Here is a 57,671-nt window from a genome sequence, read left to right on the forward strand (position 1 = left end):
CAGGACGAACTCGAATTCCGCCGCGCCGCCGAGGGCGCACTCGACGACCTCAAGAAGCACCTCATTGCCCGTGAAGAAGAAGACGAAGGCGGCTTCGAAGTCGAAGAACAGGGCGGCGTCCTCAACGTGGTCTTCGAAGAACCGCCCTCCAAGTTCGTCGTCACGCCAAACACGCCCGTCCGCCAGATCTGGATCTCAGCCCTCGCCACCAGCTTCAAGCTCGACTGGGACGCAACCGCCGGCGCCTTCGTCCTTCCCCGCACCAGCGAGAAACTGATCCCTCTCCTCGATCGCCTCATCGAAGAAAACAAGCCCCGCTAAATCTGAATATCTGAGCTGTGCCGAGTGCCCCCGGCCCCTCGCACTTGGGGACCGGGGAACAACTGCTGTGCCCCATTCATCGCACAGTCTCATCGTGCGATGAGTGGGACGAGAGCATCGTCCCCAACCGACCCTACTCCGGCGCCTTCGCCGCATCCCGCAGCAGCCCGCTCTCCACCAGCACCGGCGGCCTCCGATGATGCGTCTTTAGCTCGTAGTCATACGCCCAGCTGATCAGATCGCCGTCGTGCCACTTGCGCGCACTCATCTCAATCCCGAACGGCAGCCCCGACTCATAAAACCCCGCGGGAATGCTGATCGCAGGCACACCCAGCATGTTCACCCATGCCGTCGCCGAGTGCGGCCCATCGCTCAAATGTCCATCCTGCGGCATTGTCTCGTCGGGAGGCGGCATCTGGATCGCCGGATACAAAAAACCATCAAGATGAAGCCGATCAAGTTGCTCGTCGTACATCTGCAGCACCCTGCGCCGTGGCCCCAGCAGCGTAGCTTCCGCATTGGGATCGCTCTCGAGATTCACCTGCTGCACATTCGGCACTCCCGACATCCCCGTCTCACCACCGCCGATGATGACGCTCGACAGCGCGTGCCCGACCGCCTTCTTATATTCCGCAGCCGAGTGATACTCCGCCGGCCCGAAGCTCGCCAGAAACTTCTCCGTGCCCTCGCGGATATACGGCAGCGTACAGATGTGCGCAGCCGCATCCACAAACGAGTCCGGCAGAATGTCCGGTTCCATCAGCACCGTCGCTCCCGCCGCGCGCATCTCCTCCACAGCCTTCATAAACATTGCGCGCGTCTCCGGCTTCAGCGGCAGGTGCGCCTCCCTTTTCGCCTGCGCCATCTGTTCCGCCGTCAACCCCGGGCACGCTCCCTGGAACGGCGTATTGTCCCCATCCAGAATGAATGCCGGAACCCCGAACCGTTTACCCTTGAGCAACCCGGCTTTCAGATACTGCGTGTAGGGTCCGCTCTGCGCCTTCGCCTGCGAACCGGCCGTAACCGCATCCAGCGGATCTTCACCCGCCATCACCGTCAGCGCCACAGCTGCATCAGCCACACTCCGCGCGATCGGCCCGGTATTGTCCAGCTGCCAGTCCAGCGGCGCGATTCCCGCAATGCTCACCAGCCCGCGCGTCGGAAAGATCCCGACCACATTGCTCGTCGCTACCGGCATACGGATCGAATTGCCCGTGTCCGTACCATTCCCCAGCACCGCAAAATTCGCCGTCACCGACGTCACCGTTCCGCCCGAGGAACCTCCCGGCGAGAAGCGCACATCGTACGCATTGCCCGTCCGTCCAAACGCGCTCGACCGATTCGTATCGCTCGCCGCAAAGTCCGGCATGTTCGTCACGCCGATGATGATCGCGCCCGCACCACGCAGCCTCGCAACAATCGTCGCATCACGCGGCGCGACAAGTTCGTGGCCCGGAACCATGTAGCCCCGCCACCCATCCGTCGTCACCAGCCCCTTGATGCTGGTGTTGGCCTTGGTCACAACTGGGACGCCCCACAGCAGTCCGGCCTTGAAGCCGGGCGCCTTTGCTTCCCTATCTTCCCGTGCAGCCTCGGCCAGCGCAGCTTTGTCGTTCACCGTCTGCACCGCTCGGTAAATCCCGTTATACCGCGCAATCCTTTCGAGATGCCACTGCACAACCTGTGTTACCGAATACCGATGCTCGCGATAGAGCTGATGCAGCCGATCGACAGTGATGTCGATCAGATCGTGGTCCATCCGTTCGCGATCGGGAAGAGAAGAATTGCCTTGCGCCAACGCCGGAACGGCAAGCAGAAGAAGAAGCAGGAGCCTTCGCATCTTCGCAAGATACCAGCCGGATGCTCGTATCTCGTCGCCAAAAGGAAAAAGCCGCGCGATCTCTCGCGCGGCCCTCTCTTCGACCAGTCCTGCCTATTGCAGCGAGTACACCGTCTTCAGTTCCTTCTCCACGAGCTCCTGCGGAAGCGGAGCATACGACAGGTTCGATGCTTCTCCCTGACCTGACTTGAGCATCCAGCTCAGCAGATCCTTCAGCACCTTGCGGTTTTCAGCCTTCGTGCCGTTCTTCGGAATCAGCAGATACGTAAAGCTCGAGATCGGATACGCATTCGCTCCTGGAGCGTTCGTGATCGATACGCGATAATCCGCTGGCATCGACTTCACGCTCGCCGCCGCGTCCGTCACGCCTTGGATCGACGCCGTGATCCAGTTCCCTGCCGAGTTCTTTACCGAGCCGAATGCAATCTTGTTCTGCAGCGCATAAATCAGCTCGACATAGCCGATCGCGCCTGGCATCTGCCGAACCAGTCCGGCAACACCCTCGTTGCCCTTGCCGCCTACGCCCGTCGGCCAGCTCAGCGCGGTTCCCTTTCCAGGTCCGCCTTGCCAGTCCTTGCTCACCTTGCTCAGATAGTCCGTCCAGATGAAGCTCGTTCCCGAACCATCAGAGCGGTGCACAACAATGATCTTCTGGTCAGGTAGCTTCGCGTCGGGATTTTCCTTCGCGATCTTCGCATCATTCCAGTTCTGGATCTTTCCCAGATAGATGTCTGCTAGAGTCTCTCCGCTGAAACGCAGATCCTTCGCGCCCGGCACGTTGTAGATCGGCACCACGGCACCCAGCACCGTCGGGATGTGGATCAGTTTCACCGGCGACGACGAAAGCATATCGTCAGTCATCGGCATGTCCGATGCGCCAAAGTCAACTAGGCCCTTCGTTACCTGAGCAATGCCGCCGCCTGAGCCGATCGAGGCATAGTTGATTTCGACACCCTGATGCGCACTGCTGTATTCGCTGAACCACTTCGAATAGATCGGGTACGGAAAAGTTGCGCCGGCTGCGGTCAGCTTCTGAGCTTGGGCTGAACCCATCGCCACAACCATCAAACCTACGGCAAGCAGAGTCTTGTTCTTCACTGATTTCTCACTCCCATTCGCAGTTTCACTGCCTGCATCAATTCTCGCCAGCCAATGTTAAGGGGATTTGAAAACCGCGCAGCTTTCGGAGTTTATTTAACTTAGCCCAACATGTTCATACGGCTTTAACGTTCCACCTGCGCGCTCACCGGCGCATCTGCCGCCTGGGCCTGCCGTTCCGCTATCGGCAATGTAAACAAGAACGTAGTCCCGGTGCCCAGTTCGCTCTCCGCCCTCACTCGTCCGCCATGGGCCATAACGATATGCTTCACGATCGCCAGCCCCAGCCCCGTGCCACCCGCCTCACGCGACCGCGCCTTGTCCACGCGATAGAAACGCTCAAAGATTCTCGTGATGTGCTCCGACGCGATACCCGGCCCGAAATCCTGAACGAAAAATTCGATCTCATTCTCCAGAGCCCGTGCACCGACGCGTATCCGCCTCCCCGATTTCCCGTACTTGACCGCATTCTCAATCAGGTTTCCAAACACTTGGTTCATCGCATCGGGATCCACCATCACCGTCGCATCCGGCGCGCCCGCATAGTGCAGGTCGATACCTGAATCAACCACCAGCCCGCCCAATGCATCAATCGCGTCCTGCACCATCGCGCTCGCTTTGGCCGGCTGCATCCCCAGCTTGTAATCAGGACTTTCGATGCTCGCCAGCGCCAGCAGATCCTCAGTCAGCCGATTCATCCGCGTCGCATTCTTCAGTATCACCTGCAGAAAGTCCTTCGTCATCACGGGGTCCGGATTCGGCGCGTCCACCAGTGTCTCCACATACCCCTGGATCGATGTCAGCGGCGTCCGCAGCTCGTGGCTTACATTTGCAATGAAGTCGCGCCGCGACTGCTCCGCTGCCTCTACCCGTGTCACGTCATGCAATACGGCAATCGCGCCGCCCGCCGGCAGAGGCGCAGCGCTGATCTCGAAGATGCGTCCCGGCGCCATCGAACTCGTCCGTCCGTAGCGCACCTCGCCACTTTCCTGCGCGCCTTTCACGCACGCCAGCAGTTCAGGATCGCGAACCGAATGCACCAGCGGCCTTCCCGCGCGTATCTCGCTGCCCATGATCTTTTTCATCACGGCATTCGACCAGCGCACCTGCCCGTCCGCGCTCACTGCAACCACCGCCTCCTGCATCGAGTCCAGCATAGTCGCCAGTTCACGCCGGCTGCTTTCGATCTCCGCAAAGCTCTGCCCCAGCCGCTCCGCAGTCTTATTCAGCGCGGTCTCCATGGCGGAAATCTCATCCCCCCCGCCGTACTCAAGCCGCGCCTTCAGATCGCCTTCTGCGATTCGGCCCGCAAACTCCATCACACCCTGAAGCCGCTTCGCGATTCTGCTCGCCACCCACGCGGCAATCGGCAGCGCGATCAACAGCGCAATCACACCCGACCAGATTGCGTTCCGCCCCACCTCATGCAGCGCCGTCTCTCCGCCGGAGCGCTCCATCATGCGGCGCAGAATCAGCTCCATGGCTGCCGTCTCAAACACCAGCAGCAGCACAAACAGAGCCATCAGTTTTGCAAAGACTTTGCGCGTCAATTCAGAACCCGCTCAGATGCCTGAAGAAAACCTGCTGTCATCCTGAACGGAGAGGTCTTCATCAGCGGAGTGAAGGATCCGCTTTTTGCCCGATTCTCGAATCATCAAATGAGGATCAGCCGACCAGACTCCGGTCCCTCCCGCCTTACTCGCCCCGCGGCATCTCAAACCGGTATCCCGCACCTCTCACCGTCTTCAGATAACGCGGGTTCTCCGGATCCACCTCGATCTTCTCACGGATCCGCCGCACATAAACATCCACCGACCTCGGCGTCACAAACCGCGCATCACCCCACACTGAATCCAGCAGATGATCGCGGCTGAACACCCGCCCCGGATGCCGTGCCAGGTAATCAAGCAGCCGAAATTCCGTCGCGGTCGTCGTCGTCAGTTCTCCGCGCACTTTCAGTTGCATGGCCCCCTGGTCGATCACGACCTCTTCGAAGCTGATCACCGATGGCGTCGTCGGCCGCTCAAACCTCCGCAGCACGGCCTTCACTCGCGCCACCAGTTCCCGCGTCGCAAACGGCTTGGTAATGTAATCGTCCGCGCCAAGCTCCAGCCCAAGCACGCGATCGTTCTCTCCCGCACGCGCGGTCAGAAAGATGATCGGGATCGTCGAGAGCCCTGTGTGCGCCCTCAATCTCCGGCACACATCCAGCCCATCGCCTCCCGGAACCATGATGTCCAGAAGAAACAGCGCCGGCGGATTCCGCTCAGCGTCAGAAATGATGTTCGTCGGGGTATGGTACATCCGGACTGTAAACCCAGCGGCTTCAAGGTGATGTTGCACAAGCCGCGCAATGTCCGTCTCGTCTTCCAGCAGAAATACGGTCTGGCTCAACCGAATAGCCTTTCTCCGGCGGCCGTTTTGATTTCCTCAGGTCTGAAGAGTGGCTTCGGGCCAGCCGGAATCGTTAACAGACTAAAACAGCGAGGCAAACAAATTGCAAACGTTTGATGAATTTGAAACCTCCCCGTAGCCTGCAATTCATCTCTTGACGCCGCTCCGCCCCCTCTGCCAAACTCGCTCCGCAACAATCACCGGCATCACCGGGCCCCTCAATCCTCCTCATCGCTGACGGTAATCATCCGTTTTCGCCGGAACTTGAAACTCGCAGCTACAGGCTACCGGCTACAAGCTAATAGCTCCTTGCTCTCGGAGGAATCCATGAAAAAGTACTTCGCTGAACTCGTCGGCACCTTCATCCTGGTGCTCTTCGGCTGTGGCACCGCCGTCGTCGCCGGAGACAAGGTTGGCATTCTCGGCATCTCCATCGCATTCGGATTCGCGCTCATCGGCGCCGCCTACGGCATCGGTCCTATCTCCGGCTGCCACATCAACCCTGCCGTCTCGCTTGGAGTCTGGGCCGCCGGCCGCATGAAGACTGCCGAAATGATCGGCTACTGGATCGCCCAGTGCCTCGGCTCCATCTTTGGCGCGGCCGTGCTCTTCGTCATCGCCCGTGAAGGCACCGGCTACGTCGCCGGACACCTCGGCCAGAACGGCTTTGGACCCGGCTACATGGGCGGCTACAGTCTCCCCGCCGCCATCGTCTTCGAGTTCGTCGCTACTCTCATCTTCGTCGTAGTCATCCTTGGCTCAACGCAAGCCGGCGCGCCCTCGCGTCTCGCAGGCCTCGCCATCGGCATCACTCTCGTCGCCATCCATCTGGTCGGCATCAACATCACCGGCACCAGCGTCAACCCCGCGCGCAGCCTCGGACCCGCGCTCTTTGCCGGCGGCCAGGCCATGTCGCAACTCTGGCTATTCCTCACCTTGCCCAGCCTCGGCGGACTCGTCGCGGGAATCCTCTTCCGCCTCAAAGCCCTCGAAGCAACACCCGCACCCGAACTCGAAGCGAAACGCGAAACCGTCGCCGCCTAACCGAAAACTCATATTCTGGACGACTGTACCCACTCATCGTGAGAGGGATGGGCTTGAACTGAAAGTCGGACCAGGCCCGGGTGCCCCATCCTAACCGCCCTCTTGCGGTTAGGGTGGGAACGAGAATCTCCATCTACCAACCATCAATCACCTTACAGCCGTATCCACTCTCTCCTCATCCAACCCCCAGCAACACATCACAAGGAGAAACCATGGCCGATCTCGATCAACTCAAATCCAAATATGCCGGAGTCATCTCAACCCTCCAGGAATTTTCCAATCTCGGCGCTACTGTCGATCAAGTCGACCTTGACGGAGAAAAACTCCACATCAAAGGCAAGGTCCCTTCGAAGGTCGTTCTCAATCGCGTTTGGGACGCCATCAAACAAGCCGACCCCACCTACTCCGATCTGCATCACGAAATCGTCAACACCGGCGGCGACGATCAACCCTACACAGTTCAATCCGGCGACAACCTCTCCAAAATCGCCAAGCACTTCTACGGCAACGCTAACAAGTACACCGAAATCGCCAAAACCAACAACATCGCTAACCCCGACCTCATCAAGGTGGGCCAGCAACTCAACCTGCCCGCCCTCTAACCCCTTAATCCTGAACTCCAAACAAGAAGGGGTGCCCTCGAGCCTGCCCTGAGCTTGTCGAAGGTTCCCTCGCACTTGGGGACCGGGGAGCGACGCAGTCTACAACACCGTCATTCCGAGCGACAAACGGGAGTCGAGGAACCTGCAGTCGCTCTTCGTTGGCATCCACAGGACCTCGGCTACCCCATCCATCGCGCAGGTTCACTTCGCGACGGATGGGGATAACAGCTAGGAGCTAGCAGCAGCCTCCAGCTCAGCGATGAACTCCACCACCGCCTCGCTCCACCCGTCCACGTGCATCCAGGCCCCGTAGCCTACACCGTTGCGGTTCGAAGCCACGTTGATCACGTAGCCGCGTCCGCGCGGTGCCGGAACCTGGTCGTGCGACTGCTCGTCGGTGATCACCACCAGGCGGTCGTAACCCTGCCGGCAATCCTTCTCGGCGCGCTCGATCGCCGCGCCTAGGTACGTTCCGCTGTGCGGCTGGCTCTGATCCATCGCATCGCGCAATGCCATGCCGCGACGCGAAGGCACCAGCGTCGCCTGATCCGAGAAGGTATAGATCGTCACCTTCTCCGCGATCTCGCGCAGCAGAATCGCCAGTCCGTATGCAGCATCCGTACGGCGCATCTCCGAACGCTGTGAGATGGGCGACTCCATCGAACCGGACACGTCTACCAACAGCACCGTGTGTCCGGGCAACAGACCCGCACGTCCCTCGAGCGCGCGGAACATCGCCGTCTCCAGCGCCTGCTCCCACTGAGGAACATTCCGAGCCGCAGCCAGGAACCGGAACGGCAGCACGCGATCCGTCTTCATCGCGTCCAGCGCCTTCTGCACCAGCTCTTCGCTTACGTCCGCCTCGCGCATATTGCGCAGGTTCCGCAGCAGTGCCAGTGCGCCCAGCTTCCGCTCCGCAAGCAGACGCTCCCAGACCTCGCGCTTGCTCGCTCCGTCACGTCCGGTCGCCGATAGCGCAACCTCCCACGTATCTGGAGTAGCCAGTTCGTTCTGGGCCAGCCGCTTCCACAGCGCAGCCTGCGCCGCATCCACCGGCTTCGCGTGGCACAGGAACAGCACGTCGCGCAGGCGAACCGCACCCGCACGGTCGTACTTGGCCAGTGCATACTCATCAAACTTCGAGAACGCAGCAGCCAGTCCCTTCTTCACCTGCGCAGACAGAGGCTGACGCCCCTGCGCCCAGTAGATCGCCACAAATTCCGCCAGCTCATCCGCACGCTGAATCACGCGCGTTAGCGTTTCCGCCACCAGCCCGCGGTGCGTCGCATAGCGCGCCATCTCGCGCACCAGCAGCAACGGAGCATGACGCAGCTTCATCCGCTCGCGCGCCTCTACGGCCAGCGCAGCCACCTTCTCCGAAGACACCTGGGGCACCAGCTCTCCGATGCGGCCGGCAATCTGCACGCCGTCCTCGTAGAACTCGCCCTCCCAAAGCATGCAGGAGAGAACCGAACGGCGCAGCGCCTGCTCCGGCGCAATCGCCACCGCCGGTGCTCCCTCGTGCGTGCGCAGATGCACACGCGGCTTCTTCGAATACTTCCTGAAATTCAAACGCATCCCGCACCTCCTTTCAAAGACCACATCAAGGCTCGCGATCACATCAACGGCCGCCATCACATCACCGAGTGTCATTCCGAGCGACCAACGGGAGTCGAGGAACCTGCAGTTGCTCCTCCTCCGCAGTCACCGTGAATTTCTGTACCCCATTCACCGCACACCTCATCGTGCGATGTCGGGCAGCAATGAAGCCACACATCAGGGACAGAGACTCGCCCCTGAAAAACTGCCGGGGAAAAGCGGCTATGGTCTTTCGCCGAACTCACGCTCGACGAGCAGGGTTCGAACCTGCTTGCCGGGAAGTCATTCTCCCTCGGCTCACCCGAAGTAACCGTACCCTGCGCCACCGGCAGATCAGCTCAGTGCTGGAAGCGACAAAGATTGGGTGCCCCAGGTCTCGACTCTGAGACCTGGGATCGAGCCGGGTGCCCCCGAGCCTGCCCTGAGCTTGCCGAAGGGTCCCTCGCACTTGGGGACCGGAAATTTACATCATCGGCAGCCCGAGCTCTCACCCAGCTCTCGCCGCCTCATCCTCATCTTCATCCACCCGCATCGGCTGGATCGTAGTCACCGCTGCGAATCCCCGCATCTTCGCAGATACGCGCACCGGATCCACATCGATAGCCAGCTTGCTCATCTGCTCCCACGTCGGCCTGTACCGGTCGCTGAACTCGCTGCACTCATACACCGTGAACGGCACGCGGAAGCTCGGATCAGGCCGCGTGCAGATCACCAGCAAATCCGACTCGCGGTATCCAGTCATAAACTGGCCCCAGCTGCAGCGCTTGCAGAGGTGCTGGCTTCCCACCGGGGTTCCGTTCTTCACTTTTACCTTCGCCATCGCAAACGCTCCTTTCTAGCCGGATATACCAAAATTCTTGAAGTCAGCCGGGGAACAATCGGTTGCAGAAACGGTGCCGCTCAGTCGCCTGAACAAACACCAGGTGCTCTATCCACTGAGCTACCGAGGATTACTCCTCAGGCGAGAATCGAACTCGCGACCACCTCATTGACAGTGAAGTAACTGCCACCTACACCACCGGCCAAACCCATACATCTGCTGCAAAAACTTCTCTCGGGGAACAACCGGCCACGGCATTCATTGAGCCGCAGCCATCACCACCGAAGATCAACAAATCACCGGGGAACACGCGGAAAGAGACGGACTCGGTGCCTCCTCCCTTACGGAACCTTGCGCTTCGGGACTACGCCCCCGCCCCGCAAAGTGAGCACATCCGGCAGGGCTCTCAACCCTGCGCGTCCTACTTGTGAGAGAAGTAACTCTTCCCTTTCACCACCGGCAATCACTTACAAACACACGTATCCCGCCGTCCACAGAGCACTAACTCAGCGGATACATTTTTCAAACCCACTTACCCGAGGGAACAAACAAACGCAGGTTTAGTTCGGTATCGACGAAGTACCTGTGTTCTTCGCCACTCGGGCAAACACACAAAACGGCCCCCGTTACAACGGCTCGCTTCTAGTTGTCCGACCAGGTGCGCAGGATAGGAGACGCCACAGTTGGCTTACTCGAGAACGACGAAGTGCGCCCGGCGGCCGGTCAGACTCTTATCGAGCCATTCCTGCCTAAGCATCGAATTGGGTATGATGCAATTCATCGGGCGTTTCTCCTACGCACTTAGTACTTTGCCATAAGTAGGAGTGAAATTCAACTTATTCATTTGACCTTTTTCAAAGATATATTTATTCAGCTATTTGTTCTTCCTGCTCAGAAAGCTGAACCTCGATTTCTTCTTCACCATTTCTCGCTCCGAATCAGTCCCGCTCTCGCCACTCTTCTCCGCACTTTGCTGCTGGTCGGGAACTGCCTTTTTAGCGACTGCTCTTGCCGTAGCCCCGTGTGACCTCATCCAATTTAGAAAATCCTGCGGGTGCAATGGCTTGGCGAAAACCTGAAACTCATATCCGCGTCGAAAATATTCCTCGATAAATGGAGCAGCCGAAGCGGTCCCTGAAAACAGGACGTTCCGGCATTGAGGCAGAAACGTCTCAAGCTCTGCGATGCTTTCGCATCCGTTCTTATCGCACGAATTACAGAATCCAGTCAGAAAGAAGTCGGGCTCAAACTCTCGCGCAATCGCCATCGCGGTGTCATGGTCATACGCTCCCCGGGCCTCGTATCCACACTCGTTCACAATCCTGCAGAGAATATCCACGAGCACCTTTTCGTCATCGAGAATCAGCAGTCGCGATACTTTCGCTTCGCTCATACCGGCCTCCTGATCAGAAGCTTTACACCCGATTCCTACGATCCTATTACTTTAGTCCCGCGGTACTTCGGAGTAACCTTACAACCCTTCCGCACTTCCGCGCCCCCCGCTCATCGGTCAAACTACAAACAATTCATTCGTCTACATCGCAAGAGGGCTGGAATGATCGGACGTGTAAGCTGGCTCGGCAAAGTGTTGAAGCCTGATTCCGAAACCCTCGCCGCATCCATCAACTGGCTCGAGAAATTCGTCACGCCAGAGGCGGATCGCGCCGAGCGCCGTCGCGTAGAACAATTCGCGGCTTATCGCTGGAACGGCACCTCCCTCACCTGCGACACCGTGCACGACATCAGCTCATCGGGCCTCTATCTCCTCACCGCAGAGCGCTGGCAGCCTGGCACCATCGTCGCCCTCACGCTGCAACGCGAAGGGCCCCTCGATCCTGATCCCGCACGCCGCATCACCACGCAGACACGCGTCATTCGCTGCGGTTCTGACGGAGTCGGCCTCTCCTTCCTCTGGGCCAAAGACGATCCCGAAGCGCGCCAGTGGGACGCTCTCATCGACTGCCTTATCCAGCAGACCCGGCCTGCTCACATGGAAAGCCTCGCTCGCCTCGTCGAAGCCTTCGCCTTCCTCGGCCAGATCTGCCCCGACGGCATCGAAGAGATCTCCGAGTGGGTTCGCACCCGCGCCAGCAGCCATAAAATCCTCACCGCCGTCGCCATCGCGCTCAAAGCGAAACTCCTGCTCGAGAACGATCCGTATTCAGAGCAGCTTCTTGTCGATCCGCAGGTCACCCTGCGCATCCTTGAGGTCGGATCCGAAACTCACGAGGAATGGCTGCAGAACTTCTGGGCCGGCCTTCTCATCACCGCCTCCGCAGCCAACGCACGACATGAAGGCCATCTCGAACTCGTCGAGACCTTCAGCCAGCTCACTTCCATTCCGATCCGCATCCTCACCGTCGTCTGCACCAAATCCACCAAGGTTCTGCTTCACAATGGTCAGGTTGCGGCCAAGCGGCTCACCTGCAACACCGAAGAACTCGCCTCGACCGTCGGTGCTCGCGGACCTCAGTTGCAGCGCGATCTCCAGTCCCTCGCCTCGCTCCAGCTGATTGAAAAAAGCGACCCCAGAGCTTCGGCGCTGGTCGCTGCCACAGAAACCCTGATCACCGCGACCCCGCTCGCACTCAAGCTTTTCGCCTTTTGCAACGGTCACCGCGGCTCAGTTCCTGATTTCTACTTCGCCGAAAATACCGCCGCCGCAGCCGCGCGCTAACAGCCCGATTCTGATGCGGTGAAGCGCGCCTCAGAACTTCCCCGCAACCTTCTGCGCCAGTTTCATCTCGACCGTCTTTCTCTGGTCAAGGTTCAGGCTCTTGCTGTAGACGCTTACCTTGAACGCGCCGGAACCCTTCTTCACCATCAGTCCTGTCGTCGGACCCACGCCGAGAAAGTAAGCCTCATCTCCAACTCCGCTTGCTGCTGATCGTTCCGCGCTCGCCATTGAACCCTTGCCCGCATTGAAGAAATCGAGGCTTTGCAGGTTCAGCGTCACCGATCCGCCCGTCTGAATATTCCAGGTGCACGTCTTCTTCAAGGACGGCATGATGTACGTGCCCTCCGCAACGCTCGCCCCTAGCGCCGAGCTCACATCTGCAGCCGTGAGCAAAGTACAGGCCTCCGTCGGCGGAGCAGCCGTCGCCACTTCGGGCGTCGCCAGGCTCAGCGCGCCAAGTGCCACCACGCAGATCATCACACGCATACTCAACCCCCTTTCAATACTGCCGGAGCAGAATCCGATCATAGCGCCGGTCCCGTCAACCGTCGCGCGAAAACTCCGCGTTCACGGCACTCGATCCTAAGCCTTTGACATTCCCGGCGCGCGGATATGGCATCATTTCTCCGGAGGTATTTGTGAAGAAGACGCTTTATCTCTGTACAGCCCTGCTCTCCGCTGCATCCGTGTGCCATGCGCAAACCGCAGCTTCCCCCGCCAACCCCATCACCCAGAGCGAAAAAGGGCTCTACAACTTCATCGCCGGCACCATCGTGGGCGCTGCGCAGAAAATGCCTGAAGAGAACTACTCCTTCAAGGCGACGCCCGATGTCCGCAGTTTCGGCCAGCTTGTCGGCCACGTCGCCGACGCCAACTACATGTTCTGCTCCATGGCCTCCGGCGAGACCAATCCGTCGAAGAACATCGAGAAGACGAAGACCTCCAAAGCTGATCTGGTCGCAGCCGTCAAAGACTCCATCGCCTACTGCAATCAGGTCTACGACAAAATGACGGACGCGAGCGGCAGCCAGATGACCAAGTTCCGCAGCTTCAATCTGTCCAGGCTCACGATCCTCTCACTCAACACCGCCCACACCGACGAGCACTACGGAAACATCGTCACCTACATGCGCCTCAAAGGCCTTGTTCCGCCCACCAGCGAAGGCCAGGCCGCACCGCCAAAGAAGTAGCAGCTTCACAAATTGTGCATTTCCGGGGAACCGGCGGGTCCCTCCGCGCGTACAATTTCGCGTGAGGATCCCTATGGCTCAGCGCATCACTCTGCGGCTGTTCTTCGCCTTCCTTCTCGTGTCGGCGCTCCTGCTCGGGGCCACTCCCGCGCGCGCCGACAAAGACATCGTGCAATTCGGCAGCAACATCAACGTCGCCGAAGGCCACACCATCCACGATGCCGTCTGCTTCTTCTGCAGCGTCAACGCCAAGGGCGACATCGATCACGACGTCGTCGTCTTCTTCGGCAACGTCCGCATCTCCCACCAGTCCAAGCACGATGTCGTCGTCTTCTTCGGCTCCATCCGCGCGGAAGACGACGCATCCATCGGCCATGACATGGTCAACTTCTTCGGCTCGACGCATCTCGGCGAAAACGTCTCCGTCGGCGGCGACGCCGTCGTCATGTTTGGCGGAATGCACGCAGCCGACACCGTCAACATCGCCGGAAGCCGCGTCTCACAGCCCATCTGGATCTTCTGGACTCCGCTCGTCGTTCTCGGTCTGATCGTCACCCTCATCGTCCACGAAGTCCGTTCCTATCGCCGGCGCCGCTACTACGCCGCATACGGCTACGCCACTGTGCCGCCCGGTGTACCACCGCCCGCTCCGCCGCAGCCCCAGGGTCCGGTTCAGCAGCCCTAGCTCGATGCAACGCTGAACTAAACTTGAGCAGGTGAACCTGGTCGAACGGCCATTGCGCATCGTCATCCCCGGGGGCAGCGGCCAGGTCGGACGCGTCCTCGCCCGCTACTTCTCCCAGCGCGGCCATCAGGTCATCGTTCTCACGCGCGGCCCGCACACCGCCGAGTGGCAAACCGTCCACTGGGACGCCGAAACTCCCGGCATCTGGACCCAGTACCTCGACGGCGCCGACGTCTGCATCAACCTCGCCGGCCGCAGCGTCAACTGCCGCTACACCCCCGACAACCGCATCGACATCTACAACTCCCGCATCGTCTCCACACGGCTCCTGGGCGAGGTCATCGGCTCTCTCGCGCACCCGCCCCGCCTCTGGCTTAACGCCTCCACCGCGACCATCTACCGCCACGCACTCGACCGCCCCATGGACGAGCACACCGGCGAACTCGGCGGCAACGAACCCCACGTCCCCGACACCTGGCGATTCTCCATCCGCGTCGCCAAAGACTGGGAGACAGCCTTCTTCAATGCGCCCACGCCCCTCACGCGCAAAGTCGCCATGCGCTCCGCCATCACCCTCAGCCCCGTCCCCGGCAATGCCTTCGCTGTCCTTTCAAATCTCGCTCGCCTCGGACTCGGCGGCACTCAGGGCAACGGCCGCCAGTGGGTCTCCTGGATTCACGAAGACGACTTCGCCCGCGCCGTCGAATTCCTTATCGCCCGCGACGATCTTCACGGCCCCATCAACATCGCTTCGCCTAACCCCGAGCGCAACCGCGACTTCATGGCCATTCTGCGCGAAGCCTGGGACATGCCCAACGGCATTCCTGCTCCGCGTCCCATCCTTGAACTCGCCGCGCTCCTCATGCGCACCGAGACCGAACTCGTCCTCAAAAGCCGCCGCGTCGTCCCCGCGCGCCTCCTCGAAGCCGGCTTTAGATTCGAGTTCCCCAACTGGCCCCACGCCGCCGAAGACCTCGTCCAAAAATGGCGCCTCCGCGACTAAACTTTCCACACTCGGGTGCCCCCGGTCCCTCGCACTTGGGGACCGGGGAATGAAGCATCCAATCCATCGGGCGGGTTCCCGATCCCCCGACCGGCATCCATATCGAAGAGGGACTGTAATGGCCAAGGCGGATGACGCAGAGTTGCTGGACGTAGGCGGGCGTACGGTGCGAATCAGTAGCCCGGGAAAGCCGTATTTCACGCGCGGCGTAAAGCTCACCAAGCTCGATATCGTGCGCTACTTTCTGTCGGTGGCTCCGGGAGCCCTGCGCGGCATCGTCGACCGGCCCGTCGTGTTGAAGCGCTTCGTCAATGGCGCCGAGGCCGAGCCCTTCTATCAGAAGCGCGCGCCCGGCGACTTGCCGGAATGGATGCGCACCGTCACGTTGTCGTTCCCCTCAGGACGGACCGCGGAGGAGGTGGTCGTCGATGACGCCGCCGGCCTGGCCTGGGTGGTCAACCTGGGCTGCATGGAACTTCATCCTCATCCGGTGCGCTCCGCCGACCTGGATCACCCCGATGAGTTGCGCGTCGACCTTGATCCCCAGCCGGGGATCGAGTGGAAAGACGTGCGTGCGGTAGCCATGGAAGTGAAGGCCCTGCTCGACGAGCTGGGGCTGAAAGGATGGCCGAAGACCAGCGGCTCCCGGGGTATCCACATCAACGTGCGCATCGAGCCGAGGTGGACCTTCACCGAGGTGCGCCGTGCGGCGCTGGCTCTGGCGCGAGCGGTAGAAAAGCGCTGTTCGCTGGCCAGCAGCAAGTGGTGGAAGGAAGAACGGCACGGGGTGTTTCTGGATTACAACCAGAACGCCAAGGACCGGACGACGTGTTCGGCCTACTCGGTGCGGCCGCTGCCCGATGCGCGCGTGAGCACGCCCCTGCACTGGGACGAGGTGATGACGTGCGACCCCGCCGACTTCACCGTGCTCACCGTGCCTGCCAGACTGGAGAAACTAGGCGATCCAAACGAGGAGATGGACAAACATGCAGGCACCCTGGATGCTCTTCTGGAGCTAGCCGCACGCGATGAGGCTGAGGGTCTGGGCGATGCGCCGTGGCCGCCGCACTTTGCCAAGCAAGAAGGCGAGGGTAAGCGAGTGGCGCCCTCAAAGGCAAAGCACTTCTCTGATCAACTGCAGGAGGGCTTCGGCGAACATCGCTTCCGGCGACAGTCGAAGAAAAAAGCAGCCGCTTCAGAAGGAGCCGCTCCCGCCGCTTCGGAAGCCACTGCAGATACTGCGCCAGCGAAGCCAAAGCGCGCTGCGCGCGTTTCCAAAATGCCGCTCATCACCGTTGCGCAGAGCCCCGACAAAGCTGCAGCTGAGGCGGGTTTGGAGCGCTGGAAGGCTGCGCATCCTCAAGCTGCTGCCGGTCTTCTGGCGGACGACATTCTGGTCGACCGCATGCGGGGCTCGTCCTATATCTGGTATCGGATCCGCGTGAACCTGCGGCATGTACCGGAAGACCAGCGCCCACCGCAGGAGGTCCCTGACCCCAACGACGATCCAACCCGCGATCAAAATAACTGACCACTGGCAACTGGCTACTGGCGACCGGCAACTGGTAACTGGTAACTGGTAACTGGCTACTGGCTACTGGCTTCTGGCAACTGCCTCTCACTTCGGCGTAATATTCGTGACCGGCAGATCCCAGTGCGACTGCAGAATCTCAAACCGCCGCTGCTCTTCTTTCTTGTACTTCTCCTGGTCCGGCCATAGCTGCTTGATCAGCGCCTCTTCATCCGGATTCGCCGTCGTCGCCAGCGTCGAATTCTTGAACGTGATCGTCACGCGGTAGTCCCACCGGCCGTCTTCCGTCGTGTGATACGCCGGCGTCTCAATCTTCACCGCGAGCATGCGCCCGGTCGATTGAATCTTCTTCAGCAGCGGATAGTGGTTCTTCAGGAACAGCTCCAGAAACTCCTGCTGATGCCCCCACTGCACCTTGTAGTAGTACTCCACCGTGTACGGCTGGTCGGCGCCACCCTGCGGCGGCGCGCCCTGTGCGATCAAATTTGCTGAAGGGAATATCGCGAATGCGACGAAGAGAAGTACCGCATAAACCCGGCGCATGGAAGCCTCCTTAGGAGTTGAATGCCAGATGGTTGACTGTCATTCTAGCGTGAGGCTTCCGTGCGCACCTGCTCGGGAATTCTATAAATGCTCGCCGCGAACCCGGGCCCGTACTACTTTCTCGCGGCCTATAAATTAATTCACTCTCTGCCGATCAGAGGCCTGCCACATTCTGCAGCGCCACCTTGCTCGGAATCTCAAGAATCGATCCGTGGAACGCCACAAGCCTGCGGCTCTTGAACGTCGACAAAGTCCGCGTCACCGTCTCGCGCGAAGCGCCGATGAACTCGCCGATCTCCTCATGCGTCAGCGAGAAGCGGAAACGCATCCCGCTCTCCGTCTTCTGGCCGTTCTCGCTCCACTCCAGCAGAAGCCGTGCCAGCTTCTCCGGCGCAGAACCCGCCAGTGCCACCGTACGAAGCTGCTCGCATGCCACCTTGTACTGCACGCTCAGCTCCTGAGTCACCACCTGGTAGACCTCAGGATGCCGCGCCATGAACCCTAGAAATTGATCGCGCTCGATAACCGCGATGCGCGCTGGATACAGAACTTCAGCAGTCATCTCGCTTGGCATTCCCGAGAGCACCGATGAGAGCCCCAGCACCTCTCCGGCCTTCGCGATCGAGAGAATCAGCCGCTTCCCGTCGCTCGAGTTGATCGACAGCTTCACTTCGCCCGACACCACGATGAAGATGCCCGACGGAACACCCTTCTCTGAGAAGAGCAACTGGCCCGGCTGATACATCGTCGGGAACTCCATCGACTCGAGATCCCGAAGCGCTGCTGGTGAGAGCTTCTTGAAGAACTCGCCCGCCCGTTTAACCTTGGAACTGCTGATTGTCTCGCGCATCGTAAGCATCGTTACTCCCCCTCTTCCACTATTGCTGCTTTATCGGCTGTCACTTCTTCGGCCAGAAATTGCGTCCACGGTGTCGTTGCCACCAGTTCCGCATGAGTCTGAGAGTAGATATCTCTCAGCACCTGCTTCCCGTTTGCGTCCGCATAGGTGACGTTGTGCAGGTCGATCACAAGCTTCTTCGACTGCAACCGCGGAGCGCTTTCCAGCCATACGCGATCAAGTTCGCTCGCCCATGGTCCCGCCACTCGCCCCTCTAGCGTCATCTCGAGTGCTTCTGCCTTTTCTTGTATCGTGATTCGCAACGTATTCTGGCCCCCTCATCAGCCTTGCCCTCTATAAGGCATGCAGCGAGCCAAACTCGAGTGACGAGGACACGACCAGTTGCTTCCATCTCATTCTGAAGGGCTTATCATCACAGTCGCGTGACGCGGATCATGAGTGACGAAGCCCCAAGTGACGAAGTGACGAAGACGAAATATCGTCACGGGACGAGATCTCGTCACAACAACCATCGTCACATCGTCATTTTTAAAGGGAGTCTTCAGGAAGGAACTTCAGGTGGGTCGTGGACTCAGCCGCCCATTCAACTACATATAGTCGCCGCGCTCGATGCCCAGCTTCTTCAGCTTCGAATTTAGCGTCGTGCGCTTCAGGCCCAACCGCGCCGCCGCACCATCGGCGCCGCCGATCTGGCCCTTTGTCTCCCGCAGCACGCGCAGAATGTGTTCCCGCTCGGCCGCCTGCAGCGTCGGGTTTGTGCGCTCCAGCTCTTCCTCTTCTTCCGCGACCTTGGTCTCCAGCTCCGCCAGAGGAACGTAAAGCTCAGACCCGCGCGTCAGAATCACCGAGCGCTCCAGAAAGTTCTCAAGCTCACGGATATTCCCTGGCCACGGCCACCGGCAAAGCGCCTGCATCGTCGGCGCGGGGATGCTCGTGATGTTCTTGCCCATGCGCCTGCTGTGGCTCGTCACAAAGTGCCGCACCAGCACTGGGATGTCTCCAGCTCGGTCGCGCAGCGGAGGAGAGAAGATCGGAAACACCTTCAGCCGGTAATAGAGATCGCTGCGAAACTGCTTTTCTGCTACCATCTGCCCCAGATCTCGATTCGTCGCCGCAATCAGCCGCACGTTCACCGGGATCGGCCGGTTGCTGCCCAGCCGCTCGATCTCCCTCTCTTGCAGCGCTCGCAACAGCTTCGGCTGCAGGTCCAGCGGCAGTTCGCCTACCTCGTCCAGAAACAGTGTTCCCTCATGCGCCAGTTCCACGCGTCCCATCTTGCGCGCAATGGCGCCGGTGAACGCGCCCTTCTCGTGCCCGAACAGCTCGCTCTCCAGCAACCCCGCCGGAATCGCAGCGCAGTTCACCTTCACAAAGGTTCTTTCGCTTCTGCCGCTCAGCCGGTGGATCGCGCGCGCCAGCAGCTCCTTGCCCGTCCCCGTTTCGCCCTGAATCAACACGGTCGCGTCGGTCGGCGCCACGGTCTCGATCTGCTTCAGAACCTGTCGCAGCCCTCCGCTCTCGCCAACGATGTCCTCGAATCGGTTCTCAAGATTGATCTCCTCTTCGAGATACTCTTTCTCCTGCCTCAGCCGATCCCGCAGTTCCGCAATCTGCCGGAACACCATCGCGTTGCTCACCGCCATGGCGACCTGATCCGCGACCTGATCCAGCATCTCCCGTTCCCGATCGCTGAAAGCCGCCTCTGACCGCCGCGCCACAGCGAGCACACCCACGACAACGTCACGATGAATCAACGGCACCCAGCAGCCCGACTTCATCCCAATGCCGGTCAAGTGCGCCGCGCCCCCCGCCAGTTCCGATTCCTCAATGCGATCCAGCACGACCGCCTGCCTCGTCATGAACGCCTGACCCGCGGGCGAGTCATCGATTGGCAACAGCACATCTGCTGTCTGTGGCGAGCCCTCGTTCACCTCAAGGAACTGAACCATCAGCTTTCCCGACTTCTCGTCGTAAAGCCCCAGCGTCGCCGCGTCCATTGCAATCACTTCCGCCAGACTCGCCGCGATCGCGCTCAACAATTTGCGCACATCCATGTTTGCCAGTAGTGCCTGGCTCAACTGCAGCATCACGGCTTCTTCGGCACGCTTCCGATCCGTAAAATCGCGCGTGACCTTCGCGTATCCCGTAACCTCGTGCGTCTCCGGATCGCGGATCGCCGTCAGAACCACGTTCGCCCAGAACACCGTCCCGTCTTTGCGGACGCGCCATCCCTCATCCTCGATCCGGCCCCGGTGCGCAGCCATCTTCATCAGTTCCGCCGGACGCTCCCGGTCGAGATCCTCCTGGGTAAAGAACCGCGAGAAGTGCTTCCCAATAATCTCGTCAGGACTGTATTGCTTGATCCGCTCCGCGCCCGGATTCCACGTCGTGATGTGCCCGTCTTTGTCGAGCAGGTAGATGGCGTAATCGCGCACTCCGTCCAGCAGCAAACGAAGCTGCAGGTCCTTGCGCCGCACCAGGTCCTGCGCCTCTCGCTGCTCCGTCACGTCGCGGATAATGCTCAGCACAGCCGTCCCGTTCGGACCCTTCAGCGGCTTCAGCATGATGTCGACGGGAAACTCCGAGCCGTCTTTGCGCAATCCATAAAGGTTCAGCGCAGCCCCCATCTGCCGGGCCCGTGGATGCGCATGATAGTTTTCGCGGTGAGACGGATGGTGCCGGCGAAATCGCTCCGGTACAAGATCGTCAATCGATCTGCCGATTAGTTCCCCCGGAGCGTATCCAAACAATTCACTGGAACGCGGATTTGCCGCACGGATTTTGCCGCTGGCATCCGTGACGACGATTGCGTCTGGAGAAATATCAAACAGGTTCTCCAGCGCAAATTGAGCGAACTCGGCCCGTTCAGTCCCGGCCGTAGCCGCTGCGTCCGATTCCGGGGAATCAGATGGGCGCATTCTGGCTCCAACCATTTCGTTGCAAAGATAACCGGGTTCGGTTTCGCCGTGCAAACGAGCAGGGGGTTTCTGTCATTATCCGGTATCCCCGCCATTCTGAGTAGTAAACCGCCGCCAGCGCCGTTCTCACGCCCGGTAAACGTCGCTCTGTTCAATACCAGCCGTACACCTCGCCCCGGGACGATACAATTTCACCAATCTCTTCAAGGACCGGCCGAATGGACAAAAGATGGCTCCTCGTCGGTGTACCGATCCTCATCTTCGTCGCAATCTTCCTTGGACTAATCGTAGTTCTGCCCTTCATCCTCAACGCCGACTCCTTCCGCCCAACCGTTGAAGCCCAGCTCTCCAGCCCCCTGGGACGCAGCGTGACCATGGGTAAGCTCTCCTTCTCTCTCCTTCAGAGAAGCCTCTCCGCTGAGGACGTCGCCATCTCCGACGACCCGGCCTTCAGCAGTGTCCCCTTCGTTCAAGCCAAAAAACTCGACGTCAGCGTTGAGACCCTCCCGTTCCTCTTCCACCGGCAGGTCCGCATCACTGGCGTCACCATCGAATCTCCGTCGATCCAGTTGATCCAGCACGCCAACGGTCGCTGGAACTACTCCACGCTCGGCGCCGCTTCATCCAATTCCGCGGCTACTCCCTCCGCCCCTCACATAAGTCAATTGAAGATTCTTCATGGCAGTGCCCTTGTCTCCTCCATTCCGCAAACTGCCAGGCCCTTCGAGTACAGCAGCCTCGACATAATCATCACCGAATTCTCGCTGCAGAAGTCCTTCCCGTTTCAGCTCACCGCTCAGCTTCCCGGCGGCGGCAACCTCACGCTCACCGGTGACGCCGGTCCCATCGCACCGCAGGACGCCTCGGCGACTCCCTTCCACGCCAAACTCCAGCTCCGGGAATTCGACCCTGTCGCCGCCGGCAAAATCGAAAGCAATCGCGGGATTTCCATCGTCGCTGATGCCGACGCCGATCTTGCCTCCAACGGATCTACCCTGACCATCACAGGCACCCTAAAAGCTTCACGGTTGCAGCTCGCACCAAAGGGCCAGCCCGCGCAGGATCCCGTGGACATGGAATACTCTGTGTCTCAGAATCTCGCCACGCACGAAGGCACGTTGTCCGATCTCCTCCTCCACACCAGCCCCGTCCCCGTTCATGTAAAAGGAACCTTCAAGCCATCTGCCGACGCATCGCTGCTCAATCTCCATCTCTCCGCTCCCGGCCTCCCTCTTCAACAGATCGAGCGCCTTCTCCCGGCCTTCGGCGTCAGTCTTCCAACCGGCTCATCCCTCCAGGGCGGCAAACTCACTGCCACCCTCAACATCACCGGTCCCGCAACCGCCGCTACCGTCGACGGCACCGTTGAGATCGACAACTCCACACTCGCCGGCTTCGATCTCGGTTCCCGCATCGAAGGCCTCAGCCCGCTAGCAGGCACTGCGGCCGGCACAGAAATCCGCGTCCTCAAAGCCACCGTCAGCTCATCGCCCCAGGGCACACGTCTCACGCAAATCTCGGCAGACTTGCCGCAGTTGGGCACCGCAACCGGCGATGGGACCGTGGCGCCCACAGGCGAGCTCGACTTCCACCTCACAGCAAAACTCAGCAACCCGAACACCGCCTCCTCCGCCAAGGCCGTGCCCGTTTCCACTCGTGTCGTTCCGCTGACAATCAGCGGCACCGCTGCCAGCCCATCGATCCAGACTCGTGTCGTAGCCCTATCCCGCTAGCAGCTCAACCGCTTCGCCTCGCTCGCCCCGTGCCTTCGGCGCGCACGCCCGTTTAAAATTGCCGTCGTACCGCTTCCCACATCCGCACTTCGCGCAGAACCCGACTTCAAACGGCTACGCGCGCCGAGGACCCCTTCAAGATGATTGCAACGCTCCGTTTACGAGTCGCCCTGACCGCGCTCGCTTTTCCCCCCATCTGCCTTCTCTCCCAGCAGCCCCGCCAGTACACCGACGCCGATTACGCCAATGCCGAAAAATTCATGGCATACAACCTCAATCCGCTCGCCTGGAAAGGCCAGGTAAGCGCGCAGTGGCTCGATGACGACCGCTTCTGGTATCGCGAGGTGGACTCGAACGGCACTACCTACATCGCCGTCGACCCCGCAAAGAGCACCCGTGCTCCGCTCTTCGATCACCAGAAGCTCGCCGCAGCCATCAGATCCGCCTCGAAGAGCACAGTCGACGCAAAGCACCTTCAGCTCTCCGACATCTCGCTCAGCAGCGACGATCGGATGCTCACCTTCAAATTTCACGGCGCCACGTTCCACTGCGCACTCGTGCCCTCCTACTCATGCAGGCTGCTCTCCGGCGGCGAAGAAAAAGATGCGGCCTCTCATCCGCCCCTCACCCTTTCTCCCGACCGCAAACTTGGCGCCTTCATCCGCGACTGGAACCTCTGGGTTCGCAACCTTGCCTCCGGCGCTGAAACCCAGCTCACCACCGACGGCATCGAGAACTTCGGCTACGCCACAGACAACGCCGGCTGGAAGCATTCCGACTCCGCGATCCTCCTCTGGTCTGCAGACTCGAAGAAGATCGCCACCTTCCAGCAGGACCAGCGCAAAACCGGTGAGATGTACCTTGTCCCCGTCACCAACACGCATCCCAAGCTCCAAGCCTGGAAGTACCCGCTCGTTGGCGATAAAGACGTAACCATGATCGAGCGCGTCATCATCGACGTGGACGCGCGCAAAGTCATCCGCCTCAAGATGCCGCCCGATCAACACCGCTCTACCCTCTGCGACGACATCGCCTGCGATGGCAACACGTTCGCCGATGTCGAGTGGAGCCCCGACGACAAGCACCTCGCCTTTGTCTCTACCTCACGCGACCACAAGCAGGAGTGGCTCCGCGTCGCCGACGCCGACACCGGCGCTGTTCGTGACGTCATGAGCGAGACCGCCCCCAAGTTCTACGAGAGCGGCAACGAGAAGATCAACTGGCACTATCTGCCCGGCTCGAACGAAATTCTCTGGTTCAGCGAGCGCGACAACTGGGGCAACCTCTATCTGTACGACCTCACGACCGGCAAACTGAAAAATCAGATCACCCGCGGCCCCGGCAACGTCACCCAGGTTCTCTATGTCGACGACAAGGCCCGCACCATCTACTTCGTGGGTGTCGGCCGCGAAAAAGATCGTGATCCCTACTTCGAGCATTTCTACAGCGTCAAGTTCGACGGCTCCGACCTCCAGCTCCTCACTCCTGAAAACGCCGATCATCACATCAAGGTTGCGCACGACGGCCGCTACTTCACTGACACGTATTCGACACCCACGCAGCCGCAGGTCACCATCCTTCGCGATCCTTCCGGCAAAATGCTGATGGAAGTCGCAAAGCAGGACATCTCACCACTGAAAGCTGCAGGCTGGCAGCCGCTCATCCCCATCAAGGTGAAAGGCCGCGACAACACGACAGACCTATACGGCTTCATGTTCAAGCCGACCCACTTCGACGATTCGAAGAAGTACCCCGTCATTAACTACGTCTATCCCGGCCCGCAGACCGGCTCCTGCGGCGGCCGCGACTTCCGCGCCGCTCACGGAGACATGCAGTCCCTCGCCGAGCTTGGTTTCATCGTTGTCTGCATCGACGGCATGGGAACTCCCTTCCGCTCCAAGTCCTTTCATGAGGCCTACTACGCGAACCTCGGCGACAACACCATTCCCGACCAAATCGCCGGCATGAAAGACCTCGCGCGTCAGTACCCGTTCATCGACCTCGATCGCGTCGGTATCTGGGGACACTCCGGCGGCGGCAACGCAACCGGAGCCGCTCTTCTCCACTATCCCGACTTCTTCAAGGTCGGCATCGCCGAGAGCGGCAACCACGATCAGCGCGACTACGAAGATGACTGGGCTGAAAAGTGGGCCGGCCTTGAAGTCACCAAATCCGATGAGACCAGCAACTACGATTCTCAGGCCAATCAGAACTTCGCGAAGAACCTCAAGGGACATCTCCTCCTGGCCCACGGCACCATGGACGACAACGTCCCCCCTAACAACACACTCCTTCTCGTCGACGCTCTCATCAAGGCCAACAAAGACTTCGACCTGCTCATGATTCCCAACGCAGCCCACGGCTATGCCGCTGCCTCGCAGTACATGATGCGTCGCCGCTGGGACTACTTCGTCCGCTACCTCGCCGGAGGCATCCCGCCCAACGAGTACCAGACGAAGCCCTGGCCAGAAACCATGAAAGTCATTCGCGGCGGCCCTGACGGAGACGAATAGGCTGGCGCAAGCCAGATGCGAGCAGTATCTTTTTGCTAATTCCGGAGGCGTTCGAAATGAGTAAGTCCACCATCGCCCTGCTTCTCGTATGCTCCAGCTTCGCAGCCGCCCAAAACGCTGCTCCGTCTCCGGCCGCAGCCAACGCGAAGTTTGCCCAGATGAGCGAGCAATTCATTCACGAGACGCTGGCGCAGTCACCCTCCAGCGCCTCTCAGGCCGGATACCATCACTACCGCGATCCGAAAACCGGCAAGGATTTCGCGCTCGATTCCCTTCTCGATGACGTCAGCGCCGCTGGAGTCGCCGCTCAGCGCAATCTCTATGCCCGCTGGCGCGATCGTTTTCATCGAGAAACTCCAGTCAGCTCTCTCACTCCTGAAGACGCAGCCGACTGGCATCTCATCGACGACCAGATTGCCCTCAACCTCCTCGAGTTCGATCGGATCCAGAACTACCGGCACAATCCGACCATGTACGTCGAGCTTCTCGGAGCGGCTCTCTTTCAGCCACTCACCGACGACTACGCCTCGGAGCAGACTCGCGTCTCCGATGTCCTCGCCCGCATCGCTGCTCTTCCGCACTTCCTCGATCAGGCCCGCAGCGTTCTCTCCGATGCCGATCCAATCTTCATCAAGGTTGCAGTCGAAGAGAACGAGGGCAACATCAATCTCATCCAGACCACCATCGCCTCCGCCGCTGCAAAAACCCCGGCCCTCAAGTCTCGCTTCGACTCAGTGGCCCCGCCCGCCATCGCTGCGCTCAAGTCATTCAACGAATGGCTGAGCTCCGATCTGGCAAAACGCAAAACCGACCGAACCTGGCGCCTCGGCAAGCAGTTCTACGACGCAAAGTTCCACCTCGTCATGGAAACCGACATCACCCCGGAGCAGTTGCTCTCCGAGGCTCAGTCAGAATTCAGCAAAACCCGCGCAGAAATGCTGCAGCTTGCGCTCCCGCTTCACAAGCAGTACTACCCCGATCACGACGACCACGCATCGCTCGCCCAACAAGACCGCGAAAACAAGATCATCAGTGAAGTGCTCCAGAAGATCGCTGACGACCATCCCAACCGTAACGCGCTCATCGAAACCGCTCGCGAAGACCTCGTTGGCATTCGCCAGTTCATCATCGACAAGAAGATCGTCACGCTCAAATCGCGCGACAATCTCAAGGTCATCCCCACTCCCGAATTCGAACGCGGCATCTACTCCGTCGGTGGGTTCCACTCCGCGCCTCCGCTCGACCCCAACGCCGAAGCGCAATACTGGGTTACGCCCATCAGCCCCAGCACTCCGGAGGCCAGCGCGGAGTCGCGCCTTCGCGAATACAACAACTGGGTGCTCAAGTGGCTCTGCATTCATGAAGCTCTTCCCGGCCACTACGTTCAGGCCGAGCACGCCAACGACGTACAGCCCCTGTCACGCCGCCTCGTTCGCGCCCTCTACGGCAACGGTGCCTACGTCGAGGGCTGGGCGGAATACGTTGCGCAGAACATGTTGCAGCAGGGCTTTGCCGATAACGATCCACGCTACCGCATCAGTTATCTCAAGGTCTGGCTCCGCGCCATCGGCAACAGCATTCTCGACATCCGCATGCAGACCATGAACATGACGGACGACCAGGCCATGCACTTCCTGATGGACGACGCCTTCCAGACTCGTGCTGAAGCCGAAGGCAAACTCCAGCGCGCCAAGCTCAGCTCCACCCAGCTGCCAACCTACTTCGTCGGCACTGAAGAGTGGTGGCGTCTACGTCGCGCCTACGAAGCCGTGACAGGCAAAAGCTTCACCCTCGCCGCCTTCCACGATCGAGCACTCGACGAAGGCGCTCTGCCGGTTCCCTGGCTCAAGGACCTGCTGCTGCCCAGGCAGTAACTCGCCTCTCCTCGCCATCTAGTTCGAGCAGGAGCTATTCATGAGCGAATCTGTTCCACCTCGTATCCTCGACCTTCCCATCGGAACAGGCACCACCGGCCTGCGTACCGAAACAGATTCGATGGGCCCCATCGAGGTTCCCGCTGACCGCTACTGGGGCGCCCAGACACAACGCTCGCTTATTCATTTCGCCATCGGTTCAGACCTCATGCCGATTGAGGTCTGCCATGCATACGCATTCGTCAAGAAGGCCGCCGCGCTCGTCAACAGCGAACTCGGCGTCTTCCCCGCGTGGAAAGCTCAACTCATCGCTCGCGTCTCCGATGAGATCATCGGGGGCGCGCTCGACAGCGAATTCCCTCTCAGCGTCTGGCAAACCGGTTCCGGCACCCAGACCAACATGAATGTCAACGAGGTCATCGCCAACCGCGCCATCCAACTCGTCGGCGGCAAGCTCGGCAGCAAAGACCCTATTCATCCAAACCAGGACGTGAACCAATCCCAATCGTCCAACGACACCTTTCCCACGGCAATGCACATCGCCGCCGTGCTTGCGTTTGAGGAGCAGCTCATCCCCGCAGTCGCCGGACTCATCGACGCGATCTGGGCCAAGGCTCGCGCATGGGTCGATGTCGTCAAGATCGGGCGGACCCACCTTCAGGACGCAACCCCGCTCACCGTCGGGCAGGAATGGTCCGGCTACGCAACGCAGCTTCAGGATGCGCTGCTCGTCGTTCGCCAATCGATGCAGGGTCTCTACCCGCTGGCCATCGGCGGCACAGCCGTCGGCACCGGGCTCAACGCTCCGGATGGCTTCGGCGAGCGCGTCGCCGCAAAGCTGGCCGAAATGTTGGGCCACCCCTTCATCTCCGCGCCAAACAAATTCGCAGCTCTCGCTTCCCTCGACGCCTCAGTAGCCGCGAGCGCTGCGCTCCGCGGCCTTGCAGTCGTGCTCATCAAAATCGCCAACGATCTCCGCTGGCTTGGCTCCGGACCCCGCACCGGCCTTCGCGAGCTTCACCTGCCCGAGAACGAACCCGGCAGCTCCATCATGCCGGGCAAGGTGAACCCCACGCAGCAGGAAGCCATGATCATGGTCTGCACCCAGGTTCTCGGCAACGACACTGCCATCGCCTTCGCAGGTGCGCAAGGCAACTTCGAGCTCAATGTCATGCGCCCGCTCGTGATCCGCAACCTGCTTCACAGCACGCGCATCCTCGCCGACGCCTGTCGTCAGTTCACCAAACACAGTATCGAAGGCATCACGCTCAACCGCGAGCAGCTCGACCGCAACGTCCAGGAGTGTCTGATGCTGGTCACCGCGCTCAGCCCCATCATCGGCTACGACAAAGCCGCAAAGATCGCGCACGATGCGCTCGCCCAGAACCTCACCCTCCGCGAAGCCGCCCTCGCCAGCGGACACATCACCGCGGAAGACTTCGACCGCGCAGCAGACCCCCGCCGCATGGTCGGCAATCCCCACCGCGACTTGGGGATCGCCTAAGCTCCCAGACGCCTCACTTCCCGACCTCGATCTTCTTCTTCCCCGCCGGCCTCGGCACAAAGATGTCCTGCCACTTGAGGCCGCACTCCTTCACCATCTGCAGCGGGTACTCCAGCCGCCCCAGCTTCGCATCCGCGTTATTCGTTCCAAACGAGAACTTCGCGCCCGCAGCCTTCGCCTCCTTGATGAACGAAGCGCTGGGAATCCTGTACCGGTCGTTGATCTCGATCGCCACCTCGTTCTCAATCGCCGCGGCAATCACCTTCTTCCGCCGTTCCGGATTCCACAAGCTCTCATAATCAACCGCGATCTGCCTCGGCAAAAACGTCGGGTTGGCATAGATATCGATCGGCTCCCTCATCACTCCCACGATGCGATCGACATACATATCCATAAACGCCTGCGCATCCGCAATCTTCCCCACCTCCTCGTCAATCCACAACCGCATCCGTTTTCCCTGATCATCCGTAAACGTCATCGCATCCGTAAACACATAATCGAACCGCGCAATCGACTCACGCGAAACCAGCGTCCTCCACTCGCGCCCCTCCGCCTGCAGCGCAATAAAGCACGGCTGGCCTTTCATGCTCTCCAGATACTGCTGCACGCTCTCATCGCTGTGCACCGGAAAACCCAGCCCGCAGTTGATCGCGATCCCGTAGTTGATCCCCAGCCGCCGCGAGTTCTCTAGCGCCTGCTCGATCGTCAAGCCGCCCTTGAGATGCACATGGTAGTCAACCACCGGATAGTTCTCCGTCGACAGCCGAATCACCGCGCGGTAAAGCTCATCGACTTCCGGACGCTCTGACACTCCCGCATCCGCAGCATCTGCCAGCGGCCTCACGCGCACATTCCGGAAATGCGTCGTGCTCCCTGGATCATGCCCCTGCAGCGCGAACGTCCCGTGATCGATCACCCGCCCAAACTTCGTATCCGCCCTGAACGGCGCCTCAGGCTCCACGTAATCGACAACCAGCATGTCATTCACGCGCGTCTGCACCCGCTTGCCGCGCACCGCAATCGACAGCCTGAACCACTCCCCGTTCTTCGCAAAAACCTTGTATACATTGCGCACGCCATACAGCGATCCCGTCTTCTTGCGTTCCTCGTAACCGGTCTTCTCGGCTCCCGGCTCCGGAGCGTTGTTCTCCACCTGCACCTCAAACCCCTTCGACGGAAACCCCGACTCCTGATACGCCGAATGAAAGTACACACCGGAGTTCGACCCCGGCAGCGTCTTGATCTCCGCCGAAAACTCAAAATTGCGGAAGTCCGCTCCATGCACCGGCCCCGTATAAAACAGGTGCGATCGCTCGCCGTGTACCACGATCTCCCCATCCACAACCTTGAACGTCCCCTCATGCTCGCTCGCCTTCCATCCATCGAGCGACCTTCCATCAAACAGCGGCACCCAGCCGCTATCCTCCCCGCTCCCCCCCGCCCAGCAGGACGCAACAGCCGGCGCAGCCAGCAACAAACCCAGCACTTCGCGTCGCGTAACTTCAGACATACGTCTCCCCCTCACATCAATGAACGGATCATTCTAGACGGTCGTTCGTCCACGCTCTCGCGCCTCCTGTCACAAACCCGCCCGCAATCAATGCACCAAGGTTTCCCTCGCTGCTCTTCCTCTGCCATCTACGGCCCGCCCCTGCGTTAATCTGAGTCCGACTCCCCACTCCGAGGCAGGCGCGCACGTGGACACAGCCGAGATCCAGACCCTTCTCAAACTAGAAATCCTGATCAAGATACTGGCTCAGGCCGTCGACGCCACCCAGCGCGGCCAGCTCGAGATGGCCGAGAAAGGCTTCGCTAGCCTCGACAGGGTCGCCGACTCCGAACCCACCACTCTCCTACGCCACGTCAAGCCCCTCGCCCTTCTCGGCCTCGCACTCGTTCGCACAAAGCAGCGCGATCCGGAGCAATCCCGCATCCTCCGCGAACAAGCCGTCGCCGCCCTCGATGACGATTGCAGGAACGTTCCCCTCGCCACCTTCCACTACTTCATGGCGCTCGAGTTCTTCCGTCTGCAGGACTACCGCAACGCCCTGCCCTTCTGGGAACTCGCGCTCCAGCACGCAAAGCCCGACATGGATCCCATGCTCGTCGCCGAAATGCTGCAGAAGCTCGGCGAATGCTACAGCCGCATGGGCCTCGGCGACCACGCCGCCATCCCGCTCCGCGCCGCACTCAAAATCCTCGCCAAATTCCCCGAGCACCCCTGGCGTCCGGCAACACTCATCACCCTCGGCAACGCCCTTCGCAAAACCGCCCCCGCCGAAGCAGAAGCCGCCTTCCGCGAGGCCGCAGAAATCCACGCCGCGAAACTGCAGTACCAGTCAGCCGCCCCCGCCTGGGTCAACCTCGGCATCCTCTGCGCGGAGCAGGGCCGCTTCGAAGAATCCCTCGCCTTCTACACCCGTGTCCTGCGCGTACGCGAAAACGACGCTTCCACCCCGCCCGAACGCATCGCCCTCCTCCACAACAACATCGCAGGCTGCTATCGCCGCTGGAAGAAGTCCGACGAAGCTCTCGCCTCAGTCGACCGCTCCATCAGCCTCTTCCCGCCGTCCGACCCGCAGCGTGCCTACGCCTACTCCACCAAAGCGATGACACTGCGCGACGCCGGCCGCGATCAGGAAGCCGTCACCTGGTTCCGCACCGCCATCGACGAACGCAAGAAGCAAGCCAGCCCCAGCTTCGAAGCCTACCTCGACGATCTTCAGGGACTCATCGACGCCCTCAAGCGCCTCCACCGCGACACCGAACTCCCTCCCGTCGAAGAAGAACTTGCGCAGGTTCTCCGCCAACGCGACTCCATCCAGTCCGCGCAGACCGGCGCCGACCGCCCCGAGTTCAGCGGAGGAAGCGTCCTCATCGAAATTCCCAACACCAACCAAGCAGATCTCCGCACCCGCGAAGAAGTTCGCGATCTCGTCTACACTCTCGCCGGAGCTCTCGCCGAAGGAGGGATAGGCCGCATCAGCGGCCACATTACATCCCCTGAAACCCGCACCCTCATCTTCACCGGCGACGACGCCGAGCGCCTCTTCGACTTCCTCAACCCGCGCCTCTCCTCCGACCCCTTCTTCAGCGGCGCCCGAATCGTCATCCGCCAAGCCGACCAGAGCCGCGAGCTTTTCCTGCCCACACGAACCACCGCCGTGAACTGAGCCCATTCAGACCAGAAGCTCCTCCGGCTCCTCTGATCTGCAGACATGAACGGTTTGCAAACAACCGTTGCGTCCCAACGCCCTTCTATCTTGACGGGTTGACGGAAGCCGGGACTATGATTGGCCCTGCATGTCCGCGCGTGACCTCCGGCCTTCGCACGCGCCTCGGCAGTGATCCCGCAGCTCGGCTACTCATGACTCATCTCGGCTTCTTTATCACCGAACAAGAAAGGTCCCCATCTCGATGAAGGTTCGCCTGGTCAATCCCAGTGACCACTCCTTTGGCACGGCTGTCATTACGCCGCGCTGGCTCTTTGTGCTGGCGGCAGCTACGCCATCGAGTGTCGGCGACCCCATCCTGACGGACGAATCTCTTGAGCCGATCGACCCAGCCATCATCCAGGCCGGAGACATCGTGGGCATCAGCGTCCACACCGGCAACGCACTCCGCGGCTACCAGGTGGGACGCATGGCTCGTGCCCGCGGCGCATGGGTCGTCTACGGAGGCATTCACGCTACGCTTTTCCCTGAAGAAGTTCTCGAGCGCGGCGAAGCCCACGCCGTGGTCAAAGGCGATGGCGACCTGGTCTGGGCGCACGTCGTAAAGGACTGCATCGCAGGACATCCCGAGAGGGTCTACGAAGGCGGCCGCATTGCCGGAACCGACTTCCTCCAGGCCCGCTGGGACCTCATGCAGCCCGACAAATACATGTGGGCCTCCGTGCAAACCATTCGCGGATGCCCCAAGCACTGCTCCTTCTGCAGCGTGTGGCGCACCGACGGACAGCAGCCTCGTCAGCGCCGTTATCAGAACGTGATCGACGAAATTGTGAACCTGCGCCGAATGGGTTTCCGCTTCATCGCGCTTGCCGACGACAACTTCTATCCCGTCACGCTCACCGATCTGCGCCAGGCCCGCGCGCAAAACAACCAGGCCAAGGTCGACGAACTCACCGCCATCCGCGCCGACCGCTTCCACCTCATGGAAGAGCTCGCCAAGCTCCCCAGAGACATGGTCTTCTTCACCCAGATCACCATGGAAGCGGGAGAAGATGGCGAGTACCTCGACGCCATGAAGCGCGCCAACATCAAAGGCGCCCTCGTCGGCGTTGAGGCCGTCACACCAGAAGGACTGAAGGCGGTCTACAAAGACTGGAACTACTCCGGCGAAGCCCTGGCGCGCCAGTTGCAGACCTTCCGCCAGCACGGCGTGCACGTGCTCGGCTCGTTTATCTTCGGCCTGCCTACTGACCGGCCATCAACCTTCGACGCCACCGTAGAGATGGCCATTAAGGCGGGCGTGACCTTTGCGCAATTCGTCATGATGACCCCGTTCCCCGGCACCGTCGACTTCGGCCGCTGGGAAAAACTGCAGGCCGAGAATCCCGCCATGGTCGGCGATATCCCCATCACCCGCTACTGGCTCATTCCCAGTGCGGTCCGCCCCAAGATGTTCACGCCGCACCCCACCATGAGCGCCGACGAAATCCGCGACCGCACCCAGCGCGTGTGGGACCGCTTTTATGGATGGAAAGTCATCTGGCAGCGATCGGCATGCACGCCCACCTTGCGCGCCCGCATCGCGTCTATCTTCCTTTCAAAGCTCTACCGCCAGATGTACGCCGGCACCGGCATCTCCACAGACAGCGCACGCCGCAAGAAATCGCAGAAGTGGGCGCGATGGACCGCCCGCCAGTGCAAGCGCCTCTTCAAAGCCACCCCCATGCCCGACCTCCCGCAACGCCAGTTGCACTTACCCGCAGCAGGAAGCAGTTTTTCCGGCGCCAGTACCGCAGTGGCGAACCCATTGCCGGTGTTGCCGGACAACTGAGCTGGTCTGGGATCTTGCAGAAATTGATTTTGGCTCAAGAGGTAGAAAGACGATCAAAGCTGTGAAATGGTCCTGCCGGAGCTCTCGCCATATGGGCGGGGGGACGCGGACTTGCTCCGTAGCCTAGTTATTGATGGCTCTCAACGCAGGAGGCAATTGAGCACTCTGCGCTTTCGAAATGATCGCCTTCCAGAGTAAATAGACGCGCGAAGTGTTAGCCGTTGGAATTCTACCCCCACCGGCAGCCTCGTCGAGCCGCTTCGACCTTTCGCATGCTAGGACTAACCCAGCAGCCTGAAAATGTTCTGCTTTAAGTCTGTTCTTGTTGTATCCACCCAATTTCTCCTTCAATGCTTCTAGGACTTGCGCAGCATTCCTCAAGTGCAAGACATCGACGTCTTCTGCATGATGCAGGAGCAACCAGAGTTCGAAGCACGGTCTGCTCAGTGCAACCTTTACGCCTTTTGCTCTGCGAGGGTTAATGCAGCGTTGAAGCTGGCGATGTGGGTACCTTTGATTGAGTGGTCAGTGTCAAGCACCATCCAGATTTCGTCGTCGCTCTCAAGGTTTGCCTCTTTCGCAGCGCGAAGAACCCTCTCTAAAACCGCCTGCGCGGTCGATGTCCCATTTGGGGTGGGAACCACATGAACGTGGACTCGAGTCAACTTGAAAAGCGCGAAATACTGATCCGGTGCGTACGTATCGTCACAGCCGACAATGAATAGTCGATCATCTCGAAAAGTCGGAGTGTCTCGCATTAGTGGCCTGGGTTTCCGGTTAACTCTGATCATTTTGAACACCGCTCTTCTTCGAGCAAGTGATTCAGATTCCCCAAAAAAGGAATAGCGCCGAAGCGGCCCTGCAAATAGTGTTTGCGAATTTCTAGGTCGTTCCGCACCTTGAAATCTGAAAGAGAATACAAGCGCGTAGCAGAAGAACTGTCCTTCTCGGCAAACCAAATCTCGTCTCTGCGCAGAAGTTCTTGATTAAGCAGATTCGACTCATGCGTTGTTACAATGATTTGCCTTGGCTTACCTTTGCACGATTCGAGAGAGAACTTTAAGAAATCGAAGACCATTATCGGGTGAAGACTACGGTCAATTTCGTCGATGACGTAAACCGCTCCTGAATCCCTCGGGTAATAGAGTGACGGAACGAGATTCAGAAGCCTCTGAGTGCCGTCGGACTCGTCAGAAAGCTTGAAGGCAACTTCCTTACCATCCCCATTGGCATGAACCGACTTGATTGAAATATGGAAGAACTGCGCGGTCTCACTCTGCTCGATGAGCAACTCCGCATCATCGCCATAACGAACGACTGCAATCCCGTCCTTATCTTCGGCGATGTCCTTCAACACTCTCTTGTAGAGAGACTCAGGAATGAAGCTTCGCAACTCCTCTTCCGTGAGTTTCCTTTTGATGACGCTCAAGCGATCTACACCCGTTGATGACGCTTTCAGAAACTCTTCAGCGAATCTTCTAAAGTCCTCGTCAGTGGCAAGCCTGTTGCCAAGAGCGGCATATGACGACTCAGGACTAATAAGATGAAGTCCACTTTCAAACCATTCCAAAACATTTCGCAAGTCATCAGGAAGATCAGGATCTTCGAGAGTTACGTGAACCGTTGCGAGAAAAGACTGATTCAAAGGACCACCGACGGTCGCTAGTGCCTTCAACTTCCCCCTAGGGTCGGTGATGGGAACGTTTACTTCGACGACACCCGAATCGTCTGTTACTCGCTCATAGAGCGTTAACTCCTTAGATCCTTCTATTCGAATGAGCCATTCTTCGCGTACAGAATTGTCGTCGACTTTAATGCCAAAGCGATAAAGCTTCGATTGCGCAATAAACTGCAGATCGAAGCTAGAGAGATCTTCTCCGGAAGTTCCGAGGCGAAAGGATTCGCGAGAGGTACCTCTCGTTTTCGGCCGAGCTTCGAGCGCGATCTCCTTCACATAACGAAGAGCCTTGAACAAATTTGATTTGCCGGAACCGTTTGCACCGTACAGAACAGCTGTTCGAAGCACCTTCTGCGTCGATCCAGGGATAGGTACCTCATGATCCGGGTGACTGGTCGCGAGTCGGCCGGATGAAATTAGGTTGAGACTTTCCTCATTGCAGAAGGATCTGAAATTCGATACAGAAAATGAGAGAATCATCGCGACGAGAGTATTTCACGATAAGTTGCCAAATTCAAGAGCCTGTCTAGCCAAACAAGGCCTTCCTGCGAGATTTTTCCGTATTTAGGCTTTCCTCCCGCTCCAAGCTCGATCCTCGAGTGTCTTCGCCTAATCTTCGCTCATCCTCTATAATCTACCCATGGATTTTCAGTTGGTCAGCACCTACAAGCCTCGCGGCGATCAGCCCAGGGCCATCGAGGAACTCGTCAGCGGCCTCTCCGCGGGCGAGAAGCATCAGGTGCTGCTCGGCGTCACCGGCTCCGGCAAAACCTTCACCATGGCCAAGATCATCGAGCAGTCCAACCGGCCCGCTCTGATCCTTGCCCACAACAAAACCCTCGCCGCCCAGCTCTACCACGAGTTCAAGCAGTTCTTCCCCTCCAACGCCGTCGAATACTTCGTCAGCTACTACGACTACTACCAGCCCGAGGCCTACATCCCCGCCGGCGACCTCTATATCGAAAAAGAAGCCACCATCAACGAGGAGCTCGACAAGCTCCGCCTCTCCGCCACGCGCTCCCTGTTCGAACGCCGCGATGCCATCATCGTCAGCTCCGTCAGCTGCATCTACGGCCTCGGCTCGCCCGAAGCCTACTACGGCATGTTGCTGCTGCTCGAAAAAGGCCAGCACATCAGCCGCAAAGACATCACCCGTCGCCTCGTCGAAATCCTCTACGAACGCAACGACGTCGACTTCCGCCGCGGCACCTTCCGCGTGCGCGGCGACATCATCGAAGTTTTCCCCACCTACGACGAGTCCGCCTATCGCATCGAGCTCTTCGGCGACGAGATCGAATCTCTCTCGCAGATCGATCCCCTCTTCGGCACCGTCAAGCAGAAGTACTCGCGCCTGCCCATCTACCCGAAGTCGCACTATGTCGTGCAGCCCGAGCGCAAGGCCCAGGCTATCGACTCAATCCTCGCCGAACTCAACGAGTGGGTCGCGCAGCTCGAAGCCGAAGGCCGCATGGTCGAGGCGCAACGCGTGCATCAGCGCACCCGCTTCGATCTCGAAATGATCAAGTCCATGGGCTACTGCCACGGCATCGAAAATTACTCGCGGCACTTCAGCCGCCGACTTCCCGGCGAGCCGCCGCCCACGCTTCTCGACTACTTCCCGCGCGATTTCATCCTCTTTGTCGACGAGAGCCACGCCACAATTCCGCAGGTGCACGGCATGTGGCACGGCGACCAGAGCCGCAAACAGAATCTTGTCGACTACGGCTTCCGCCTTCCCTCCGCACGCGACAACCGCCCGCTCAAATTCGACGAATTCGAGAACCGCATCAACCAGACCATCTATGTCTCCGCCACGCCCGGCCCCTACGAGCTCACGCGCTCTGCCGGAGTCGTCGTCGAGCAGGTCATCCGCCCCACCGGCCTCGTCGACCCCCAGGTCGAAATCCGCCCCGTCAAAGGCCAGATAGACGACCTCCTCGCCGAGATCCGCGATCGCGCTAAGCGCGGCGAGCGCGTCCTCGTCACTACCCTCACCAAGCGCATGGCTGAAGACCTCGCCGGCTACTACACCGAAGTCGGCGTGAAGTGCCGCTACATGCACTCTGAAATCGAAACGCTCGAGCGCGTCAAGCTCCTCGCCGGCCTGCGCAAGGGCGAGTTTGATGTTCTGATCGGCATCAACCTCCTCCGCGAAGGACTCGACCTCCCCGAAGTCTCGCTCGTCGCCATCCTCGATGCCGACAAGGAAGGGTTCCTGCGCTCGACCGGCTCGCTCATCCAGACCATCGGCCGCGCCGCCCGCCATGTCGAAGGCCGCGCCATCCTCTACGCCGACAACATGACCCAGTCGATGAAGGCCGCCATCAACGAGACCGACCGCCGCCGCACCGTTCAGACCGCCTACAACGAAGAGCACGGCATCACGCCGCAGTCCGTCATCAGCAAGATCGATATGGGTCTCGCGCAGATCCTCAAGAGCGAATACGGCGACATCGAAGTCGAAGAAGCAGCGGGCCTCCCCGAGTTCAACTCCCAGGCCGACGTCGACGCCTTCATCTCCAAGCTCGAAACCGAGATGCGCGACGCCGCCCGCAAATTCGAATTCGAAAAAGCCGCCAAACTTCGCGACAGCATCAAGGAACTTCGCGAAAAAGAATTCCTCTTCGGCTAAAGAAAGACAACAAGCTTCGGGTGCCCCATAGCCTGCCCTGAGCTTGTCGAAGGGTCTCCCGCCTTTGGAGACATGGGAACGAAGAAGATCACTGACCACTGATCACTGACCACTTGATCGCTCGTCTCCTGTATCCCCCATCACCATTTCCGTTGCAGTCTATTTCCACACAAAAGCGCATAATCGGATCAAAGCTCGCGATGCTCCATCCGCAAGCTCGAAATCCGAAGTAGAAAGGGATGTAATCCGGGAGCTGACAGGACCAAAAACCCCTGTATTCCCATTCCGAAGAGACACTTACAGCTAAACTCAATGGCTGGACACACTTGCAGCCACCCATCAGCCGCAAGGGCATTAATATCGATGACTAACCAATTATGGATTTGAACCGGGGTAATAATCTACTTGGCGGTGCGGTGATTTGCCTCATTTTCTGCACTTACACGCTCGTGTAAATGTGTGGCAACAGTCGCACAAATTACTGGTATTATTCCTGCAGGTTCGCTTTCTGCCCTTAGGTTAAAAAGCGAATATCAGGGCAAAGTAAAACCCGACCACAAGCGTTAACTTATGGTCGGGGCTGAGGTTAAACGGACTTCGCTTCTGCGCCCAAACTCCGAGGTCAGCTCACCGCAAATGGGCTGGCCTCTTCGTACAATTACCGCCGGATCACCGTTGTTGGGCTATCGTCGGGCCGACTACGCACTCTCCTCATGAGAGTATGCTCAAGATTGTAGCAACATCTAGGCAGAATATTCGGGTAGATAAGTGGATAATTCGTGCGCAAAGCGGAGCATACACCTGTGAAAAACGCCTCCGAGATTCGGATAAGTGATTCCAACGGCGCATTTCGTGCATTTGAGTCGGTTCTTTCGCGTGCAGTCCATACTTCCAAGGAGGAGATGGCTGAGCGGATCGCACGTGATAATGCCGCCCGTACCGCAGATAGGGTCCGAAAGGGATATAAGAAACGCGGACCAAAGCCGCGTTAATTTAGTGCATGATTTGGATCGAGCCAGACTATGTAAAACGTCTCTTCAGCAAGAAATCCATGAACTCTCCAGAGATCGTCTTGCCCGTCTGGAATTGGCAGTCCGAATTGCCAAGCTGAATCCGTCCAAAGTTCGACTTGTGTAGGGTCTACATTGAACCCTTCTGGTTCTTGTGTTTCTGGGAAATAGATCGGATGTCTGCGTATTCCGGCTCTTGGATCAGACTGTGTGAACTGGTCTACAGTGAAGGTCTGGTATTCAAGTATCTTGCGCAGCAGCGCATCGTGGAATTCTTTGCTGCACTGTTCAAGCGGGAATCGTGTGTGATTCAGATCGAGATATTCAAGAGAAAACCGAATGCGCCGTTCATCGACTGGGAGAACAGGGGGTTGAACTTCCCCTGTTCTCTTTTTGCGCTTAGCCATTCGCTCGCTTGCCAAAAAAGTACCGCTTCATAGACTCGTGCGTAATAACGGCATTTGATGGCACTTTAGGATCGAGTCCTTTGCGAGCATGGATCCAAGGATCTTCCTGATGCGAAAGTTTCTCTAATTGTGCTGCGTTCAGTTTTCCATACACTCCAATAACAGTGAGAGTATGGGTAACAAATGAATCGTCCAGTTTCACTGGCAATGGGTCTGCCGTGATTGGTGTCCACTTAAATTCCTTGTACATATGAAACACGGAAGGGACTACCGGACCATGCACCCATGCCTGAATCTGCTCGTGAAATACAGGCTTCCCATGCAGCCCAAGATGCCAGCCTTGGACGTAATACAGCAGCTTTTGCAGCTTAAGGTTTGAGATGGGCCCAGCTCGCTGTACGATGAATTTTGCGAGATTCCGCGCAGTTGTCGTCAATTTGGGTGCACCTCCTCCCGTTAAGAGATTAGACACCCAAAAGGGTCGCTTGGTCTCCCAAAATGTGGGACATTCTGTTACTTTTTAGGACCGCGCTTCTGTCGCTTGAAACGCTTGAACTTAGAGCTGTCTGTCGTCCTCCTTACCTGTCACTTGCGCATAGGTGAGGCGCTTGTCTGCGATCCGTGACAGCAAAAGTGCGAAGCGGTCCGCGTCCGTAAGCGGATTGTCTTTCGTTGCGCGGTTGTTGAAACGGAACACTTGCTCCGCAACATAGCGATCTAGGTGGAACGGCTCAACCGCAACATACGTGCCATTCAATCCGCGCTTCAGTAGACTCCAGAAATTCTCAATGCCTTGCGTATGTACGCGACCCCGAACGTACTCGGTGAGGTGATTGGTTGTGCGATGCGTGAAGTTCTTCACGTTCTTATCAAGGCCGTCATAGCCCACATGCTGATCGGTGTAGACGTGAGCGTTGAATCCCACGTTCTTCAGAATCTCAGCCTGTAGTGTCTCCCTCTTCACGTTCGGAATCACCTTAGCGCGGACTTGGCGAGTCTCCCGGTTAAGCATACCCATAACAACCGTTTTGTTTTTCAGGCTGGTTTCAAATCCGTTCATGCGGTCGATGGGAATCTGCGCCCGGATCGCGTTGGCGCGTGAGCGGTGCATGTTCTTGACCTTGCCGCCCACGAATGTCTCATCGACCTCAATAGGGTTTCCCCAGTGGCTCCCAAAGGTGCCTGCAGGCTCCTCGTGCATCACGAGGCGAATGCGCTGAAGGATGAACCACGCGGTCTTCTGAGTCACCTTGAGATCGCGTGCAAGCTCATGCGAAGAGATACCGTTTTTGCAGTTGGCAAGAAGCCACATCGCAGGGAGCCATTTTTTGAGGGAGATAGCGGAATCCTCAAAGATCGTGCCGACCTTAACCGAGAATTGCCGACCGCACTTCCCGAAACGGCACTTCCAACGCTTCTGGGTGGCGAGGTAATAGGGCTCCTTATTGCCGCAATCAGGGCAAGTAGGCTTGCCGTCGGGCCAACGCCAGTGCGCAACCGTGTCGATGCAACGCTGCTCGTCGCTAAAGTACTCAATTGCTTCGATTAACGACTTGGGAAGTTCCATGTACAAACAATAGCGCGATTGCTTTGGTTAGTCAAGTATATTTATGCCGCCGCAAGCCAAACAAAACAAAGAGCTTGCTTATGAGGTATATAGGGAGGGGGGCGGGGCCCCCGAACACTGATCTGTTCCCTAGTCCCTAGTCCCTCGCCCCTCGCTCTTTCCACATCGGATGTTCGAAGCTCAGATAGAAGAACGCTCCTCGATCTCCCGCACTGGGCCCCACGCCCGCAAGCCACGCGACCCCCGGCACAACCTGCAGCCCGCTCCTGAAGTTGAACGCGACGCGCGCCCCCGGTGCCAGCCACAGCGTGTTCTGCACATCGGTGCCATGCGGTCGGGTCACAAGATGCGCCGAACTCCACGACGTCTCGAACATCCCATTCACCTGCGAGTGCGCAAGCCAGATCACGCTGCCCGCGGCGTTGTATCCATACGAAGCCGCAACGTCGCCGGCCGCATCGCGCGCATGCGGAATCACCGTTCCGCCCAAATCGTAATGGCCCACGAACCGCCGATTGAAAACGTAGCTCGCCGGTGAGGCTACCTGCACGCCCGAGCCGCCATAGCCCGACCCGTTCTTCACCGATCCCGTGGGAACAATCAGGGTTGCGCGCGGCGAAACCGCGACTCTGGTTTCACCCGTGCCAAGGAGCTGATACCGATAATTCAGCAGCAAGTCTCCGAACGATCCGCCCAGCGTCTCATCCGGCTTCGCTCCCGCCACCGTATAGCTGAGCTGGTGCTTCCAGTGGTTCGGAACAGGCCACTCCTGCGTGAAGCTGTACGCCCACGTCTTTGAGTTCCACATATGCGTGAAGCTCTGGATGTGCTGCACCACCCCCGGCTCCTGGTTATAGGCCTCCTCCGCCAGAAAGCTGTTGTCCTGGATCGGATGTTCCGGCAAGTTCGAGGCCGCTGCATGCTGGCCGTTCACGCGAACGATAGAGGTGAGAAGAAGAAAGCAAAGAAGTACGTGTCTCATGGTCGTGCGGTCTTACCCGTTCATCGGAGATCTCTTCGTCCAACTTGAACCGCAGCGTTACCGGACAGCCCTTCGGTTCTAACCCGGATCAAAAGAGTCCGAATTCTAAGAAGCACCTTACCCGCAACACCGACCGTAAAAAGTGATCCGAATCACGTTCATCGCGCGCACATCATCTCCCCGAACAGGATTCGCTCCACACCCAACTCCCCGCCTCATCCGTCTCAATCCCATACCGGCACGCATCATGCCGTACCTTCGCGTCTTCCCATGTGATCGGCTCAACCTGTGGTGTGAGGCAAATCACATTGAACGCGCCTAAAATAACTGAGAATGAAGTCGTTGCAGCGGTGGTCATCGGGTGATAGCCGCTCCTGATTCCCCAACAGCGTACGTACTCAGTGCGAGAATCAGAGAGGTAAGTCCCCCACCTCAACGGCGAAGGCCTGTCGCAGTTCGCTGGCCTCAATCGCAACGTAAGTTCTGGCAGTAAGGAAAGTTGGAGAAAAACACCTCCATGGCAACTTTCGGAAGTCTTGCACTCCTCATCGGTCTGGCGCTGGCCGCCTACAACCTCTTCGCAGGTGGAGTAGCGCTGCGGCTGATCGCAACCGGACAGCCCGCGCCCATCTCCCCCGAGCGGCTCGCCGACACAGCCCGCCGCGCCGGAATCGCCGTCTTCATCGCTGTCACCGCCGCGGCTTTCGCCCTCGTCTACTCGGCGCTCACCAACGACTTCTCCATCACCTACATCATGGAGCACTCCAACCGCGCGCTCGACGTGAAATACAAATTTGCCGCGCTCTGGAGCGGTCAGGAAGGCTCACTCCTTCTCTGGTGCTGGCTGCTGGCCACCTACGGCTTCGTCCTCCGCCTTCGCCACAAAACCGACGTCAAGCTCTACGCCTACGCCGGCACAATCATGGCCGCCATCCAGGTATTCTTCCTGGCCGTCATCAACTTTGCCGCCCCGCCGTTCTCGCTCATCCGCGGCGACATCCCGGCAGACGGCAACGGCCTCAATCCCCTCCTCCAATATCCCGAGATGGTCATCCATCCCCCGATGCTCTACCTCGGCTACGTCGGTTTCTCCGTTCCCTTCGCCTTCGGCCTCGGCGCCCTCATGATGCGCTACCCGGGCGAAAAATGGATCAAGATCACGCGCGTGTGGACCCTGGTCACCTGGCTCTTCCTCACCTTCGGTATCTTCCTCGGCATGCACTGGGCCTACGCCGTCCTCGGCTGGGGTGGCTATTGGGGATGGGACCCTGTCGAAAACGCCAGCTTCATGCCCTGGCTCACCGGAACCGCCTTCATGCACTCCGTCATGATGCAGGAGAAGCGCGGCATGATGAAGAGCTGGAACGTCTGGCTCATCTTCTCCACCTTCCTGCTCACGCTGCTCGGCACCACGCTGACGCGCGGTGGACTCGTTAGCTCCGTCCACGCCTTCGCTCAATCTTCCATCGCAACCTGGTTCTACGTTGCCATGGGCGTCACGCTCGCGGTCTGCATCTTCACCTACATCCTCCAGCGCGACCATCTCAAGTCTGACCATCACCTCGAGTCGCTGGTCAGCCGCGAATCAAGCTTCCTGTTCAACAATCTCGTGCTGCTCACGGCCTGCTTCGTTATCCTCTGGGGCACCCTCTTCCCCATCCTCAGTGAATACGTACAGGGCAGCAAAGTCACCGTTGGCGCTCCGTTCTATAACCGCGTCGCGGTGCCCATCGGCATCTTCCTGCTCTTCCTCACCGGCGTTGGCCCGTTGCTCCCGTGGCGCGCCACATCGCTCAAAGCGGTCAAGCGCAACTTCATCGTCCCCTCTATCGCACTCTGGGTCACGGTTGTCGTCTGCTTCATCTTCGGACCGCGGCCTCTCAGCACCTGGTTCAGCGAAGCCGGTTACTTCTACGCGCTCGTCGCCTTTGCAATGTCAGCCAGCGTCTTCACCGCAATCGCCTCTGAGTTCCTCCGTGGCGCCGGCGTCATCGCCAAACAAACCGGCAAGAACCTCGCCGCTGCCATGTACCTGCTCACACGCCGCAACACCCGCCGTTATGGCGGATATCTCATCCACATCGGCGTTGTAATCATCGTCGTCGGACTCGCCGGCGCGGCGTTCAACAAGAACACCGAAAAGGAACTCGCTCTGCACGACACCATGAGCGTCGGACCCTACACGCTCGAGTGCGTCGGATTCACGCAGGACTCGAACGCCAATTTCAACTCCGATTACGCTCTGCTCGATGTCTACCAGAACGGCAAAAAGCAGTTCCAGATGGCCCCCGAGAAGCGCGTCTATCTCGCCAGCCAGCAGCCGCAGACTATGGTCGCTGTTCACTCGGTCCTCAGTTGGGACCTCTACGTGGTCTTCGAAGGCACAAACCCTGACACAGGCCAGCCCATCATCAAGGCATTCCTCAACCCGCTCGTCAGCTGGATCTGGGCCGGCGTAGTCCTCATCGTGGCTGGCACCTTCATCGCGTTAGTTCCAAGCCTCACTCCGGCAACCGCTGCGTTGAGGGTTTCCGTACCGCAAACAGTTCACGCCGAGCCCGTACTCAAAGGCGGCGACTGAGATGAAAGCCATGTTTCGAAATCGCAAGTTGTTCAGGGGCCTGCAGGCCGCATTCCTCGCGGTCGCAGTCTGCTTCTCTATCGGCGCGACCGACGCCACAGCGCGCTACGACAAGCTCAGCCACCAGTTCATGTGCAGCTGCGGCTGCGGGCAGGTGCTGGGCGAGTGCAATCACGTCGGCTGTCCCGCCTCCCCCGTGCAACTCGCCGAACTGAAGGTCGATATGACCAACGGCATGGGAGACAAGGAAATCATGGACAGTTTCGCCGCCAAATACGGCGCTACCGTTCTCGCAGCGCCCACAACAACCGGCTTCAACCTCGTCGCATGGATCGCGCCATTCGCCGTCTTCCTCGCTGCGCTTCTCGGCACCATCCTCCTCGTCCGGCACTGGTCTCTCGGCAAAAAGCAGGTAGCAGAGCCCGCCAGCACGCCTGAGATGAACGCGATCCGCGACCGCATTCGCCGCGAAACCGGCAGCGAAGGGAGCTTCTGATGTCTGACACACTCGGCCTTGCACTCGGCTGCCTCATGGCCATCAGCCTCTTCCTCTACACCTTCTGGCCGGAGAACGCCTTCGCTAGCCAGCGCCAGAAAACGCGCCTCGATTACCTCCTCGAGCGCAAGGAACAGCTCTACGAAAATCTGCGCGATCTCAACTTCGAGTACCGCGCCGGCAAATATCCTGAAGAGGACTTCATCGCTCAGCGCACCCAGCTCGAAAACGAAACCGCCCAGTTGCTGGCCGAGATCGACGTCCTGCAACAGCACGCATAAGTATCGAGAGTCGCTTGGGATTGGGTTGTACAACTAAGTTTTGAAAGGGCACGACTTCAGTCGTGCCGAGTCAGCCGAGTTTTGAAAGGGCACGACTTTAGTCGTGCCGAGAAGCACCGACCAGAACACGGGCTTTAGCCCCTGAGGGATGTTCTTGAACGAAAGTCAGGTTCGAATACAAAAATGAAATCGACGCGATTTTTTGCAATTCTTTTCTCCATCATTCTCGCCGGCTCCCTTGCCCAGGCCGCGCAGCTTTCCGGCACCGTGACAAACAAGACCACAGGCAAGCCCGCCAGCGGCGATGTGGTCGTTCTCGTCGAGCCGATGACCGGCATGACCGAAGTCGCACGCACCACCGTCGACTCCAGCGGACACTACAGCATCAACCGCCCCAGCAACGCCCCGGCTCTCATCAAAGTTACACACCAGGGCGCCGAATATTTCGCCGACGCTCCTCAAACCGGGACCGTCCCCGAAGTCTCCGTCTACGACGTCGCAGCCAAAGTAGACGGCGTCTTCATTGAAGCCGACGTCATGGAACTCGAAGCCGTCAACGGCCAACTCCACATCCTCGAGCGCTACTTCGTTCACAACACCAGCAACCCTCCGCGCACGCAGTGGAGCGCGAAAAGCTTCGAAGTCGTCCTGCCCGAAGAAGCAGTCATCGAGCTCGCCCAGGGCCAGCGCCCCAAAGCCGGAGCTCTGCCCACAACGCTCAAGCTCGAGCCCAACGGAGCGAAGGGCCACTACGCATTCAACTTCCCCATCCAGCCCGACGAAGGCGAAAAGGACACGCAGTTCAACATCAGCTACACGCTCCCCTACAGCAGCGGAAGCTTCACCTTCCACCCGCAGGAGTCACTCAGCGCGCAAAACGTCGGCGTCCTGCTGCCGAAGAGCATGAGCTTCTCCGCGGGCTCCGGGTCCACGTTCACTCCCCTCAATCAGGATCCAAACATCCAGACCTTCGTCGCCAAAAATGCGGTGCCCGGAAAGGCGCTTGAATTTACCGTATCTGGCAGCGGCTCCATGCCCCGCGAAGATCAGGGCGCCGGAGCTGGCGGCCCCCAGGCCGGCGCGCAACCCGGCGGTCAGCCTGGTGGCGGCATCGGCGAACCCATCAACACGCCCGATCCACTCAGCAAATACAAATGGTGGATCCTCGGCGGACTCGCTCTCGTCTTCGTCGCCGCCGCAGCATTCCTCCTCCGCAAGCCCGCGGGAGCCGCAGGCGTTCCCGTCGCAACCACGCCCGGCACAGGCCCAATCGCTTCCTCATCTACCGCCGCCTATTCCCCGTCTTCGCATCATGCAACTCCGGCGGGCAAGAACGGTTCTCTTCTTGCCGCACTCAAAGAAGAACTCTTCGCCCTCGAAAGCGACAAGCTCACCGGCGCCGTCACTCCCGCTGAATACGCTGAAACCAAAGCCGCCCTCGAAGTCGTCCTTCGTCGCGCATTGAAGAAAGGCTGAAAGCAGTTTGTAGTGCTCAGTGACCAACTGACCACTACAAACTGTGAACTAAGAACTGATAACTGAAGACGGATAACTGAGAACTGCCTCTCCATGAAGACCCTGCTCCGCACCCTGCTCTATCTCGCGCTGATCGTCTGGCTCGGCGCCGAGATCTTCTTTCCCGTCGTCGCCGCCATCACCTTCGGCACATTGCAGGGAGCCACGCACACTGCCGGCACCATTGTGGGTGAACTGCTCCGCATTCTCCACGGCATGGGCATTGTCAGCGGGCTCGTGCTGCTCGCACTCCTCGCACTTGCCCCTGCATGGCACATCTACAAGCCGAAGACCGTCCTCGCTCCCATGGTGCTCGTCGTCCTCATGCTCGCCCTCACCGCCTACTCGCAGTATGGGATCATTCCCTCCATGGAGCGCGACCGCATCGCGGCAGGCGGAGAGATCGACACCACTGACTCGTCCAATCCCAACACCGTCCACTTCAACAAGCTCCACAACCGCAGCGAGCACGTTGAAGAAGCTATCCTCCTCTTCGGCATCACCACCGTTGTCCTCGTCGCCTGGGCAGAGTCCGCCCGCGAAAAAGCATGATCTGACCTCCTGGCCGCGCACAAACCCGTTGCATGCGGTATGCCCGCCGACTCACAATTGCTTCTATTGCTCAGAGGGTTCACATGGGACGCGAAGCCACCTGCACCTGCGCCTGGAACGGGAAAAAGAGCACCGTCAAAGCTCTGATCGAGCCGCCTGAGCTCATCCTTCGTGGCGAACTCCGCCGCCGCGTTCCCATCGGCCAAATGCAGTTCATAAAAGCCGAGCGCGGCCAACTGCACTTCACCTTCAGCGGCGAATCCGTCACCCTCTTTCTCGGCGAGGAGCACGCAGCCAAATGGGCAGACGCTCTGCTCAGACCACCGCCAACGCTCGCCAAAAAACTGGGCATCACCGCCGAAACAATCATCTGGATGATCGGTTCCATCGATGACGAGTCACTCAAGTCCGCACTCGCCCAGGCGAAAGCCGTGTCGAAGAGCGAGGGAGACCTCATTCTCGCACCCGTCGACACTCCCGCCGAACTGCACTCTGCCCTGATGCGCGCCGCAAATCAGTTGATCACGGGCACGCCCATCTGGTTTATCTACCCCAAAGGCCCAGGCCACCCGCTCAACGAGAACCTCGTCCGCTCCACCGCTCTAGCCGCCGGCATCGTCGATACTAAAGTCGCCTCCGTCTCACCAACGCTCACCGCCTTGCGCTTCAACAAACGCCGAACGTAGACTTTCGGCATCCATCGAAGATCCCTCTCCTACCCATTCCCTAGTCCCTGATCCCTGACCAGTGACCACTGCCTTGCTATCATCGAAGAGGCCCTTCAGCGCGCAAGTATCGTGCAGGGGCATACTTGGAACTCAATGAAAACTGGCATCATCGGTCTGCCCCAGGTCGGCAAGACGTCGCTCTTCAAGATCCTCACCAAAGCAAAGCTCGAGGACAAAGGCTACTCCAATCCCCGCGAAGCCCACATCGGCGTCGCCAAGGTTCCGGACGAACGACTCGACAAGCTTTCCGCTCTCTATAGCCCCAAGAAAACGACCCACGCCACCGTCGAATACGTCGACGTTGCCGCCATCGGCCAGGAAGCTCTCAAGGAGACCGCCTTTCTCACCAGCCTCCGCAACGTCGATGCGCTCATCCACGTACTTCGCGCCTTCGAGGACGACTCAATCCCCCACGTGGGCGAAATAGACCCTCTGCGCGACGTCAAGAACGTCGAATTCGACCTGATGATTAGCGACCTCACTCAGGTTGAAAAGCGACTCGAACGCGTCGAAAAAGATCTGAAGAAGATGCGCTCCGCCGACCTCGAGCGCGAACACGCGCTCCTCCTTCGCTCGAAAGATGCTCTCGAGAAGGAACAGCCCCTCCGCGAACTCGAGATGACTCCAGAGGAAAAGAAACTCATCAAGGGCTTCATGTTCCTCTCCCAAAAGCCGGTTTTGTACGTGGTTAACATCGGCGAGAGTGCCACGCTCGGCGACGACCTCGCCTCTGCTGTCGACAAATACAAGCTCACCGAGATCGCCCAGCGTCCCAACGCAGGGGCCACCGCCATTTGCGGCAAGGTCGAAGCCGAGCTCGCCGAAATGGACGAAGCCGAAGCCGCCGACTTCCTCTCCAGCTACGGCCTCCACGAGAGCGGCCTCGTCCGCCTCATCCGCAAAAGCTACGAGCTCCTGGGCCTCATCAGCTTCTTCACCGCCGGCGAAGATGAGTGCCGTGCCTGGACTGTCCCAGCCGGCTCCAAAGCACCTCAGGCCGCCGGCGCCATCCACTCCGATCTCGAACATCACTTCATCCGCGCCGAAACCATCCGCTGGGATAATTTGCTCTCCGCCGGAAGCGAAGCTGCGGCCCGCGCCCAAGGCACTCTTCGTCTCGAAGGCAAGGAGTACATCGTGCAGGACGGCGACGTAGTGCACATCCGTCACAGCGGCTGATGCGCGGCGGTGTAAGGTAAGCAAGAATGCTCAAGCTCTCCGTGGCGCTCGGCGTGCTCGCCGCTCTGGCAGAAGTTGCAGGTGGTTTCGTACTGGTCCGCGCGCGCGGCATCGAGCGATACCTGCGTTACTTCGTTGCGCTGGGCGCAGGCTTCCTCATGGCTGTTGCGCTGCTCGAAATGACTCCCGAGAGCTTGAAGCTGAATCCAGCGCTTGGCCCCGTGCTCATCATGGTGGGCTACTGTGTTGTGCACTTGCTCGAGCACACCATCATCTCCCACTTCCACTACGGAGAAGAGACGCATCACAACGAGTTCGTTTCCGCGCGTACAAGTTACTCCGTGCTCGGCGGCCTCAGTGTGCACGCGCTCTTCGACGGAGTCGCCATCGGCTCAGGCTTCGTCGTCAACAACGCACTCGGCTGGCTGATCTTCATCGCGATCTTTTTGCACAAGGCGCCGGAAGGATTCACCATGGCTTCCGTCATGCTCGCCAGCGGACGCAGCCGCAGAGCCGCCTTCTCTGCCGCGGTGGCGCTTGCAGTTGCCACCATTGCCGGTGTCCTCGTCATCGAACTCGCTCCCAAATGGATGCCCTACGGTTTGCCTGTCTCCGCGGGAGTCGCGCTCTACGTCGGCGCAAGCGACCTCGTCCCCGAGGTCAATCGCGAACCCGGAATCCGCATGGCGCTGGTCTTCTTTCTCGGAGTTGCCGCGTTTCTCGCGCTCCGGCTCGCTCTGCCGGCTCTCTGAACTGCTGCAAGACCTATTCCAGCGAACTCGCCGGTCTCGGCTGCTCCGCACTTGCCCTTCTCCAGCCAAAACGCCAGCCATAGAGCCGCGCCAGCAGTTTCACGTAGTCCACCGCCACCTTCAGATTTGCCTTGCTCGCGCCGCTGTAGCGCCGCCCAAATTCGAAGGGAACTTCGCAAACCGAACCGACCCGCGCCCGCACCAAGATCTCGAGCAGCAGCTTGAATCCATCTTCCTGAAATTCGACGCCGTCGAGGCAGTCACGACGCACAAAGAAGAACCCCGACATCGGATCTTTCGCCCTGAACCCGCTCCGCTGGATTGGCCAGGTTGCCCAGACCGCGGCAGTCGAAACCAGCTTACGAATCGGGTTCCACGAACCCACTCCGCCGCCCTCTGCATAACGGCTGCCGATCGCCAGATCGTATCCACTCAACGTCCGCGCGATCAGTTCCGGCACGAGCTCCGGCGGATGCTGCAGATCAGCATCCATCACTCCCACGATCGGCGCATCCGTACGCATCCAGCCATGCAGCACCGCGCCTGAAAGCCCGCGTTTCCCTCTCCTCGCGAACAGCCTAATCCTCGGATCACTCTTGCTAACCGCCGCAACCGCCTCTTCGACGCCATCACGACTATCGTCATCGACAATCAGAATTTCGTACTCGACTCCCGTTGGATCCAAAGCCTTCCGAACCCGCTCCAGCAGGACCACGACATTTCCCGCCTCACGCAGCGTGGGTACAACAATCGCTACTCTCTGCGCTCCCGGCAAATGGCACGAACCTACGACCGCACGCGCGCGCTCGGCAGTATCCAATTCCTGCGGGTTGACTGCGGCAGTAACCAATGAGTACGACATCCGCTCACCTTCGGTTATACCGTCCCACCCGCACTTTTCGCTCGAATCAAAACAGCGCCTCTCTCGATCTCACCCCGTGACAACAAAATGACAATTGCGTCACATAAAAACTTCAACTCACAGTCATCCAAACACTTACACTACCGTCTAATCAGGTAAAACTAGAATCAGCCGGAGCCACCCCCAACGGCTCCCGCAACTTCCCGGAACGGCTCGGGTCCTGATCTCTGACCATTCCGGACCTTGCACCACTTGTCTTGCCTCTGTTGAACTTTTGCCATCTTTGGAGCGAATTGTCCTGAAGAAGCCGTTCGGAATTTCAAGAACTCTCAACACAATTCTGCTGTTGATCTTTTCGCTTCTGGCTTTCATGGTCATGGGCTATCACCCCGGCATGGAAGACGACGCGGTCTACCTCTCCGCGGTCAAAAGCATTCTGAACCCCGCGCTTTACCCCCACGACGCTGACTTCTTCCGCCTCCAGTTGCAGGCCACTCTCTTCCATCATTGGATCGCATCCTTCGTTCGCTTCACGCACCTTCCGCTCCCGGCTACCGAGCTTCTCTTCCAATTTCTCTCCATCGCTCTGATCCTCGCAGCATGCAGAAGCATCGTCCAGGTTCTATTCAACGACGAGCGCGTGCAGTGGGCCGGAGTAGCGCTCGTCGCTGCGATGCTCACACTCCCGGTCTCCGGAGCTGCCATCTACATCGCCGATCAGCACCTGCACCCACGCAATATCGCCACCGCCCTTGTGCTCCTTTCGGTCTCTAGAATTCTTCGCAATAGGCCTTGGCACGCTGTTCCTCTCCTGCTCCTCGCCTTCGTCCTCCATCCCATCATGGCCTTGTTCGGAATTTCCTTCTGCTTTTTCCTGACATTGGCACAGCTCGACCCCGTGCACGCGTGGCTGCGGTCCTTCAGCACCGCATTCGCATCCGCAGTCCCTCTGGGATGGGTCCTCGAGTCTCCCAACGCGGCCTGGCATCGAGCGCTCGAGACGCGCTCCTACATGTTCCTCTACCGCTGGACCTGGTACGAGTGGCTCGGCACTGTCGCACCTTTGATCCTCTTTGGACTTCTCTGGTGGCTCGCAATCAGGCACGGAGATTCAAAGCTCGCCCGCTTCGCTATCGCGGTCTTTGCATACGGCATCGTCCATCAGGCGGCATCGATGATCGTGCTCGCATCGCCCTCGCTCATCCGTATCACCCCCATGCAGCCCATGCGCTATCTCCAACTCGTCTACATCTTCATGGTGCTCATCGCCGGATGCCTCATCGGGAAATTCTTCATCAAAGGCAACCCGTTTCGCTGGGCAGCGTTTCTCGCCCTGCCCTGTTTTGGAATGTTCGCCGCGCAGCGCGCCCTCTTAGTGGCAAGTCCACACCTGGAGCTACCCGGCATGTCCCCAACCAATCCGTGGCTTGAAGCTTTCGCCTGGATCCGCGGCAACACTCCCACAAATGCCTACTTCGCCATGGATCCGAACTACCTCGCAGCTCCCGGAGAGGACTATCACAGCTTCCGCGCTCTCGCTGAACGCAGCCAGCTCGCCGATCTCATCAAAGACTCGTCCGTTGTAACCCAGGTCCCCGAACTCGCGCCCCGCTGGGAACAGCAGACAATCGCCACCGCCGGTTGGTCCCAGTTCAAACTTGCCGACTTTGAACGCATCAAATCGCGGTTCGGTGTTGACTGGGCTCTCGTCTCCAATTCCGCGCCGACCGGCCTCGATTGCAAATGGCACAACGGTGAACTCGCCGTGTGCAAGATCCCCTGATCCCCTGCAAAGTCATTTGAATGTCACGGATGAACGTCAAGCGCACTGCAAACATCTGAATACTGTAAGGAGATATTTTTTTGCGGTCAGATAGAACGATCGAAGCTCGCGAGCGATTTCCCTTCCTGCCGATCCTAGCCCTCACTTTTGCGGCCCTTCTGATTGGCGGCTACCACCTCGGTGTTGAAGACGCAGAGATCTACCTTCCAGCCGCCACCAAACTCCTTCATCCAAACCTTTACCCCTATGCCGGCGAGTTCTTCCTCTCGCATGGACATCTCTCCCTTTTCGGAGCCGTCCTCGCGGCCACCGCAAAGCTTGCGCACATCTCCATCGACTGGTCCGTCTTTGCCTGGTTTTTCGCAACTCTCTTTGGAACGCTCACCGCTTGTTGGCTCTTCGTCACGGCCTGCTTCACCTCGCCGCACGCGCGCTGGACCGCCATGCTTGTTGCAACCGCTGTCCTGACCATGCCGGCTGCCAACACTGGCCTTCTCCTCGTCGACCCCTACCTGACAGCCCGGTCCTTCTCGACGCCGCTCGCGATGCTTTCACTCACAGCCTTTCTCGAACGAAGGTATGCCTACGCAGCCGTCGCTGTGCTCCTGACAAGCCTCTTTCATCCGCAGATGGTTCTCTACGTCATCTTTCTCTGGGCCGTGATCTGGGCGAGCGAGCGCGTCAGAACGCGGGTCGGCGAACCGCTCCCCATACCCGTCTCCGGATTTGCACTGATACCCGGCGGATTCCACCTATCGCCGGCGCGGGGAAACTATCGAGAAGCCCTCTTCTCGCGCGACTACTTCTTCCTCTACAACTGGACCTGGTATCACTGGCTCGGTCTGCTCGCGCCCCTCGGAATACTCGCGTGGCTCTGGCGTTCAGACATCCGTGGAACTCGCCCCGCCTTCCGGCTTGTATGCCTCGCGCTCATTCCCTTCGGACTCATCTCCATCGCTTCAGCCGCATTCATTTGCTCATCCCCTGAGTTCGAGATGTTCGTCCGCGTTCAACCTCTGCGCTCGTTCCACCTCATCACGTTGCTCTTCATCCTGCTCCTCGCCGGAGTTGCCGGAGAGTACCTCGCCAAAGACCGCAAGTGGCTGCCCTTCCTCCTCTTTCTCCCGCTCGCCATCGGCATGTTCATCGCCGCACGAAATACCTATCCCCACAGTGCTCATATCGAAGTGCCTTCGAATACGAGCCGCAATCCATGGGTCAACGCTCTGCTGTGGATTCGCGGAAACACGCCAGGCGATGCGGTCTTCGCAGTCGACTCGCGCTACTTCAAAGACGCACCGGTCGACGTCCACGGTTTCCGCTCAATCTCCCAGCGCTCAGCTCTGGCCGACTACTACAAAGACGGTGGAGTTGTCTCGCTCTTCCCTGATCTGGCCGACGAGTGGAAACACATGAGCGACGCCACCTACGGTCTCAATCACTTCTCCCGCGCTCAATTCCAATCGTTGCGCGAACAGTACCCCGAAGTGAGTTGGACCGTAATCCATGGCTCCGCGCCGGCTGGGATGGACTGCCCCTATCGACAGGACTCGTTTCAGGTCTGCCGTATGCCGGCTCTCAACCGGAACTGACCCTGCTCCCGTTCACTTGCTGCGCACCCATCGTCGTTCGTCACGTGGGGCGCAGAGACCATCCAGGTCCGGACTTTCGCGCCGCCAACATCCGTTTTGCGCCTTGAGGGTCGATACCTGAGAATGACAGTGTGGCTCCCCCTCATCTTGGAGCCGGACTGATGCTGAACCTTACGCAGCGACTGATTCTCGGATGCGCTCTCGTTGCCGCCCTCGGCATCGGCATAGTCGTCGCGGCTCATCGTGCTCTTGCTGCCGGCGGCGACTTGAATCTGGCCATCGCCTTTCTCATCTCCATGGTGCTCGTTGAGATCGCAATGGTGATGCTGGTCTTGCGTCCCATCCGGACACTCGCCAACGACTTCAAGAAAATCGCAGGCGGCAACCTCGAACACCGAGTCGAGTGGGGCAGCCGCGACAGCTTCGGCGTCATCGCCGCCGAGTTGAACCGCATCGCCGTCCGCCTTCGCGACCTCCGCGACACCGAGGCCGGACGCCGCCAAATGGAGTACCAGCTCTCCGACGCTGTGCTCCAGTCCATCTTCGAGCCCATCATCGTCACCGACGCCAAGGGCCACATCCTCAAGCTCAATCAGGCCGCGTCAGAAATCCTCGGCGAAGCTGCCAAGGACCGCATGGGCCTGAACAACACGCCCGGCGGCGACAAAATTCTCGGCGCTATTCGCGATGCCATCGCCATGCAGAAACCCATCGCTGCCGAAGGAGACGCCGCCATGCTGCCCATGCGCATCGGCAGCCAGTCTCGCAGCTATCGGCTTCGCACCACTCCCATGCGCGACTCCGAAGGCAGACTCCTTGGCGCCGTCACAACCCTCGAAGACGTAACGTCGCTCCAGGACACCGACCGATTCAAATCACAGTTCATCTCCGTTGCCAGCAAAAAGCTGCGCGATCCGCTGCTGCAGCTGCGCCGCGGCCTCTACGCCCTTCAGAACGGATTCGCCGGAGAATTGCTGCCCCTGCAGAGTGAGCTGGTTGTAGAGGCCAGCAGCGAATCGGAAAAACTCGAAGATCTGATGTCCGATCTGATCGAGGTCGCCGAACTCGATAGCGGCAAGCGCGAACTCAAGCTCGAGCGGCTCCGCCCGCGCATCCTGCTCGACGAGGCGCGCAACCGCCATATCGACGAAGCCGGAAGCAAAGGCGTCCGCATCGAGGTCAATGCCTTCGCCGACCTCTCGTTTGTGCTTGCCGACCGCCGCGCCGCGCGCACCATCTTCGACAATCTAATCGCCAATGCACTGCGCTACACACCGCAGGATGGTGAGATCCTGCTTGCTGCCGAGGAGATGAAGGAGTACGTGCAGTTCACCATCCGCGACAGCGGACGCGGCATCGAGGCCGAACGCCTCACCAACATCTTCGATCGCTTCAACCCATTCTCCGAGCGCGGCACCGGCATGGGGCTCGCGCTGGTCCGCCGTCTCGTCGAAACCCTAGGCGGCCAGATCGCCGTCGAAAGTCGTCTTGGCCAGGGCACTACATTTCGCTTCACTCTCCCGGTCGCGGTAGCAGCCGCCACGCCGCATCCCGTCGAGGTGGGCTAGACCATGGCAGAACTTCAGCTCGAGCGTCAGCAGGAACCAGCCCGTCTGCGCATCTATCTCGGCGCTGCTCCCGGCGTGGGCAAAACGTACCACATGCTCAACGACGCCCACCTCAAGCGCAAGCAGGGCATCGACATCGTCATAGGTCTCGTCGAACCTCACCGCCGCCAGGACACCATCGACCAGGTCCGCGACCTCGAACAGGTTCCGCTGCGCACAATCCCATACCGCGGGGTCGAACTCAAAGAGATGGACGTCGACGCGGTCCTCGCGCGCCATCCCCAGATCGCCATCGTCGACGAACTTGCGCACACCAACGTCCCCGGCAGCAAGAACCGCAAGCGCTACGAAGATGTCCTCGAACTTCTCGACGCCGGCATTGATGTCTGGACCGCTGTCAACATCCAGCATCTTGAGACGCTCAACGACGCCGTCAACCGCTCGGCCAACACGCTTATCCGCGAAACAGTTCCCGACAGCTTCTTCAAGCGCGCCGACGAAGTCATCAACGTTGACCTCACCGTCGAAGAGCTCCGCAACCGCCTCCGCGAAGGCAAAATCTACGCGCCCGAGAAGGTCGAGCAGTCACTCGCCAACTTCTTCCGCAAAGGCAATCTGAATCTGCTGCGCGAGCTAGCCCTGCGCGCCACAGCCGAGCAGGTCAGTCATCGCGCGGCCGACTACCGCCGCACCCAGGGCCTCGAACAAGCCCCCATTCCCGATAAAGTCATGGTCTGCCTCAGCACCCGCCCCGGAACCGAACGCCTCATTCGCGTCGGCGCCCGTGTCGCCGGCCGCCTTGCAACCAACTGGTATGCCGTCTACGTGAATCGCCCCGATGAAGACAAGGGTCATGGCGACCCCGAAGCATTTCAAAGAATCGAAGAGTACCGCCGAATGGCCAAAGATCTCGGAGCGCAGGTCATCACCCTGAATGACAAGAATGTCGCCGATGCCCTCATCCGCTTTGCCCAGCAGGAGACTATCTCCCACGTCATCTTCGGCCAGCCTGTCCGCTCCCGCCTCGACATCCTCCTCCGCGGCTCCGTGCTCAACCGCTTCCTCGCCGAAGTCCGCGACGTCACGGTCCAGGTCGTCCCCATGCAAAAACCCCTCCGCAAAGGCTGATAGGCTCGACGTTTTTCTCCCGCCTTCGTCCCTCTGTCCATGACCACTGATCACTGATCACTGTTTCACTCACAGAACACGCGCACCTTCGTCTGATTCCCTTCCTTGCCATCGACATCCACGGTCAGGTCTTCAAGGTGGTCGATCAGCTCTTCAAGGTTCTCCGGCTTGATCTGCGAAACCGTCAGCGGAACGCCGTGGCTCGACAGCGCCTGGTCCAGCTGGTTATGAGCCTGCTGAGGAATCAGCGCCGCCAGCCGCACACCCGCGCGTAGCAGTTGCATCGGCACGCGCACATTGACCGTGGTCAGCCCCTTGTTTCCGGTCATCGACTCATCGGCTTCCACCAGCACGCGCAGGTACTTCGGAATTGCCTTCGTCCCCGTACCTCTCCCGCCTCCGGTGCCCGCACTTGACGCGCCCACCGACACCGGTTCAGGGTCGAGCGCTGCCAAAAGCCGCTCCGCCTCATCCGCAGTGATCTTCCCCGCCGCCAGCATCTCCAGAATCTGTCTTCTGTTCTCGTTCATCGCAGTCCTCCCATGATTGTTCCAAGCAGGTGCGCGATCTCCGCAATCTGCAAGTGGATCCAGTGATTGAGCGACGGCACAAGCTCGTGCACGTGC

48 protein-coding genes and 1 pseudogene (2 of these 49 only partly in view) are annotated in these 57,671 nt (G+C 59.4%); 27 read left to right on the forward strand and 22 right to left on the reverse strand.

Annotated elements, in window-relative coordinates; translation table 11 throughout:
* Positions 1-321, forward strand: the 3' portion of a protein-coding gene (cyaY, locus tag DHV10_RS04085; RefSeq protein WP_109485007.1) for an iron donor protein CyaY. It extends 3 nt beyond the left edge of the window; the window shows 321 of its 324 coding nt (coding positions 4-324); its start codon lies off the left edge, out of view; it ends in the stop codon at positions 319-321.
* 133 nt (positions 322-454) lie between these two features.
* Here the strand turns inward: cyaY and DHV10_RS04090 are convergent, their stop codons facing one another.
* The 4 genes from DHV10_RS04090 to DHV10_RS04105 form a co-directional block, all read right to left on the reverse strand.
* The gene (locus DHV10_RS04090; protein ID WP_239461276.1) at positions 455-2,161 is read right to left on the reverse strand and encodes an amidase; all 1,707 of its coding nucleotides are present in this window, start codon (positions 2,159-2,161) and stop codon (positions 455-457) included.
* Between the two features lie 93 nt (positions 2,162-2,254).
* Complete coding sequence (gene pstS / locus DHV10_RS04095; RefSeq protein ID WP_239461277.1) at positions 2,255-3,259, reverse strand: phosphate ABC transporter substrate-binding protein PstS; 1,005 nt, start codon at positions 3,257-3,259, stop codon at positions 2,255-2,257.
* Between the two features lie 125 nt (positions 3,260-3,384).
* The gene (locus DHV10_RS04100; RefSeq protein WP_109485008.1) at positions 3,385-4,809 is read right to left on the reverse strand and encodes a sensor histidine kinase; all 1,425 of its coding nucleotides are present in this window, start codon (positions 4,807-4,809) and stop codon (positions 3,385-3,387) included.
* 145 nt (positions 4,810-4,954) lie between these two features.
* Entirely contained in the window at positions 4,955-5,653 is a 699-nt protein-coding gene (locus DHV10_RS04105; protein WP_109485009.1) for a winged helix-turn-helix domain-containing protein, read from the reverse strand.
* A 327-nt stretch (positions 5,654-5,980) separates the two neighbouring features.
* On the opposite strand from DHV10_RS04105, the gene DHV10_RS04110 reads away from it, so the two are divergent.
* Both DHV10_RS04110 and DHV10_RS04115 read left to right on the forward strand, forming a co-directional pair.
* The gene (locus DHV10_RS04110; protein WP_109485010.1) at positions 5,981-6,697 is read left to right on the forward strand and encodes an aquaporin; all 717 of its coding nucleotides are present in this window, start codon (positions 5,981-5,983) and stop codon (positions 6,695-6,697) included.
* A 212-nt stretch (positions 6,698-6,909) separates the two neighbouring features.
* A complete protein-coding gene (locus DHV10_RS04115; protein WP_109485011.1) occupies positions 6,910-7,299 on the forward strand; it encodes a LysM peptidoglycan-binding domain-containing protein in 390 nt (129 codons plus the stop codon).
* 228 nt (positions 7,300-7,527) lie between these two features.
* Here DHV10_RS04115 and DHV10_RS04120 read toward each other — a convergent pair whose 3' ends face one another.
* From DHV10_RS04120 to DHV10_RS04135, 3 genes are all read right to left on the reverse strand, one after another.
* The gene (locus DHV10_RS04120) at positions 7,528-8,877 is read right to left on the reverse strand and encodes a TROVE domain-containing protein (protein WP_109485699.1); all 1,350 of its coding nucleotides are present in this window, start codon (positions 8,875-8,877) and stop codon (positions 7,528-7,530) included.
* Between the two features lie 508 nt (positions 8,878-9,385).
* A complete protein-coding gene (locus tag DHV10_RS04125) occupies positions 9,386-9,718 on the reverse strand; it encodes a hypothetical protein (protein WP_109485012.1) in 333 nt (110 codons plus the stop codon).
* 874 nt (positions 9,719-10,592) lie between these two features.
* The gene (locus tag DHV10_RS04135) at positions 10,593-11,111 is read right to left on the reverse strand and encodes a response regulator (protein WP_109485700.1); all 519 of its coding nucleotides are present in this window, start codon (positions 11,109-11,111) and stop codon (positions 10,593-10,595) included.
* A gap of 162 nt (positions 11,112-11,273) precedes the next feature.
* On the opposite strand from DHV10_RS04135, the gene DHV10_RS04140 reads away from it, so the two are divergent.
* A complete protein-coding gene (locus DHV10_RS04140) occupies positions 11,274-12,395 on the forward strand; it encodes a PilZ domain-containing protein (protein WP_162601173.1) in 1,122 nt (373 codons plus the stop codon).
* Positions 12,396-12,425: 30 nt separating this feature from the next.
* Here DHV10_RS04140 and DHV10_RS04145 read toward each other — a convergent pair whose 3' ends face one another.
* Positions 12,426-12,881, reverse strand: a complete 456-nt coding sequence (locus DHV10_RS04145; protein WP_109485014.1) for a hypothetical protein — start codon at positions 12,879-12,881, stop codon at positions 12,426-12,428.
* Positions 12,882-13,033: 152 nt separating this feature from the next.
* On the opposite strand from DHV10_RS04145, the gene DHV10_RS04150 reads away from it, so the two are divergent.
* From DHV10_RS04150 to DHV10_RS04165, 4 genes are all read left to right on the forward strand, one after another.
* Positions 13,034-13,585, forward strand: a complete 552-nt coding sequence (locus DHV10_RS04150; RefSeq protein WP_162601174.1) for a DinB family protein — start codon at positions 13,034-13,036, stop codon at positions 13,583-13,585.
* Between the two features lie 73 nt (positions 13,586-13,658).
* A complete protein-coding gene (locus tag DHV10_RS04155; protein ID WP_109485016.1) occupies positions 13,659-14,270 on the forward strand; it encodes a hypothetical protein in 612 nt (203 codons plus the stop codon).
* 31 nt (positions 14,271-14,301) lie between these two features.
* Complete coding sequence (locus DHV10_RS04160) at positions 14,302-15,273, forward strand: TIGR01777 family oxidoreductase (protein WP_239461278.1); 972 nt, start codon at positions 14,302-14,304, stop codon at positions 15,271-15,273.
* A 118-nt stretch (positions 15,274-15,391) separates the two neighbouring features.
* Complete coding sequence (locus DHV10_RS04165; protein ID WP_109485017.1) at positions 15,392-16,804, forward strand: DNA polymerase domain-containing protein; 1,413 nt, start codon at positions 15,392-15,394, stop codon at positions 16,802-16,804.
* Between the two features lie 87 nt (positions 16,805-16,891).
* Here DHV10_RS04165 and DHV10_RS04170 read toward each other — a convergent pair whose 3' ends face one another.
* From DHV10_RS04170 to DHV10_RS04185, 4 genes are all read right to left on the reverse strand, one after another.
* Complete coding sequence (locus tag DHV10_RS04170; RefSeq protein ID WP_109485018.1) at positions 16,892-17,347, reverse strand: hypothetical protein; 456 nt, start codon at positions 17,345-17,347, stop codon at positions 16,892-16,894.
* Between the two features lie 154 nt (positions 17,348-17,501).
* Positions 17,502-18,197, reverse strand: coding sequence for a Crp/Fnr family transcriptional regulator (locus tag DHV10_RS04175; protein WP_162601175.1), 696 nt, complete (start codon positions 18,195-18,197; stop codon positions 17,502-17,504).
* A gap of 11 nt (positions 18,198-18,208) precedes the next feature.
* Positions 18,209-18,469 carry a hypothetical protein gene (locus DHV10_RS04180; protein WP_162601176.1) on the reverse strand — a complete coding sequence of 87 codons (261 nt, stop codon included), beginning with the start codon at positions 18,467-18,469 and terminating at the stop codon, positions 18,209-18,211.
* Positions 18,470-18,793: 324 nt separating this feature from the next.
* Positions 18,794-21,124: a sigma 54-interacting transcriptional regulator gene (locus tag DHV10_RS04185; protein ID WP_162601177.1), complete on the reverse strand. Its 2,331-nt coding sequence runs from the start codon at positions 21,122-21,124 to the stop codon at positions 18,794-18,796.
* A 218-nt stretch (positions 21,125-21,342) separates the two neighbouring features.
* Between DHV10_RS04185 and DHV10_RS04190 the strand changes: the two genes are divergently transcribed.
* The 4 genes from DHV10_RS04190 (at position 21,343) to fumC (ending at position 28,748) form a co-directional block, all read left to right on the forward strand.
* The gene (locus DHV10_RS04190; protein ID WP_109485022.1) at positions 21,343-22,857 is read left to right on the forward strand and encodes an AsmA family protein; all 1,515 of its coding nucleotides are present in this window, start codon (positions 21,343-21,345) and stop codon (positions 22,855-22,857) included.
* Between the two features lie 140 nt (positions 22,858-22,997).
* On the forward strand, positions 22,998-25,370 hold the full coding sequence (locus DHV10_RS04195) for a S9 family peptidase (RefSeq protein ID WP_109485023.1): 2,373 nt from the start codon (positions 22,998-23,000) through the stop codon (positions 25,368-25,370).
* A gap of 56 nt (positions 25,371-25,426) precedes the next feature.
* Positions 25,427-27,244 carry a DUF885 domain-containing protein gene (locus tag DHV10_RS04200; RefSeq protein WP_109485024.1) on the forward strand — a complete coding sequence of 606 codons (1,818 nt, stop codon included), beginning with the start codon at positions 25,427-25,429 and terminating at the stop codon, positions 27,242-27,244.
* A gap of 40 nt (positions 27,245-27,284) precedes the next feature.
* Complete coding sequence (gene fumC / locus DHV10_RS04205; protein WP_109485025.1) at positions 27,285-28,748, forward strand: class II fumarate hydratase; 1,464 nt, start codon at positions 27,285-27,287, stop codon at positions 28,746-28,748.
* A gap of 13 nt (positions 28,749-28,761) precedes the next feature.
* Here fumC and DHV10_RS04210 read toward each other — a convergent pair whose 3' ends face one another.
* On the reverse strand, positions 28,762-30,258 hold the full coding sequence (locus DHV10_RS04210; protein ID WP_109485026.1) for a DUF1080 domain-containing protein: 1,497 nt from the start codon (positions 30,256-30,258) through the stop codon (positions 28,762-28,764).
* A gap of 187 nt (positions 30,259-30,445) precedes the next feature.
* Here DHV10_RS04210 and DHV10_RS04215 point away from each other — a divergent pair, with 187 nt between their 5' ends.
* Positions 30,446-31,921 carry a tetratricopeptide repeat protein gene (locus tag DHV10_RS04215; protein WP_109485027.1) on the forward strand — a complete coding sequence of 492 codons (1,476 nt, stop codon included), beginning with the start codon at positions 30,446-30,448 and terminating at the stop codon, positions 31,919-31,921.
* Positions 31,922-32,165: 244 nt separating this feature from the next.
* Positions 32,166-33,752: a B12-binding domain-containing radical SAM protein gene (locus DHV10_RS04220; protein ID WP_109485028.1), complete on the forward strand. Its 1,587-nt coding sequence runs from the start codon at positions 32,166-32,168 to the stop codon at positions 33,750-33,752.
* A gap of 123 nt (positions 33,753-33,875) precedes the next feature.
* On the opposite strand, the pseudogene DHV10_RS28155 reads toward DHV10_RS04220, so the two are convergent.
* Positions 33,876-34,253: pseudogene (locus DHV10_RS28155) on the reverse strand (RloB domain-containing protein); the annotation flags it as partial.
* Positions 34,254-34,539: 286 nt separating this feature from the next.
* Positions 34,540-35,778, reverse strand: a complete 1,239-nt coding sequence (locus DHV10_RS04235) for an AAA family ATPase (RefSeq protein ID WP_162601178.1) — start codon at positions 35,776-35,778, stop codon at positions 34,540-34,542.
* A 292-nt stretch (positions 35,779-36,070) separates the two neighbouring features.
* Between DHV10_RS04235 and uvrB the strand changes: the two genes are divergently transcribed.
* Positions 36,071-38,062 carry an excinuclease ABC subunit UvrB gene (gene uvrB / locus DHV10_RS04240; protein ID WP_109485032.1) on the forward strand — a complete coding sequence of 664 codons (1,992 nt, stop codon included), beginning with the start codon at positions 36,071-36,073 and terminating at the stop codon, positions 38,060-38,062.
* Between the two features lie 988 nt (positions 38,063-39,050).
* Here the strand turns inward: uvrB and DHV10_RS04245 are convergent.
* From DHV10_RS04245 to DHV10_RS04260, 4 genes are all read right to left on the reverse strand, one after another.
* Positions 39,051-39,479 carry a hypothetical protein gene (locus tag DHV10_RS04245; RefSeq protein ID WP_109485033.1) on the reverse strand — a complete coding sequence of 143 codons (429 nt, stop codon included), beginning with the start codon at positions 39,477-39,479 and terminating at the stop codon, positions 39,051-39,053.
* Positions 39,472-39,915, reverse strand: a complete 444-nt coding sequence (locus tag DHV10_RS04250) for a Panacea domain-containing protein (RefSeq protein ID WP_162601179.1) — start codon at positions 39,913-39,915, stop codon at positions 39,472-39,474. The genes DHV10_RS04245 and DHV10_RS04250 overlap by 8 nt, the downstream gene beginning before the upstream one ends.
* A gap of 120 nt (positions 39,916-40,035) precedes the next feature.
* Positions 40,036-41,046: an IS1595 family transposase gene (locus tag DHV10_RS04255; protein WP_109485035.1), complete on the reverse strand. Its 1,011-nt coding sequence runs from the start codon at positions 41,044-41,046 to the stop codon at positions 40,036-40,038.
* Positions 41,047-41,182: 136 nt separating this feature from the next.
* A complete protein-coding gene (locus tag DHV10_RS04260) occupies positions 41,183-42,028 on the reverse strand; it encodes a hypothetical protein (protein WP_109485036.1) in 846 nt (281 codons plus the stop codon).
* Between the two features lie 517 nt (positions 42,029-42,545).
* Here DHV10_RS04260 and DHV10_RS04265 point away from each other — a divergent pair.
* From DHV10_RS04265 to DHV10_RS04300, 8 genes are all read left to right on the forward strand, one after another.
* A complete protein-coding gene (locus tag DHV10_RS04265) occupies positions 42,546-44,609 on the forward strand; it encodes a heme lyase CcmF/NrfE family subunit (protein WP_109485037.1) in 2,064 nt (687 codons plus the stop codon).
* A gap of 10 nt (positions 44,610-44,619) precedes the next feature.
* Positions 44,620-45,105, forward strand: coding sequence for a cytochrome c-type biogenesis protein (locus DHV10_RS04270; RefSeq protein WP_109485702.1), 486 nt, complete (start codon positions 44,620-44,622; stop codon positions 45,103-45,105).
* Positions 45,105-45,386 (forward strand): hypothetical protein, encoded by a 282-nt coding sequence (locus DHV10_RS04275; protein ID WP_109485038.1) that lies wholly within the window; start codon positions 45,105-45,107, stop codon positions 45,384-45,386. The genes DHV10_RS04270 and DHV10_RS04275 overlap by 1 nt, the downstream gene beginning before the upstream one ends.
* Positions 45,387-45,569: 183 nt before the next feature.
* Positions 45,570-46,862: a peptidase associated/transthyretin-like domain-containing protein gene (locus DHV10_RS04280; RefSeq protein WP_109485039.1), complete on the forward strand. Its 1,293-nt coding sequence runs from the start codon at positions 45,570-45,572 to the stop codon at positions 46,860-46,862.
* Between the two features lie 93 nt (positions 46,863-46,955).
* Positions 46,956-47,453, forward strand: a complete 498-nt coding sequence (locus DHV10_RS04285) for a DUF4149 domain-containing protein (protein WP_109485040.1) — start codon at positions 46,956-46,958, stop codon at positions 47,451-47,453.
* A gap of 83 nt (positions 47,454-47,536) precedes the next feature.
* Entirely contained in the window at positions 47,537-48,139 is a 603-nt protein-coding gene (locus tag DHV10_RS04290) for a DUF3052 family protein (protein ID WP_162601180.1), read from the forward strand.
* Positions 48,140-48,274: 135 nt separating this feature from the next.
* On the forward strand, positions 48,275-49,360 hold the full coding sequence (ychF, locus tag DHV10_RS04295; protein ID WP_109485042.1) for a redox-regulated ATPase YchF: 1,086 nt from the start codon (positions 48,275-48,277) through the stop codon (positions 49,358-49,360).
* Between the two features lie 26 nt (positions 49,361-49,386).
* Positions 49,387-50,112 carry a ZIP family metal transporter gene (locus DHV10_RS04300; RefSeq protein WP_109485043.1) on the forward strand — a complete coding sequence of 242 codons (726 nt, stop codon included), beginning with the start codon at positions 49,387-49,389 and terminating at the stop codon, positions 50,110-50,112.
* Positions 50,113-50,125: 13 nt separating this feature from the next.
* On the opposite strand, the gene DHV10_RS04305 is transcribed toward DHV10_RS04300, so the two are convergent.
* Positions 50,126-50,974: a polyprenol monophosphomannose synthase gene (locus tag DHV10_RS04305; RefSeq protein ID WP_109485044.1), complete on the reverse strand. Its 849-nt coding sequence runs from the start codon at positions 50,972-50,974 to the stop codon at positions 50,126-50,128.
* 283 nt (positions 50,975-51,257) lie between these two features.
* On the opposite strand from DHV10_RS04305, the gene DHV10_RS04310 reads away from it, so the two are divergent.
* From DHV10_RS04310 to DHV10_RS04325, 4 genes are all read left to right on the forward strand, one after another.
* Positions 51,258-52,757, forward strand: coding sequence for a hypothetical protein (locus tag DHV10_RS04310; RefSeq protein WP_109485045.1), 1,500 nt, complete (start codon positions 51,258-51,260; stop codon positions 52,755-52,757).
* An 80-nt stretch (positions 52,758-52,837) separates the two neighbouring features.
* The gene (locus DHV10_RS04315; protein WP_109485046.1) at positions 52,838-54,349 is read left to right on the forward strand and encodes a hypothetical protein; all 1,512 of its coding nucleotides are present in this window, start codon (positions 52,838-52,840) and stop codon (positions 54,347-54,349) included.
* Positions 54,350-54,510: 161 nt separating this feature from the next.
* Positions 54,511-55,917 carry a sensor histidine kinase gene (locus DHV10_RS04320; RefSeq protein ID WP_109485703.1) on the forward strand — a complete coding sequence of 469 codons (1,407 nt, stop codon included), beginning with the start codon at positions 54,511-54,513 and terminating at the stop codon, positions 55,915-55,917.
* Between the two features lie 3 nt (positions 55,918-55,920).
* Positions 55,921-57,045, forward strand: a complete 1,125-nt coding sequence (locus DHV10_RS04325) for a universal stress protein (protein WP_109485047.1) — start codon at positions 55,921-55,923, stop codon at positions 57,043-57,045.
* Between the two features lie 65 nt (positions 57,046-57,110).
* On the opposite strand, the gene DHV10_RS04330 is transcribed toward DHV10_RS04325, so the two are convergent.
* Together DHV10_RS04330 and DHV10_RS04335 are read right to left on the reverse strand one after the other, a co-directional pair.
* The gene (locus DHV10_RS04330) at positions 57,111-57,575 is read right to left on the reverse strand and encodes an SHOCT-like domain-containing protein (RefSeq protein WP_109485048.1); all 465 of its coding nucleotides are present in this window, start codon (positions 57,573-57,575) and stop codon (positions 57,111-57,113) included.
* Positions 57,572-57,671: the final stretch of a hypothetical protein gene (locus DHV10_RS04335; RefSeq protein WP_109485049.1), read on the reverse strand. The gene runs 152 nt beyond the window's last position; 100 of the gene's 252 nt are visible here — the last part of the coding sequence; the start codon falls outside the window, past its right edge; the stop codon is at positions 57,572-57,574. The genes DHV10_RS04330 and DHV10_RS04335 overlap by 4 nt, the downstream gene beginning before the upstream one ends.

Origin of the sequence: Occallatibacter savannae (assembly GCF_003131205.1) — a bacterium.
Lineage (GTDB): Bacteria > Acidobacteriota > Terriglobia > Terriglobales > Acidobacteriaceae > Telmatobacter > Telmatobacter savannae.

Coding starts and splice junctions, on each gene's coding strand:
- DHV10_RS04320 (WP_109485703.1), top strand. CDS start 54,511: ATGCTGAACCTTACGCAGCGACTGATTCTCGGATGCGCTCTCGTTGCC.
- DHV10_RS04120 (WP_109485699.1), bottom strand. CDS start 8,877: ATGCGTTTGAATTTCAGGAAGTATTCGAAGAAGCCGCGTGTGCATCTG.
- DHV10_RS04125 (WP_109485012.1), bottom strand. CDS start 9,718: ATGGCGAAGGTAAAAGTGAAGAACGGAACCCCGGTGGGAAGCCAGCAC.
- DHV10_RS04175 (WP_162601175.1), bottom strand. CDS start 18,197: ATGCGCGAGACAATCAGCAGTTCCAAGGTTAAACGGGCGGGCGAGTTC.
- DHV10_RS04185 (WP_162601177.1), bottom strand. CDS start 21,124: ATGCGCCCATCTGATTCCCCGGAATCGGACGCAGCGGCTACGGCCGGG.
- DHV10_RS04220 (WP_109485028.1), top strand. CDS start 32,166: ATGAAGGTTCGCCTGGTCAATCCCAGTGACCACTCCTTTGGCACGGCT.
- fumC (WP_109485025.1), top strand. CDS start 27,285: ATGAGCGAATCTGTTCCACCTCGTATCCTCGACCTTCCCATCGGAACA.
- DHV10_RS04270 (WP_109485702.1), top strand. CDS start 44,620: ATGTTTCGAAATCGCAAGTTGTTCAGGGGCCTGCAGGCCGCATTCCTC.
- DHV10_RS04165 (WP_109485017.1), top strand. CDS start 15,392: ATGGCCAAGGCGGATGACGCAGAGTTGCTGGACGTAGGCGGGCGTACG.
- DHV10_RS04255 (WP_109485035.1), bottom strand. CDS start 41,046: ATGGAACTTCCCAAGTCGTTAATCGAAGCAATTGAGTACTTTAGCGAC.
- DHV10_RS04155 (WP_109485016.1), top strand. CDS start 13,659: ATGGCTCAGCGCATCACTCTGCGGCTGTTCTTCGCCTTCCTTCTCGTG.
- DHV10_RS04280 (WP_109485039.1), top strand. CDS start 45,570: ATGAAATCGACGCGATTTTTTGCAATTCTTTTCTCCATCATTCTCGCC.
- DHV10_RS04195 (WP_109485023.1), top strand. CDS start 22,998: ATGATTGCAACGCTCCGTTTACGAGTCGCCCTGACCGCGCTCGCTTTT.
- DHV10_RS04290 (WP_162601180.1), top strand. CDS start 47,537: ATGGGACGCGAAGCCACCTGCACCTGCGCCTGGAACGGGAAAAAGAGC.
- DHV10_RS04140 (WP_162601173.1), top strand. CDS start 11,274: ATGATCGGACGTGTAAGCTGGCTCGGCAAAGTGTTGAAGCCTGATTCC.
- DHV10_RS04145 (WP_109485014.1), bottom strand. CDS start 12,881: ATGCGTGTGATGATCTGCGTGGTGGCACTTGGCGCGCTGAGCCTGGCG.
- DHV10_RS04300 (WP_109485043.1), top strand. CDS start 49,387: ATGCTCAAGCTCTCCGTGGCGCTCGGCGTGCTCGCCGCTCTGGCAGAA.
- DHV10_RS04325 (WP_109485047.1), top strand. CDS start 55,921: ATGGCAGAACTTCAGCTCGAGCGTCAGCAGGAACCAGCCCGTCTGCGC.
- DHV10_RS04275 (WP_109485038.1), top strand. CDS start 45,105: ATGTCTGACACACTCGGCCTTGCACTCGGCTGCCTCATGGCCATCAGC.
- DHV10_RS04170 (WP_109485018.1), bottom strand. CDS start 17,347: ATGCGCCGGGTTTATGCGGTACTTCTCTTCGTCGCATTCGCGATATTC.
- DHV10_RS04260 (WP_109485036.1), bottom strand. CDS start 42,028: ATGAGACACGTACTTCTTTGCTTTCTTCTTCTCACCTCTATCGTTCGC.
- DHV10_RS04265 (WP_109485037.1), top strand. CDS start 42,546: ATGGCAACTTTCGGAAGTCTTGCACTCCTCATCGGTCTGGCGCTGGCC.
- DHV10_RS04200 (WP_109485024.1), top strand. CDS start 25,427: ATGAGTAAGTCCACCATCGCCCTGCTTCTCGTATGCTCCAGCTTCGCA.
- DHV10_RS04285 (WP_109485040.1), top strand. CDS start 46,956: ATGAAGACCCTGCTCCGCACCCTGCTCTATCTCGCGCTGATCGTCTGG.
- ychF (WP_109485042.1), top strand. CDS start 48,275: ATGAAAACTGGCATCATCGGTCTGCCCCAGGTCGGCAAGACGTCGCTC.
- DHV10_RS04180 (WP_162601176.1), bottom strand. CDS start 18,469: ATGACGCTAGAGGGGCGAGTGGCGGGACCATGGGCGAGCGAACTTGAT.
- uvrB (WP_109485032.1), top strand. CDS start 36,071: ATGGATTTTCAGTTGGTCAGCACCTACAAGCCTCGCGGCGATCAGCCC.
- DHV10_RS04305 (WP_109485044.1), bottom strand. CDS start 50,974: ATGTCGTACTCATTGGTTACTGCCGCAGTCAACCCGCAGGAATTGGAT.
- DHV10_RS04115 (WP_109485011.1), top strand. CDS start 6,910: ATGGCCGATCTCGATCAACTCAAATCCAAATATGCCGGAGTCATCTCA.
- DHV10_RS04190 (WP_109485022.1), top strand. CDS start 21,343: ATGGACAAAAGATGGCTCCTCGTCGGTGTACCGATCCTCATCTTCGTC.
- DHV10_RS04330 (WP_109485048.1), bottom strand. CDS start 57,575: ATGAACGAGAACAGAAGACAGATTCTGGAGATGCTGGCGGCGGGGAAG.
- DHV10_RS04245 (WP_109485033.1), bottom strand. CDS start 39,479: ATGGCTAAGCGCAAAAAGAGAACAGGGGAAGTTCAACCCCCTGTTCTC.
- DHV10_RS04135 (WP_109485700.1), bottom strand. CDS start 11,111: ATGAGCGAAGCGAAAGTATCGCGACTGCTGATTCTCGATGACGAAAAG.
- DHV10_RS04110 (WP_109485010.1), top strand. CDS start 5,981: ATGAAAAAGTACTTCGCTGAACTCGTCGGCACCTTCATCCTGGTGCTC.
- DHV10_RS04090 (WP_239461276.1), bottom strand. CDS start 2,161: ATGCGAAGGCTCCTGCTTCTTCTTCTGCTTGCCGTTCCGGCGTTGGCG.
- DHV10_RS04210 (WP_109485026.1), bottom strand. CDS start 30,258: ATGTCTGAAGTTACGCGACGCGAAGTGCTGGGTTTGTTGCTGGCTGCG.